At 71.0% G+C, this 56,142-nt stretch carries 55 protein-coding genes (2 of these 55 running past the window's edge); 34 read left to right on the top strand and 21 right to left on the bottom strand.

Going from position 1 to position 56,142, the window contains the following annotated elements; genetic code table 11:
* The 3 genes from AB0J88_RS22895 to AB0J88_RS22885 all read right to left on the bottom strand — a co-directional run.
* On the bottom strand, positions 1–1,413 hold the 5' portion of the coding sequence (locus tag AB0J88_RS22895) for a DUF4062 domain-containing protein (RefSeq protein ID WP_364359286.1). The gene continues 1,182 nt to the left of window position 1, outside the view; the window shows 1,413 of its 2,595 coding nt (coding positions 1–1,413); its start codon is at positions 1,411–1,413; the stop codon falls past the left edge of the window.
* A gap of 66 nt (positions 1,414–1,479) precedes the next feature.
* Positions 1,480–2,148 carry a TcmI family type II polyketide cyclase gene (locus AB0J88_RS22890; protein WP_364359289.1) on the bottom strand — a complete coding sequence of 223 codons (669 nt, stop codon included), beginning with the start codon at positions 2,146–2,148 and terminating at the stop codon, positions 1,480–1,482.
* Positions 2,149–2,198: 50 nt separating this feature from the next.
* Positions 2,199–3,425: a cytochrome P450 gene (locus tag AB0J88_RS22885; protein WP_364359292.1), complete on the bottom strand. Its 1,227-nt coding sequence runs from the start codon at positions 3,423–3,425 to the stop codon at positions 2,199–2,201.
* Positions 3,426–3,607: 182 nt separating this feature from the next.
* Between AB0J88_RS22885 and AB0J88_RS22880 the strand changes: the two genes are divergently transcribed.
* From AB0J88_RS22880 to AB0J88_RS22835, 10 genes are all read left to right on the top strand, one after another.
* On the top strand, positions 3,608–4,819 hold the full coding sequence (locus tag AB0J88_RS22880) for an ROK family transcriptional regulator (RefSeq protein WP_364359295.1): 1,212 nt from the start codon (positions 3,608–3,610) through the stop codon (positions 4,817–4,819).
* Positions 4,816–5,694: a sugar ABC transporter permease gene (locus AB0J88_RS22875; RefSeq protein ID WP_364359298.1), complete on the top strand. Its 879-nt coding sequence runs from the start codon at positions 4,816–4,818 to the stop codon at positions 5,692–5,694. The genes AB0J88_RS22880 and AB0J88_RS22875 overlap by 4 nt, the downstream gene beginning before the upstream one ends.
* On the top strand, positions 5,687–6,499 hold the full coding sequence (locus AB0J88_RS22870; protein WP_364359301.1) for a carbohydrate ABC transporter permease: 813 nt from the start codon (positions 5,687–5,689) through the stop codon (positions 6,497–6,499). The genes AB0J88_RS22875 and AB0J88_RS22870 overlap by 8 nt, the downstream gene beginning before the upstream one ends.
* 33 nt (positions 6,500–6,532) lie before the next feature.
* The gene (locus AB0J88_RS22865; RefSeq protein ID WP_364359304.1) at positions 6,533–7,789 is read left to right on the top strand and encodes a sugar ABC transporter substrate-binding protein; all 1,257 of its coding nucleotides are present in this window, start codon (positions 6,533–6,535) and stop codon (positions 7,787–7,789) included.
* A complete protein-coding gene (locus AB0J88_RS22860; protein ID WP_364359307.1) occupies positions 7,786–8,868 on the top strand; it encodes a glycoside hydrolase family 15 protein in 1,083 nt (360 codons plus the stop codon). Before AB0J88_RS22865 ends, AB0J88_RS22860 begins: the two co-directional genes overlap by 4 nt.
* Complete coding sequence (locus AB0J88_RS22855) at positions 8,865–11,084, top strand: TIM-barrel domain-containing protein (RefSeq protein WP_364359310.1); 2,220 nt, start codon at positions 8,865–8,867, stop codon at positions 11,082–11,084. Before AB0J88_RS22860 ends, AB0J88_RS22855 begins: the two co-directional genes overlap by 4 nt.
* A 78-nt stretch (positions 11,085–11,162) precedes the next feature.
* The gene (locus AB0J88_RS22850) at positions 11,163–12,152 is read left to right on the top strand and encodes an iron ABC transporter permease (protein ID WP_364359313.1); all 990 of its coding nucleotides are present in this window, start codon (positions 11,163–11,165) and stop codon (positions 12,150–12,152) included.
* Positions 12,149–13,159 carry an iron ABC transporter permease gene (locus AB0J88_RS22845; protein ID WP_364359316.1) on the top strand — a complete coding sequence of 337 codons (1,011 nt, stop codon included), beginning with the start codon at positions 12,149–12,151 and terminating at the stop codon, positions 13,157–13,159. The genes AB0J88_RS22850 and AB0J88_RS22845 overlap by 4 nt, the downstream gene beginning before the upstream one ends.
* Positions 13,156–13,923 (top strand): ABC transporter ATP-binding protein, encoded by a 768-nt coding sequence (locus AB0J88_RS22840; RefSeq protein WP_364359319.1) that lies wholly within the window; start codon positions 13,156–13,158, stop codon positions 13,921–13,923. Before AB0J88_RS22845 ends, AB0J88_RS22840 begins: the two co-directional genes overlap by 4 nt.
* 14 nt (positions 13,924–13,937) lie before the next feature.
* Positions 13,938–14,882, top strand: a complete 945-nt coding sequence (locus AB0J88_RS22835) for an iron-siderophore ABC transporter substrate-binding protein (protein ID WP_364359322.1) — start codon at positions 13,938–13,940, stop codon at positions 14,880–14,882.
* Here the strand turns inward: AB0J88_RS22835 and AB0J88_RS22830 are convergent.
* The gene (locus AB0J88_RS22830) at positions 14,871–15,815 is read right to left on the bottom strand and encodes a DMT family transporter (protein WP_364359325.1); all 945 of its coding nucleotides are present in this window, start codon (positions 15,813–15,815) and stop codon (positions 14,871–14,873) included. The genes AB0J88_RS22835 and AB0J88_RS22830 overlap by 12 nt on opposite strands.
* Between AB0J88_RS22830 and AB0J88_RS22825 the strand changes: the two genes are divergently transcribed.
* Complete coding sequence (locus tag AB0J88_RS22825; RefSeq protein ID WP_364359328.1) at positions 15,814–17,211, top strand: PLP-dependent aminotransferase family protein; 1,398 nt, start codon at positions 15,814–15,816, stop codon at positions 17,209–17,211. The genes AB0J88_RS22830 and AB0J88_RS22825 overlap by 2 nt on opposite strands.
* Here the strand turns inward: AB0J88_RS22825 and AB0J88_RS22820 are convergent.
* Both AB0J88_RS22820 and AB0J88_RS22815 read right to left on the bottom strand, forming a co-directional pair.
* Entirely contained in the window at positions 17,208–19,757 is a 2,550-nt protein-coding gene (locus AB0J88_RS22820) for a DUF4062 domain-containing protein (RefSeq protein WP_364359331.1), read from the bottom strand. The two genes, AB0J88_RS22825 and AB0J88_RS22820, sit on opposite strands and share 4 nt — an antisense overlap.
* A 126-nt stretch (positions 19,758–19,883) precedes the next feature.
* The gene (locus AB0J88_RS22815) at positions 19,884–20,600 is read right to left on the bottom strand and encodes an SDR family oxidoreductase (RefSeq protein ID WP_364359334.1); all 717 of its coding nucleotides are present in this window, start codon (positions 20,598–20,600) and stop codon (positions 19,884–19,886) included.
* Between the two features lie 91 nt (positions 20,601–20,691).
* Between AB0J88_RS22815 and AB0J88_RS22810 the strand changes: the two genes are divergently transcribed.
* The 4 genes from AB0J88_RS22810 to AB0J88_RS22795 all read left to right on the top strand — a co-directional run bounded on the left by AB0J88_RS22810 (position 20,692) and on the right by AB0J88_RS22795 (position 22,659).
* Positions 20,692–21,312, top strand: a complete 621-nt coding sequence (locus tag AB0J88_RS22810; RefSeq protein ID WP_364359337.1) for a TetR/AcrR family transcriptional regulator — start codon at positions 20,692–20,694, stop codon at positions 21,310–21,312.
* Between the two features lie 174 nt (positions 21,313–21,486).
* Positions 21,487–21,690 (top strand): cold-shock protein, encoded by a 204-nt coding sequence (locus tag AB0J88_RS22805; RefSeq protein WP_089251832.1) that lies wholly within the window; start codon positions 21,487–21,489, stop codon positions 21,688–21,690.
* A gap of 148 nt (positions 21,691–21,838) precedes the next feature.
* Entirely contained in the window at positions 21,839–22,444 is a 606-nt protein-coding gene (locus tag AB0J88_RS22800; RefSeq protein WP_364359341.1) for a 50S ribosomal protein L11 methyltransferase, read from the top strand.
* Positions 22,441–22,659: a hypothetical protein gene (locus AB0J88_RS22795; RefSeq protein WP_364359344.1), complete on the top strand. Its 219-nt coding sequence runs from the start codon at positions 22,441–22,443 to the stop codon at positions 22,657–22,659. The genes AB0J88_RS22800 and AB0J88_RS22795 overlap by 4 nt, the downstream gene beginning before the upstream one ends.
* Here AB0J88_RS22795 and AB0J88_RS22790 read toward each other — a convergent pair.
* Together AB0J88_RS22790 and AB0J88_RS22785 are read right to left on the bottom strand one after the other, a co-directional pair.
* Positions 22,638–24,098: an aldehyde dehydrogenase gene (locus AB0J88_RS22790; protein ID WP_364359347.1), complete on the bottom strand. Its 1,461-nt coding sequence runs from the start codon at positions 24,096–24,098 to the stop codon at positions 22,638–22,640. The genes AB0J88_RS22795 and AB0J88_RS22790 overlap by 22 nt on opposite strands.
* Positions 24,095–24,940 (bottom strand): SDR family NAD(P)-dependent oxidoreductase, encoded by an 846-nt coding sequence (locus tag AB0J88_RS22785; protein WP_364359349.1) that lies wholly within the window; start codon positions 24,938–24,940, stop codon positions 24,095–24,097. Before AB0J88_RS22785 ends, AB0J88_RS22790 begins: the two co-directional genes overlap by 4 nt.
* A gap of 93 nt (positions 24,941–25,033) precedes the next feature.
* Here AB0J88_RS22785 and AB0J88_RS22780 point away from each other — a divergent pair, with 93 nt between their 5' ends.
* Complete coding sequence (locus AB0J88_RS22780; protein ID WP_364359352.1) at positions 25,034–25,570, top strand: helix-turn-helix domain-containing protein; 537 nt, start codon at positions 25,034–25,036, stop codon at positions 25,568–25,570.
* Here the strand turns inward: AB0J88_RS22780 and AB0J88_RS22775 are convergent.
* Entirely contained in the window at positions 25,547–26,122 is a 576-nt protein-coding gene (locus tag AB0J88_RS22775; RefSeq protein WP_364359355.1) for a helix-turn-helix domain-containing protein, read from the bottom strand. The genes AB0J88_RS22780 and AB0J88_RS22775 overlap by 24 nt on opposite strands.
* Positions 26,123–26,225: 103 nt before the next feature.
* On the opposite strand from AB0J88_RS22775, the gene AB0J88_RS22770 reads away from it, so the two are divergent.
* Positions 26,226–27,626 (top strand): MFS transporter, encoded by a 1,401-nt coding sequence (locus AB0J88_RS22770; RefSeq protein WP_364359358.1) that lies wholly within the window; start codon positions 26,226–26,228, stop codon positions 27,624–27,626.
* Here AB0J88_RS22770 and AB0J88_RS22765 read toward each other — a convergent pair.
* The 3 genes from AB0J88_RS22765 to AB0J88_RS22755 are packed head-to-tail and all read right to left on the bottom strand — an operon-like array spanning position 27,623 to position 30,698.
* Positions 27,623–28,456 carry a carbohydrate ABC transporter permease gene (locus AB0J88_RS22765; RefSeq protein WP_364359361.1) on the bottom strand — a complete coding sequence of 278 codons (834 nt, stop codon included), beginning with the start codon at positions 28,454–28,456 and terminating at the stop codon, positions 27,623–27,625. The two genes, AB0J88_RS22770 and AB0J88_RS22765, sit on opposite strands and share 4 nt — an antisense overlap.
* Positions 28,456–29,433 carry a sugar ABC transporter permease gene (locus AB0J88_RS22760; protein ID WP_364737976.1) on the bottom strand — a complete coding sequence of 326 codons (978 nt, stop codon included), beginning with the start codon at positions 29,431–29,433 and terminating at the stop codon, positions 28,456–28,458. Before AB0J88_RS22760 ends, AB0J88_RS22765 begins: the two co-directional genes overlap by 1 nt.
* The gene (locus tag AB0J88_RS22755) at positions 29,430–30,698 is read right to left on the bottom strand and encodes an extracellular solute-binding protein (RefSeq protein ID WP_364361868.1); all 1,269 of its coding nucleotides are present in this window, start codon (positions 30,696–30,698) and stop codon (positions 29,430–29,432) included. The genes AB0J88_RS22760 and AB0J88_RS22755 overlap by 4 nt, the downstream gene beginning before the upstream one ends.
* A 183-nt stretch (positions 30,699–30,881) precedes the next feature.
* Between AB0J88_RS22755 and AB0J88_RS22750 the strand changes: the two genes are divergently transcribed.
* The gene (locus AB0J88_RS22750; RefSeq protein ID WP_364361866.1) at positions 30,882–31,904 is read left to right on the top strand and encodes a LacI family DNA-binding transcriptional regulator; all 1,023 of its coding nucleotides are present in this window, start codon (positions 30,882–30,884) and stop codon (positions 31,902–31,904) included.
* 90 nt (positions 31,905–31,994) lie between these two features.
* Positions 31,995–32,417 (top strand): hypothetical protein, encoded by a 423-nt coding sequence (locus AB0J88_RS22745; protein WP_364361864.1) that lies wholly within the window; start codon positions 31,995–31,997, stop codon positions 32,415–32,417.
* A gap of 204 nt (positions 32,418–32,621) precedes the next feature.
* Here AB0J88_RS22745 and AB0J88_RS22740 read toward each other — a convergent pair whose 3' ends face one another.
* Positions 32,622–33,323, bottom strand: coding sequence for a DUF4386 domain-containing protein (locus AB0J88_RS22740; RefSeq protein WP_364361862.1), 702 nt, complete (start codon positions 33,321–33,323; stop codon positions 32,622–32,624).
* A 78-nt stretch (positions 33,324–33,401) separates the two neighbouring features.
* Here AB0J88_RS22740 and AB0J88_RS22735 point away from each other — a divergent pair, with 78 nt between their 5' ends.
* Entirely contained in the window at positions 33,402–34,097 is a 696-nt protein-coding gene (locus AB0J88_RS22735) for a TetR/AcrR family transcriptional regulator C-terminal domain-containing protein (protein WP_364361860.1), read from the top strand.
* Here the strand turns inward: AB0J88_RS22735 and AB0J88_RS22730 are convergent.
* Positions 34,058–34,681, bottom strand: coding sequence for a polysaccharide deacetylase family protein (locus AB0J88_RS22730; RefSeq protein WP_364361858.1), 624 nt, complete (start codon positions 34,679–34,681; stop codon positions 34,058–34,060). The genes AB0J88_RS22735 and AB0J88_RS22730 overlap by 40 nt on opposite strands.
* A gap of 363 nt (positions 34,682–35,044) precedes the next feature.
* On the bottom strand, positions 35,045–35,950 hold the full coding sequence (locus AB0J88_RS22725; protein ID WP_364361856.1) for an AraC family transcriptional regulator: 906 nt from the start codon (positions 35,948–35,950) through the stop codon (positions 35,045–35,047).
* Between the two features lie 74 nt (positions 35,951–36,024).
* Between AB0J88_RS22725 and AB0J88_RS22720 the strand changes: the two genes are divergently transcribed.
* Entirely contained in the window at positions 36,025–36,966 is a 942-nt protein-coding gene (locus tag AB0J88_RS22720) for an SDR family NAD(P)-dependent oxidoreductase (RefSeq protein WP_364361854.1), read from the top strand.
* A gap of 14 nt (positions 36,967–36,980) precedes the next feature.
* On the top strand, positions 36,981–37,571 hold the full coding sequence (locus AB0J88_RS22715) for an NAD(P)H-dependent oxidoreductase (protein WP_364361852.1): 591 nt from the start codon (positions 36,981–36,983) through the stop codon (positions 37,569–37,571).
* A 1-nt stretch (position 37,572) separates the two neighbouring features.
* Here the strand turns inward: AB0J88_RS22715 and AB0J88_RS22710 are convergent, their stop codons facing one another.
* The 3 genes from AB0J88_RS22710 to AB0J88_RS22700 all read right to left on the bottom strand — a co-directional run bounded on the left by AB0J88_RS22710 (position 37,573) and on the right by AB0J88_RS22700 (position 39,851).
* Positions 37,573–38,310, bottom strand: a complete 738-nt coding sequence (locus AB0J88_RS22710) for a VOC family protein (protein WP_364361850.1) — start codon at positions 38,308–38,310, stop codon at positions 37,573–37,575.
* 182 nt (positions 38,311–38,492) lie between these two features.
* Positions 38,493–39,116 (bottom strand): hypothetical protein, encoded by a 624-nt coding sequence (locus tag AB0J88_RS22705; RefSeq protein ID WP_364361848.1) that lies wholly within the window; start codon positions 39,114–39,116, stop codon positions 38,493–38,495.
* A gap of 3 nt (positions 39,117–39,119) precedes the next feature.
* Positions 39,120–39,851, bottom strand: coding sequence for an alpha/beta hydrolase (locus AB0J88_RS22700; protein WP_364361846.1), 732 nt, complete (start codon positions 39,849–39,851; stop codon positions 39,120–39,122).
* Between the two features lie 260 nt (positions 39,852–40,111).
* Here AB0J88_RS22700 and AB0J88_RS22695 point away from each other — a divergent pair, with 260 nt between their 5' ends.
* The 5 genes from AB0J88_RS22695 to AB0J88_RS22675 all read left to right on the top strand — a co-directional run bounded on the left by AB0J88_RS22695 (position 40,112) and on the right by AB0J88_RS22675 (position 44,351).
* Positions 40,112–40,276, top strand: a complete 165-nt coding sequence (locus tag AB0J88_RS22695) for a hypothetical protein (protein ID WP_364361844.1) — start codon at positions 40,112–40,114, stop codon at positions 40,274–40,276.
* A gap of 43 nt (positions 40,277–40,319) precedes the next feature.
* Positions 40,320–41,003: a hypothetical protein gene (locus tag AB0J88_RS22690; protein WP_364361842.1), complete on the top strand. Its 684-nt coding sequence runs from the start codon at positions 40,320–40,322 to the stop codon at positions 41,001–41,003.
* Positions 41,004–41,129: 126 nt separating this feature from the next.
* A complete protein-coding gene (locus AB0J88_RS22685; RefSeq protein WP_364361840.1) occupies positions 41,130–42,101 on the top strand; it encodes an LCP family protein in 972 nt (323 codons plus the stop codon).
* 11 nt (positions 42,102–42,112) lie between these two features.
* A complete protein-coding gene (mgrA, locus tag AB0J88_RS22680; protein WP_364361838.1) occupies positions 42,113–43,141 on the top strand; it encodes an L-glyceraldehyde 3-phosphate reductase in 1,029 nt (342 codons plus the stop codon).
* 295 nt (positions 43,142–43,436) lie between these two features.
* Positions 43,437–44,351, top strand: a complete 915-nt coding sequence (locus tag AB0J88_RS22675) for an aminoglycoside phosphotransferase family protein (protein ID WP_364361836.1) — start codon at positions 43,437–43,439, stop codon at positions 44,349–44,351.
* On the opposite strand, the gene AB0J88_RS22670 is transcribed toward AB0J88_RS22675, so the two are convergent.
* Complete coding sequence (locus AB0J88_RS22670; RefSeq protein WP_364361834.1) at positions 44,348–45,349, bottom strand: LacI family DNA-binding transcriptional regulator; 1,002 nt, start codon at positions 45,347–45,349, stop codon at positions 44,348–44,350. The two genes, AB0J88_RS22675 and AB0J88_RS22670, sit on opposite strands and share 4 nt — an antisense overlap.
* Positions 45,350–45,506: 157 nt before the next feature.
* Here AB0J88_RS22670 and AB0J88_RS22665 point away from each other — a divergent pair, with 157 nt between their 5' ends.
* From AB0J88_RS22665 to AB0J88_RS22635, 7 genes are read left to right on the top strand one after another with little or no spacing between them, the layout of a single operon-like run.
* On the top strand, positions 45,507–46,724 hold the full coding sequence (locus AB0J88_RS22665; protein WP_364361832.1) for an amino acid ABC transporter substrate-binding protein: 1,218 nt from the start codon (positions 45,507–45,509) through the stop codon (positions 46,722–46,724).
* 7 nt (positions 46,725–46,731) lie between these two features.
* Positions 46,732–47,619 carry a branched-chain amino acid ABC transporter permease gene (locus tag AB0J88_RS22660; RefSeq protein WP_364361830.1) on the top strand — a complete coding sequence of 296 codons (888 nt, stop codon included), beginning with the start codon at positions 46,732–46,734 and terminating at the stop codon, positions 47,617–47,619.
* Entirely contained in the window at positions 47,603–48,634 is a 1,032-nt protein-coding gene (locus tag AB0J88_RS22655) for a branched-chain amino acid ABC transporter permease (protein ID WP_364361828.1), read from the top strand. The genes AB0J88_RS22660 and AB0J88_RS22655 overlap by 17 nt, the downstream gene beginning before the upstream one ends.
* Positions 48,612–49,340 (top strand): ABC transporter ATP-binding protein, encoded by a 729-nt coding sequence (locus AB0J88_RS22650; RefSeq protein ID WP_364361826.1) that lies wholly within the window; start codon positions 48,612–48,614, stop codon positions 49,338–49,340. Before AB0J88_RS22655 ends, AB0J88_RS22650 begins: the two co-directional genes overlap by 23 nt.
* Complete coding sequence (locus AB0J88_RS22645; RefSeq protein WP_364361824.1) at positions 49,333–50,067, top strand: ABC transporter ATP-binding protein; 735 nt, start codon at positions 49,333–49,335, stop codon at positions 50,065–50,067. The genes AB0J88_RS22650 and AB0J88_RS22645 overlap by 8 nt, the downstream gene beginning before the upstream one ends.
* Before the next feature lie 11 nt (positions 50,068–50,078).
* On the top strand, positions 50,079–51,014 hold the full coding sequence (locus tag AB0J88_RS22640; RefSeq protein WP_364361822.1) for a hypothetical protein: 936 nt from the start codon (positions 50,079–50,081) through the stop codon (positions 51,012–51,014).
* Positions 51,015–51,042: 28 nt separating this feature from the next.
* Positions 51,043–53,106: a PQQ-dependent sugar dehydrogenase gene (locus tag AB0J88_RS22635; RefSeq protein ID WP_364361820.1), complete on the top strand. Its 2,064-nt coding sequence runs from the start codon at positions 51,043–51,045 to the stop codon at positions 53,104–53,106.
* A 57-nt stretch (positions 53,107–53,163) separates the two neighbouring features.
* On the opposite strand, the gene AB0J88_RS22630 is transcribed toward AB0J88_RS22635, so the two are convergent.
* On the bottom strand, positions 53,164–53,538 hold the full coding sequence (locus AB0J88_RS22630; RefSeq protein WP_364361818.1) for a hypothetical protein: 375 nt from the start codon (positions 53,536–53,538) through the stop codon (positions 53,164–53,166).
* 106 nt (positions 53,539–53,644) lie between these two features.
* Positions 53,645–56,142, bottom strand: partial view of a penicillin acylase family protein gene (locus AB0J88_RS22625; protein WP_364361816.1) — the 3' portion only. It continues 202 nt past the right edge of the window; 2,498 of the gene's 2,700 nt are visible here — the last part of the coding sequence; its start codon lies off the right edge, out of view — the gene reads right to left on this strand; its stop codon occupies positions 53,645–53,647.

Here is a 56,142-nt window from a genome sequence, read left to right as displayed (position 1 = left end):
CGCCTCGACCGCGGCGAGGTCGAACCCGCCCGTGAACACGCCGGTGCGGGCGAACAGCCGCCGCGCGTCCGGTGGCAGCAGCTGGTAGCTCCAGGCCAGCGTGTCGCGCACGGTCCGCTGCCGGGCCGGCAGGTCGCGCTGGCCGCCGGTCAGCAGGCTGAGCTGGTCGTCGAGCAGGGCGGCGATCGACGCGGGCGGCAGCAGTGGCACCCGGGCCGCGGCCAGCTCGATGGCCAGCGGCACCCCGCCGAGCCGGCGGGTGATCTCCAGCACCGCTTCGACGTTGTCGTCGGTGAGCGCGAACCGCCGGTCCGCGGCGCGGGCGCGGTCCACGAAGAGGCGCACAGCGCTGAAACGCTGGATGAGCGTGGCCGGATCGGCGCGGGTCGACGCGGGCGCCGAGCGCAGCGGTGGGACGCGGTAGACCCGCTCGTCGGTCAGCCGCAGCGGGGCACGGCTGGTCACGACCGCGGTGACGCCGGGCGCGGCACGCAGCAATCCGGCCAGTCCCGGTGCGGCGCCCGCGACGTGTTCGAAGTTGTCGACGACGAGCAGCATCCGCTTGGCGCGCAGGAACGACTCGACGTCGTCGAACGAGCCCGCGCCCTCGGACGTACGCAGCCGAAGCGCGCGGGCGAACACGTCACCGACGCCGTCGACGCCGCCCGCGGTCGAGAGGTCGACGAACCGCACACCGTCGGGATACTCGGACGCGACCCGCTCGGCGAGCGCCGTCGCCAGCCGCGTCTTGCCCACCCCGCCGGGGCCGGCCAGGGTCAGCAACGGCACACGCTCCTGGGTCAGCCGGGAGGTCAGCAGGTCGAGCTCGTGCTCGCGACCCACCAACGGGGTGCGGGCCGACGGGACGTGCAGGACCTCTCCGGGTTCGCCGGCGCGCGCCTGCCGGGTCTGGTGGAACCGGTCGGAGAGCAGCGCGGCAAGGTCCCGCTCGACGAGGCCACGCAGCTCCTCGGGGGTCCGGAAGCGGCGGCGGACGACGTCGAGGTCCGCCGCGGCCTCCGCCAGCAGGTCGGCCAGCCGCGGGTCCCGACCCGGCGCCGGCTCCTTCACGTAGACCAGCCGCGGCAGGCCGCGCGCCAGGCGGAACTCGTCGGCCAGCCCGGAGATCGTCGAGTCCGGCCCGATCCAGCCGTAGCTCTCGTCGTAGATGCCGACGAAGATCTGGCTCTGAGCGAGGTACGAGCGGTAGACGTCGCGCGGTGCGTGCGGGCGGGCGCCGGCCTCGAACATCACCGTCACCAGGTGCAGCCGGGCCACCGCCTCCCGGACCGCCTGACGCTCGGCCGCCAGCTCCGTGAGCGTCGAGCTGACGAACACCCGGACCCGCTGGTCCGGCGTCAGGATGAGCCGGTCGGACGTGCCCCCCGTCACACCGGTCCGAACATCCCCCACCAGGCCATGTATAACGCGCGGCGGGGGTGCCGGCACAACGCCCGCACCCCCGCCACCAGGCGCCGGTCAGTCGCTGGCCTGCCAGCTGTAGAACGGCTTGGCCATCGAGTCCTGCGGTCCACGCCAGTTCTCCGGGTCGTACGGGGACACGTACGGCGCCAGGTCCTCGATGATCTTCGTGAAGGCCGGCGCGTGGTGGTTGGAGCCCAGCCCCTCGGCGACCGCCTCGTCCGTGCGCTCCATCACATGCACGTACACGTCGTCGATCGAGTAGAGCCACCGGCCCGTGACGCCCATCTGGGTGGGCAACGGCGTCTCGTCGGACTCGCGGAAGATCCGGGCGACCTCGGGCTCCGAGCCGGGCTTGATCCGCTGGACGATCAGCAGCGGATTGGCGCCGGCCGAGGGCGACTTCCCCGGTGCGGTCCAGCTGTAGAACTCCTTGGCCACCGAGTGGGACGGGTTCTCCCAGTCGCGCGGGTACGGCTTCACGTACGGCGCGATCTTCTCCGCGATCTCCTTGAACGCCGGCAGGCCGCGGTTGTTGCCCGTGATCGCCGGGTCCTGGGGGCGCTCGACGACGTGGATGTAGAGGTCGCTCAGCGACAGCAGGATGCGCCCGGTCACGCCGACGTCCTGCGGCCGGGTCACCTTGTCGTAGTGGCCGAAGACGTCGGCCACCTTCTGCTCACTGCCCGGAACGATGCGGCAGACGATCACAGTGCGGAATACCACGGCAGCTCCTCACGAGGATTGGACATACGGACGTCAGGCGGTGAAGTGACTCAGGCCCCGAAAAGCACAGGAAGCTCGATGAGCCCACGGAACGGTGAGGCGGCCGGCAGCCGGCGCAGCTTGTCGACCGGCACACCGAGCGCCAGCCCGGGCAGCCGGCGCAGCAGCGCGCCGATGCCGATCTGCGCCTCCATGCGGGCGAGCGAGACGCCGAGGCAGTAGTGCACGCCGTGGCCGAAGCCCAGGTGCGGCCCCCGGTCGCGGGTCAGGTCGAGCCGGTCCCCGTCCTCGAACTGCGCCGAGTCGTGGTTCGCGGAGTTGATGACCACACCGACGATCGAACCCGCGGGGATACGCACGCCCTGGTACTCGAGGTCCTCGGTGGCGATCCGGGGACTGGCCACCGGCAGCGGCCCGTCGAAGCGCAGCAGCTCCTCGATCGCGTGCGGCAGCAACTCCGGCGTCTTGCGCAACAGGGCCAGCTGCTCGGGATTGGTCAGCAGCGCCACCATCGCGTTGCCGATGAAGTCGGCGGTGGTCTGGTGTCCGGCGAACAGCAGCAGGAACGCGGTGCTGACCAGTTCCCGCTCGGAGAGCACCCCCTCGTCGTCACAGGCGCTGATCAGCATGCTGACCATGTCGTCGCCCGGCTCCTCGCGCTTGGCCGTCACGAGGTCGGTCAGATAGCCGTGCAGCCAGGCCTGCGCCCCCTGCACCCGTGCCCTCTCCTCCGCCGGTGGCCGGCCCGACGACCCGGACTCGCGGATCACCTGGGTCTGCTCGAGCACGCGGTCGTTGTCGGTGCGCGGGATGCCCAGCAGCTCCGAGACCACCAGCATCGGCAACGGGATCGCGAAGTCGCTCATCAGGTCGGCCTTGCCCTGCGGCTCGATCTTGTCCAGCAGGTCGGACACGATCTCGGCGACGCGCGGCCGCAGCGCCTCGATCCGGCGCGGCGCGAACGCCCGCCCGGTCACCTGGCGCAGGCGGCTGTGCTCCGGCGGGTCGGAGTTGAGCATGTTCTTGTTCAGGCCCGCGGAGTTCGGCCCGAAGATGCGCAGGTAGTGGTCGCCCGGGCCGTAGAGGTCCTTGGACAGCCGCGGGTCGTTCAGCGCCGCCTTGGCGTCCTCGTACGTGGTGATCAGGTAGGAGTCGAACCGCGGCGAGCTGACCGGACACACTGGACTGTCGGTGCGCAGCTTCGCGAAGGCGGGATACGGATCAGCGGCGAACTCGTCGGTATAGAGCTCGGCCGCCGGAATGGTCTTGTCGGTCATCGCGACCTCCTCAGGCTTCGCGGCGCTTCATTCCGGAGGTTAGGCGATGGTTGAGGCGTTATTTGTGGTTTCCACAGGTTTATGCCCGTTTGGTCGAGCCACTGCCTGACCGGGTCTTGACGTGCCGATCCACGCCGCTCTAGATTGCCTCCTAAATTTAGGTCTGAATAAAGGGTGGCGGCATGGCACGGTCCGGGCAGGTATCCCCACGCGGCGACCTCGTCCGCGCCGCCGTGCTCGGCGTGCTGGGCACCCGCGGAGCCTCGTCCCGCGCCGACATCGCCCGCGTGCTCGGCGTCAGCCCCGCCACCGTCACCCAGACCACGAAGGAGCTGCTCCAGCGCCGGCTCGTCACCGAGCTGCGGTCGGTGCCCAGCAACGGCGGCCGCCCGGCGACCCTGCTCGGCCTGGTCCGCGCCGCGGGCGGCGCGATCGGCGCCAAGGTGACCGCCGACCACGTCGCGGTCGTCACCGTCGACCTCGACGGCACCGTCCGCTCGTCCCGGTCCGAGCCGTTCGACCCGGCGCGGCCGGCCGCCCTCGAAGCGCTCAGCGGCATCCTGCGCGACGTCGTCACCGCCCACGACGGCCACCTGCTCGGCGTCGGGGTCGGGCTGCCCGGCGCGGTCGACGCGCAGGCGTCGGGCATGGTCGACGCGCCCACGCTCGGCTGGAGCCAGGTGCCGGTCGGCCGGCGCCTGCGCGACGCGCTCGGCGTGCCCGTCCTCGTCGACAACGACGTGAACACGCTCGCGGCGGCCCAGATCGTCTACGGGCACGGGCGCGAGCACGCGTCGTTCATGGTGGTCACGATCGGCCTCGGCATCGGCTGCGGGATGGTCCACCAGGGCTCGGTCAGCCGCGGAGCGCACGGCGGCGCCGGGGAGATCGGGCACATCCCGGTCTCCGCCGACGGCCCGACCTGCGGCTGCGGCAACACCGGTTGCCTGGAGGCCTACATCGGCGAGGCCGGTCTGGTCGCCGCCGCGATCAAGGCCGGCGCCATCGGGCCGCGCGGCACCATCGCCACCCTCGCCAAGGCCGCCCGCGCCGGTGCCCCCCGAGCGCTGGAGGTCTACCACGAGGCCGGGCGCCTGCTCGGGCGCACGCTCGCCGGAGTCGTGCACACCGTCGACCCCGAGCTGGTCGTGCTGATGGGTGAGGGCATCCGCGACTGGTCGTTCTGGGAGACCGGCTTCGAGGAGGCGTTCCGGCGCCAGCTCATGCCCGCCCGGCGCGGCATCCGGTGCCTGGTCGACTCGTGGACCGAGGACCAGTGGGCGGTCGGCGCAGCCTCGCTGGTGCTGGCATCCCCGTTCGACGCCGCCGCCGCGGGCGCACAGGGCGAGCTCGTCCGCGCCCGGCTGCAGACCGGGCCGGAGGCGGCCCGATGAGCCGCCGCGGTTGGCGCAACCGAGGCTGGGTGCTGTTCTTCCTCCTGCCCAGCGCCATCCCGCTCGTGCTGTTCACCGCCGTACCCATGGTGTCGTCGCTCTGGGTCAGCCTTCACCGCTGGAACCTCATCTCGCCGATGGAGTGGGTCGGCGTCGACAACTACACCCACCTGCTGCGCGACCCCGCGACCCGCGACGTGTTCGCCCACACGCTGCTCTACTGCGCCGGCTACCTGCCCCTGGTGTTCGCCGGCGGGCTCGGCCTCGCCCTGCTGCTCAACCAACGGATGCCCGGCCGCGCGTTCTTCCGTGCCGCGTACTTCCTGCCGGTCGTCACGAGCTGGGTGGTCGTCGCCCTCGTCTGGAAGTGGCTGCTCAACCCGAACAGCGGCCTCGTCAACTCGTTGCTGGGCGCGCTCGGGGCACCCCAGCCCGGCTGGTGGACCGACCCCGCCTGGGCGCTGCCCGCCGTCATCCTCGCCTCGGCCTGGAAGGACCTCGGCTTCGTCATGGTCATCATGCTCGCGGGACTGCAGGCGATCCCGCAGGACGTGCTGGAGGCCGCCCGCACCGACGGCGCCGGCGCGTGGCAGCGCTTCTGGCGCGTCACCCTGCCGCTGCTGTCACCATCGACGTTCTTCGTCGTCGTCATCTCGCTCATCAACGGCTTCCAGGTCTTCGACCAGGTCTACGTGATGACCGGCGGCGGCCCCTCGGGCTCCAGCCAGGTCGTCGTGGGCCAGATCTACGACCTCACCTTCCGGTACGGGCGAGCCGGCGAGGCCAGCGCGCTGTCCTGGATCCTGTTCGCGGTCATCCTGCTCATCACCGCGGTCCAGGTGCGCGGCCAGCGCCGGTGGGTGCACTATGCCTAGCCTCCGCACGGTCCTGCGGTGGACCGCCGTCGTCGCCGGCGCGGCCGTCATGCTCGTCCCGTTCCTCTGGACGGTGATCACCTCGATCACCCCGAACGGCAGCCTGGCCGGCGGTCCCACGCTCGTCGTCAAGGACCCGACGCTGGCCGCGTACCGCGAGCTGCTCGACGCCCTGCCCATGTGGCGCATCGCGCTCAACTCGTTCTGGATCGCCGCCGCCAGCACCCTGTTCCAGCTCGTCACCGGTTCCATGGCGGCCTACGGCTTCGCCCGGCTCGCCTTCCGCGGCAAGGGCCTCGTCTTCGGCCTCTACCTCGCCACCCTGATGGTGCCCATGCAGGTGCTGGTCGTCCCGCTGTTCATCGAGATGAAGACCCTCAACCTGCAGGACACGTACCTGTCGCTGCTGGCGCCGTCGATCGCGTCCGCTTTCGGCGTCTTCCTGCTGCGGCAGGCGGTCGAGTCGCTGCCCCGCGACCTCGACGAGGCCGCCACCATCGACGGCGCCGGCCACCTGCGCGTCTTCACCACCATCGTGCTGCCGCTCATCCGGCCGGCACTGGCCACCGTCGCGGTCTTCGCGTTCATGGGCAGCTGGAACTCGTTCCTGTGGCCCCTGGTCGTGATCCGCTCCCCCGAGCTCATGACGCTGCCGCTGGGCCTGTCCACCCTCCAGGGCCAGTTCACCACCGACTGGGACGTGGTGATGGCCGGCTCGGTCTTCTCGATCCTGCCGATCGCCGTCGTCTACCTGTTCGCGCAGCGCCACATCATCGCCGGGATCGCACACACCGGCATCAAGTGAACCCCTTCCCCCGGTTACGAAAGGAACGCTGACATGAGGAGTCTCGTCAGACGCGCCGCGGCGCCCGTGGTCGCCACCCTGGCTCTGGCCCTGGCCGCCTGCTCGCAGGGATCGGCCACCCGGGCGGACGAGCCGGTCGCCGGCAAGACCACCGTCCGCTACATGAACTTCTCGGCCAACGACGGGCACGAGAAGGACCTCGACGCCATCAAGGCCGCGTTCGAGTCGGCCAACCCGGACATCACGGTCCAGATCGAGACGCTGCCGTACGCCGACTACTTCACCAAGCTCCAGACCGCCGTCGCCGGTGGCACCGCGGGTGACGCGTTCGAGCTCAACTACGAGAACTTCGTGACCTACACCGCCAACGGCTCCCTGGCCGAGCTCAAGGACGTGGACGCGGCACCCTACAAGCCGTCGCTGCTCCAGGCGTTCCAGGCCGACGGCAAGCAGTACGGCCTGCCGGCGTCGTTCTCCAACGTCGTGCTGTTCTACAACAAGGACCTGTTCGACGCGGCGGGCGTCGCACCGCCCACGGCGAGCTGGACCTGGGCCGACGAGCAGGCCGCGGCGACCAAACTGACCAACAAGGGCAAGGGCGTCTGGGGCGACTACCAGCCGATCTCGTTCTTCGAGTTCTACAAGGCCCTCGCCCAGGCGGGCGGCGAGTTCCTGGCGCCGGACAGGAAGTCGGCGACGTTCAACTCCGACGCGGGCCGCAAGGCCGCACAGTTCCTGGTAGGCAAGGCCGGCAGGACGATGCCGACCGAGGCGCAGGGCGCCGGCACCCCCGACTTCGACTCCAAGCTGTTCAAGGACGGCAAGCTGGCCATGTGGCACAGCGGCATCTGGATGTTCTCCGGCCTGGCCGACGCGAAGTTCGACTGGGACATCGCCGTCGAGCCCGGTGACACCAGGAAGGCATCGGCGATGTTCACCAACGGCACCGTCGTCTCGGCCGCGAGCAAGAACCAGGCGGCCGCCCAGAAGTGGGTCACCTTCCTCACCTCCTCCGACGACATGGTCAAGGCCCGGCTCGCCACTAGCTGGGAGCTGCCGCCGGTCGCCGACACCGGCAAGGTGGCCAGCTACCTGACCGCCGGCAAGCCCGCCAACCGGCAGGCCGTGTTCGACTCGCTGGACGCCACCGTGCTGCCGCCGGTGGTCGAGCGCCAGCAGGAGATGCAGGACGCCGTCACCAAGGAGCTGTCGGCCGCCGCGGCCGGCCGCAAGGATGTCGCCACCGCACTCACCGACGCCCAAAAGGCCGTCGACAAGCTCCTCTCGTGACCTCGAACACCGTCGCGCTGGCCGCTCGCAGCCACGCCGTCATCACCGCACACCAGCACCCCGGCGGCGCCTACCCGGCCGCGCCGACCTTCTCGGCGTACCGCGGCTATGCCTGGCTGCGCGACGGTGGCTTCACCGCCGAAGGCGTCTCCCGGTTCGGGGACGTCGACTCGGCCAACCGCTTCCACGACTGGGTCAGCCGCGTGCTGGCCGACCGGCGGGCGCAGGTCGACCGGCTGCGGTCGGCCGGCCCCGCCGCGCCGATCGAGCAGATGCTCCCCACGCGCTTCACGTTCGACGGGCTCGACGGCTCAGACCCCTGGTGGGACTTCCAGACCGACGGCTACGGCACCTGGCTGTGGTCGGTGGTCACCCACGCGCGGCGGCACGGGCTCGACCCGGCCCGCTGGCTGCCCGGCATCGAGGTGGCCGTCGACTTCCTCACCGCGTTCTGGGACCGGCCCTGCTACGACTGGTGGGAGGAGCACGTCGAGCATCGGCACGTGTCGACGCTCGGTGCGATCCACGGCGGGTTGCTCGCGGCGGCCGGCCTGCTGACCGGCGAGCGCGCTGTCTCGGCGGCGGCCGCCGCCGAGGCGGCCCGGGAGCTGGCCCTGACCGAGGGGGTGCGCGACGGCCACCTGGTGAAGTGGCTGGGATCCTCCGCCGTCGACGGCTCGCTGCCGGCCTGCGTCGTCCCGTTCGGGCTGGTCTCCCCCGGGTCACCGGTGGCGGCCGCGACGCTGGCCAAGGTCGCGGCGGACCTGGACGTCGACGGCGGCGTCCACCGCTTCACCGCCGACGTGTTCTACGGCGGCGGCCAGTGGCTGCTGCTGTCCGCGCTGCTCGGCTGGAACCTGTCCCGCGCGGGTGACCGGGCCGGTGCCTGGCGGCACCTGATCTGGATCGCCGACCAGGCCACGCCTGACGGCGAGCTGCCCGAGCAGGTTCCCCATCATCTGCTGCACCCCACGAGCCGCCAGGAGTGGCTCGACCGCTGGGGTCCGGTCGCGACGCCGCTGCTGTGGTCGCACGGCATGTACCTGATTCTCGCCGACGAACTGGGAGTGCTGGCATGATCCGACACCGTCCACACGGGATCGAGCACCCGTACGCCACGTCGCTGGACCAGCGTGTGCCGGTGCTGCCCCTCACCGGTCAGCGGGTGCTGCTCGGAGTGTGGGCGTCTCCCGATGTCACCGCCGTGCGCTGCGAGTGGCGGACCGCCGACGGCGTGGTCCCGCTCGCGCTCGCGCCCCACACCGGCAGCGCCGCCGACGCGGCCGCCCTGGCCGGTGGCGAGGGCCACCTCGCGGGCGCGCAGGCCGCAGCGCTGGGCGGGGACGGCGGGTGGGCCGTCGAGTCCCCGCCCGTCACCGGGAGCGCCGACTACCGGTTCGTCGCGGGAGACCAGTCAACCGAGTGGTTCCGCGTGGCCTCGGCCGACTGGACGACTGAGGTCCCGGTCGGCGTCGACGTGGCGCTGACCGGCGGCGGAGAGCGTCTCGCCGGCGACGTCGGGTGGCTGGTCTCAGCCGACGGCGTGCACCGCGCCCGCTTCGCGCTCGCCCTGCGCCCGGGTGACCACGTCGTCGGCTTCGGCGAGCGCTTCGACCACCTCGACCAGGCCGGGCGGCGGCTCGACGCGGTGGTCTTCGAGCAGTACAAGGCGCAGGGCGCGCACGGCCGCACGTACCTGCCGATGCCGTTCGCCCATGTGATCGGCACCGACAGCTGGGGCTTTCACGTGCGGACGAGCCGGCGCACCTGGTACGACGTCGGCGCCACCTCCCCGGACCGGCTCGTCGTCGAGGTCGCCCTCGGCGGCACCGCGCGCGAGCGGGTCGACCTCGGCATCTACGACGGCACGCCGACCGAGGTGCTCGGCGCGTTCCTGGACGAGGTGGGCCGGGCCGAGGAGCTGCCCGACTGGGTCTTCCGGCTCTGGGCGTCCGGCAACGAGTGGAACACCCAGCGGATCGTGCTGGACCGGATGGACAAGCACCGCGAGCTCGACATCCCCGTCGGCGCGGTGGTCATCGAGGCGTGGAGCGACGAGGAAGGCATCATGATCCCGCGGGACGCCGCCTACGCGCCGCGCCCCGACGGGTCACCGTTCAAGGACGGCGACTTCAGCTATCCCTCGGACGGCGCGTGGCCGGACCCGAAGGGCATGGTCGCCGAGCTCCACGACCGGAACGTCAAGGTGCTGCTGTGGCAGATCCCGCTGCTGAAGACCGCCGAGTCCGAGCCAGGGCTGCACGACCAGGTGCTGGCCGAGGGTGCCGCGCTGGTCGCCGGCGGCCATGCCGTGCGGGAGGCGGACGGCTCGCCGTACCACAACCGGGGTTGGTGGTTCCCGAAGTCGCTCATGCCCGACCTGTCCACGGCCGCGACGCGCGAGTGGTGGACCGCGAAGCGCGCCTACCTCGTGCGGGACTGGGACGTCGACGGGTTCAAGACCGACGGCGGCGAGCACGCCTGGGGACATGACCTGCGCTACGGCGACGGCAGTCGGGGCGACGAGGGCAACAACCGCTATCCGGTGCACTACGCGCGGGCGTTCGGTGACCTGCTCCGCGCCCACGGCAAGGCGCCGGTCACGTTCTCCCGCAGCGGGTTCACCGGCTCGCAGGCGCACGGGGTGTTCTGGGCGGGCGACGAGGACTCGACGTGGGAGGCGTTCCGCAACTCCGTCACGGCGGGGCTGACGGCGGCCGCGTGCGGCATCGTCTACTGGGGCTGGGATCTCGCGGGCTTCTCCGGACCGGTGCCCGACGCGGAGCTCTACCTGCGCGCCGCGGCGGCGTCCACGTTCATGCCGATCATGCAGTACCACTCGGAGTTCAACCACCACCAGCTTCCGCTGCGCGACCGCACGCCCTGGCACGTCGCCGAGACGTCCGGTGACGAGCGGGTCGTGCCGGTCTTCCGGCGGTTCGCCCACCTGCGCGAGCGGCTGGTGGCGTACCTGGCGCGCGAGGCGGCCACGACGATCGGCACCGACCGGCCGTTGATGCGCCCGCTGTTCTTCGACGAGCCCGGCGACACCCGGGTCTGGACGCGGCCGCGACAGTGGATGCTCGGCGCCGACCTGCTGGTCAACCCGGTCACCGAGCCCGGCACGGCGGCGTGGACGACGTACCTGCCGGCCGGCGACTGGGTCGACGTGTGGACCGGAACGCCCGTCGACGGCGGCCAGGAGCACCGGCGGGACACCCCGATCGACGTAGTCCCGGTCTACTGCCGCGCCTCGGCCTGGCCCGCCTTCGCGGGAGTCTTCGACGTGCGCTAGATCACGGCTCGGGACACGACGTGAGTCCTGCTATTAGAGTGCCCTTCTCAGTTAGGGCAGGCTTAGCTAAGGACTCGGGTGCGTCGTCGATTGGTTCTGCTGGCCGGGGCGGCGGTGCTCGTCCTGGTCGTGCTGGCCAGCCTCGCGGTGGGCAGCAATCCGTTGAGCGTCGGGCGCGTCTGGCACGCGCTCGTCGCTCCGGACGGCGGTGAGGCCGCCAGCGTCGTCTGGGACCTGCGGGTACCCCGGACGCTGCTCGGCCTCGTCGTCGGTGCGGCCCTGGCCGCCGCGGGCGTGCTCCTCCAGGCGTTGACCCGCAATCCCCTGGCCGAACCCCGGATTCTTGGCATCAGCGCCGGCGCCTCGCTCGGCGTCGTCGTGGCCATCACGGTTTTCGGCATCGGATCGCTGACCGGGTACGTCTGGTTCGGCATCGCCGGCGCCCTCGGTGCCGGGCTGGTGGTCTTCGGTGTCGCCGCGCGCACCCGGGACGGCGCCTCCCCCGTGACCCTCGCCCTCGTCGGCGCAGCCCTGGACGCCAGCCTCGGCGCGATCACGGCCGGCCTCCTCAGCGCCGACGCCCGCACGTTCGAGGAGTACCGCTTCTGGGTCGTCGGCGGGCTGACCGGCCGCGACTCGTCGGTGGCGCTCCAGGTGCTGCCCTTCCTGCTGACCGGCGTCGTGCTCGCCGCCGTGGTCGCCCGCGGCCTGGACTCCCTCGCCCTCGGCGACGACGTGGCGCGCGGGCTGGGCACCCGGGTCGGCCTGACCCGGATCGGCGGCGGCGTCGCCGCGGTGCTGCTCACCGGTGCCGGCGTCGCGGCGGCCGGCCCCATCGCCTTCGTCGGCCTCGCGGTGCCGCACCTCGCCCGGTTCCTGGTCGGCAGTGACCAGCGGTGGGTGCTGGCCACGTCGGTGCCGATCGGCCCCGCGCTGCTGCTGGGCGCCGACGTGATCGGCCGGGTCGTCGCGCTGCCGGGCGAGGTCTCGGCGGGCATCGTCACCGCGCTGATCGGCGCACCGCTGCTCGCCGTGCTGGTGACGCGGGCCAAGGTGGTGTCCGCGTGACCGCCGTGCTGAGGATCGGCGGCCTGACGCTGGTCGTCCGGCGGCGCGCCGTCGTCGTCTCGCTCGTGCTGCTCGTGCTGCTGGCCGTCGCGCTGGTGCTCGCGGTCTCGCTCGGCAAGCCGTACGTGGCACCGGGCGACGTGCTGAAATCGCTGTCCGGCACGGGCACCCCGTACGACGTCGTGGTCCAACGGCTCCGACTCCCCCGGGCCGTGCTCGCGGTCGCGGTCGGCGTGCTGTTCGGCGTGGCCGGCGCGCTGATCCAGGGCGTCGCCCGCAACCCCCTGGCCAGCCCCGACATCATCGGCATCACCCAGGGCGCCGGCCTGGCCGCTACCATCGCGCTGACCAGCGGGGCCGCGGCCGCCGTGATCGCACCCTCGGCGCTGGCCGGCGGCCTGCTCGCCGCGGCCATGGTGCTCGCGCTCGGAGCCCGGCACGGCCTGGCCGCCAAGCGGTTCGTGCTCGCCGGCGTCGCCGTCGCGATCGCGCTGCGGGCGCTGACCGAGATCGTCATGCTCACCGCCGAGCCGATCGACGGTCAGCGCGCGCACATCTGGCTCGTCGGCACGCTGGCCGGCCGCGGCTGGACCGAGACGCTCTGGCTGACCGGCACCCTCGTGGCGCTGCTGCCGGTGCTGTTCTGGGCCGGGTGGGCGCTGCGCACCAGCGCGCTCGACGACGACACGGCCCGCGGCCTCGGCACCCGCCCCGTCGCCCGCCGGATCGGGCTGGCCGCCGCCGGCGTGCTGCTCGCCGCGATGGTCACGGCCCAGGTCGGCGCCGTCGACTTCGTCGCGCTGGTCGCCCCGCAGGTGGCCCGCCGGCTGGTCCGCACCGAACGGCCGCCGCTGGTCGCCGCCGGGCTGACCGGCGCCCTGCTGGTGGTGCTCGCCGACCTGGTCGGACGGCTCGTGTTCGCGCCGACCCAGCTCCCGGCCGGCGTCGTCACCGCCGCGATCGGTGGCCCGTACCTGCTGTTCCTGCTCGTCCGGAGGAAGCGATGAAGCTGACCGCCCAGGGACTCGCCGCCGGCTACCACGACCGGTCCGTGTTCGAGGGGCTCGACCTCTCGTTGCCGGACGGCGCGTTTACGGTGATCGTCGGCCCGAACGCCTGCGGGAAGTCGACTCTGCTGCGCACCCTCGCGCGGTTGCTGCCGGCCCGGCAGGGCACGGTGCTGCTGGACGGCACCGACATCACCACGCTGCCGACACGCGAGGTGGCCCGCCGGCTCGGCGTGCTCCCGCAGAGCCCGCTCGTGCCGGAGGGCGTGACGGTGGCGGATCTGGTCGGTCGCGGCCGGCAGCCACATCAGCGCTGGTGGCAGCAGTGGTCCCCGGAGGACACGACCGCCGTGGAGCAGGCGATGACTCAGGCCGGCGTGGCATCGCTCGCCGATCGCCCGGTGGACCAGCTCTCCGGCGGCCAGCGCCAGCGCGTCTGGATCGCCATGGCGTTGGCTCAGCGGACCGGGACGCTGCTGCTCGACGAGCCGACCACCTTCCTCGACCTGGCGCACCAGGTCGAGGTGCTCAACCTGCTGCGTGGCATGCGCGACCGCGGCAGCACGGTTGTCGCCGTGCTGCACGACCTCAACCAGGCCGCCCGGTACGCCGACCACCTCGTCGCGATGCGCGACGGCACGGTGGTGGCGGCCGGCCCACCCCGCGAGGTGGTCACCGCCGACCTGGTCCGCGACGTCTTCGGGCTCGACTCCGTGGTCGTGCCCTGCCCGGTGAGCGACGCACCGCTCGTCCTGCACATCTGAAGTTAGGAAGTTCAATGTCTCACCGTAGAACCGCGACCGTGCTCGCCGGCCTGGCGCTGGCCGCGGCGGCGCTGACCGCGTGCTCCAGCGACCCGGTCGCCGGCGGCACCGACGACGCCGCCACGCGGCAGATCACCCACGCGATGGGCACCACCACGGTGCCGCTGCACCCGAAGCGGGTCGTCGTGCTGGACACGGACAAGATCGACACGGCCGTGAGCCTCGGCATCACCCCGGTCGGCGCGACGGAGCTGCCGGAGCTGGACAAGCCGCCGGCGTACCTCGGTGACCTGTCCTCGACGAAGGGTGTCGGCGAGATCTCCGAGCCCGACCTCGAGGCCGTCGCGGCGCTCCAGCCTGACCTGATCCTCGGCAGCAAGTTCCGCCAGGAGAAGTTCTACGACGAGCTGTCGGCGATCGCGCCGACCGTGTTCACCGACCGGGTCGGCATCACCTGGAAGGAGAACTTCCTGCTCGACGGCAAGGCCCTCGGTCAGGAGCAGAAGGCCAGGGACCTGCTCGCCTCGTACGAGACCCGGGCCAAGGAGCTGGGCACGAAGATCCCGAACGCCGCGAGCGTCAAGGTGTCCGTCGTGCGTTTCATGCCGGCCGAGATCCGGGTGTACGGCCCGGACGGCTTCTCCGGCATCGTCCTGCGCGACGTCGGCCTGGGCCGCCCGGAGCGCCAACTGCTGGCGGACAAGGACGACAAGCGGTTCGACAAGGTCAGCCCGGAGCGCATCGCCGACCTCGACGGCGACGTCATGTTCGTGACGGCCCAGGGTCCGACCGCCGAGGGCCAGAAGGCGAAGGTCACGGGCGGCAACCTGTGGAAGGACCTGGGCGCCGTCAAGGCCGGCAAGGCCTGGGACGTGCCCGCCGAGACGTGGATGACCGGCATCGGCGTGACGGCGGCGAACAAGATCCTGGACGACGTCCAGAGCCACCTAGCCGCCTGATTGCGTGACCGGGTCCCGGACCGGGCGTCCGGGACCCGCGGCGCGGGTGCGTTGGGTCAGCACCACGAAGACCAGCACCGCCAGAGCCGCGGCGATCGCGCCGACGGTGACCGTCTCGCCGAGCAGCAGCGCCGACCAGCCCATGGTGAGCACCGGCTGCGCCAGCTGGATCTGGCCGACCCGGGCGATGCCGCCGCGGGCCAGGCCGGCGTACCAGGCGAAGAAGCCCAGGAACATCGACACCACGGTCAGGTAGCCGAAGGCCGCCCAGCCCGGCCCGTCGGCGTGCGGCGGCGCGGCCACCGCCGCCACCACCGTCACCGGCGCGGTGACGGGCAGGGCCACCAGCAGCGCCCAGCAGATCGTGCGGGCACCACCGAGCTCGCGGGCCAGCGCGCCACCCTCGGCGTAGCCCAGGCCGCAGAGCACCACGGCGGCGAGCAGGAACAGGTCGGCCAGCGACAGTCCACCATGGATGGTGCCGCTGGCCGCGAGGAAGACCAGGACCGCCAGCAGTCCGCCGGCGCTCGCCAGCCAGAACGTCCGCGGCGGGCGCTCGCCGGCCCGGAGCACCGCGAACACGGCGGTCATGGCCGGCAGCACCCCGACCACCACGGCGCCGTGCGCGGCGGTCTCGTCGCGCAACGCCAGCGAGGTGAACAGCGGGAAGCCCGCGACCACACCGAGCGTGACGACCGCGAGGCGCCGCCACTGCGCGCGGGTCGGGCGGGGGGCGCGGGTGAACCACAGGTAGACCGAAGCGAGCAGCGCCGCGCCGACGGCCCGGCCGAACGCCACGAACCACGGGTCGAACCGCTCGACGGCGACCCGGGTGGCCGGCAGCGACATGCTGAACGCGAGCACGCCCAGCGCGCCGAGGACCAACCCGACAGTTACCGTACCCGCACCAGTAGCGTTACTCTTGCTTCTCATGAATGACGGTAACGCAGCCGCCCGCGTTATCCAAGATCTGCGCGCGGCGGTGGCGGCGGCCGAGCCCGGCACCCGGCTGCCCGCGGTCCGCGAGCTGACCGCCCGTCACCAGGCCTCGCCGGTCACCGTCGCCGAGGCGATCCGGCACCTCGTCGCCCAGGGTCTCGTCGAGACGCGGCCCGGCCGGGGCACCTTCGTCGCCGCTGCCCCGCCCGACCGCCGCGCACCTGACCTGTCCTGGCAGACCGTCGCCCTCGGCAGCGGCCGGCCCGGCGAGGAGGACATGCGGGCCCTGCTGGCGTTGCCGCCCGCCGGCTCGATCCCGCTCTCCGGCGGCTACCTGGACGCGGACCTGCAACCCGCGGCGGCGCTCGGTGCCGCCCTGGCCCGCGCCGCCCGGCAGCCCGCGTCGTGGCAGCGCGGCCCGGCGGAGGGCAACGCGGACCTGCGCGCCTGGTTCGCCCGCGAGGCCGGCGGTGGCCTGCGCCCCGACGACCTCGTGATCTGCCCCGGCGGCCAGGCCGCGCTGTCGACGGCGCTGCGGGCACTCTGCGCGCCGGGAGACACGTTGCTCGTGGAGTCGCCGACCTACCTGGGCACGCTGGCCACCGCGCGCGCGGCCGGGCTGCGGGTGGTGCCGGTGCCCGCCGACACCGACGGGGTCCGACCCGACCAGCTAGCGGCCGCCTTCGGCCGCACCGGCGCGCGCCTGTTCTACTGCCAGCCGCTGCACGCCAACCCGCACGGCGCGACGCTGTCGGCCGACCGGCGCGGCGAGGTCGCCGGGGCGGTCCGCGACGCGGGTGCGTTCCTGATCGAGGACGACTACGCCCGCGACCTCACCATCGACGGCGAGGCGCCGCCGCCGCTGGTCGCCGACGACCCCGACGGCCACGTCGTCTACGTGCGCTCCCTGGCCAAGTCGGCCGCGCCGGGCCTGCGGGTGGCCGCGATCGGCGCCCGTGGCCCGGCGGGCGCCCGGCTGCGCACGGCCCGGCTGCTGGACGACTTCTTCGTCACCGGCCCGCTGCAACAGGCCACCCTCGAGTTCGTCAGCGCACCCGCCTGGGCACGGCACCGTCGCTTCCTGCGCACCGCTTTGCGAGCTCGCCGCGAGGCGCTGCTGGCCGCGCTGCGCCGGCACCTGCCGGAGCTCGCCGACCCGCCGGTCCCCCGCGGCGGCCTGCACCTGTGGGTACGCCTGCCGGACGGCACGGACGACGTCGCGCTGGCGGCCGCCGCGGCGGCCGAGGGCGTGGTCGTCTTCCCGGGCCGCCCCTGGTTCGCCGCCGAGCCACCGGCACCGCACCTGCGCCTGACGTACGCCGCCGCCCCGCCGGACCTGATGGACGAAGCGGTCCGCCGCCTCGCCCGGGCGCTCCACAAGGGACGCTAGGCGGACTCGATGCCGCTCAGCGCGTAGGTCACGGCCGCCTGGAGCGAGTCGGCCTGGCCCTGTTCGCGGGACTCGGCGTAGTCACCCGCGTCGAGGTCGGCGCCCAGGCCTGGCCAGGGCGGCACGTACGCCTGCATCCAGGCGGTGCCGGCGAAGGCCCGCAGCTTGCGGGCGGAGGACGCGAGGCGCGCCGCCCGGGCCAGGTCGCCCTCGCGGACCGCGAGGTCCGACAGGGCCGACAGGTAGAGCGCGGTGCCGGCCTCGTCGTTCGCGCCGGCCGACAGCCGCAGCCCCGCCGCGAGGTGCTGGGCCGCGGTCTCCAGGTCACCTGCCGCGGTCGCGGTCACGGCGAGGCTGTAGAGCGCCACGACCTCGCCGAGGTGGTCGTCGGTCTTGCGGGCCGTACGCAGGCCGTCGTTGAACAGCTCCGTCGCGGCCGCGTAGTCGCCTTCGTTGAGCGGCACCAGGCCGAGCCGGGTGTGGTAGAGCGCGGCCATCCACAGCTCGCCGATCCGCTCACTGATCTCCTTGGTCTCGCCGAGCAGGACGCGGGCCTCGGCGTAGTCGCCGCGGGTCAGCGCGAGCTGCCCGAGCATGCCGGCGGCGCGGGCGTTGACGTCCTGGTCGCCCACCTCGCGCAGGATCGGCAGGACCCGCTCGAGCTGGACCCGGGCGCGCTCCTTGTCACCGCTGAGGAACGCGATGGCGCCGTCGCCGAAGAGCATGTGCGCGTACGTGCGCCGGGGCGCCGCGTCCGCGTGCTCGAGCATCCGCCGCACGGTCCGGGACCCCTCGTCGATGTGCCCGCGCAGCCACCAGAGCGGCCAGAGCATCCAGCCGAGCCGTACGGCCTCGACGAGCTGTTCCTTGTCGATGAACCAGTTGATCGCGGCGCGCAGGTTGTCGTGCTCGTGCTCGAGCAGGTCGACGGCGTCGGGGTCGGTCGAGGTCTGCCCGACCGGCGGCGCGGTCGCCTCGGCGAAGGCGAGGTAGTAGCGGGCGTGCCGCTCGTGGGTGTCCTCCCAGTCGAAGTCCGAGCGGAGCTTGTCCAGCGCGAACTCGCGCACGACGCCGAGCATCGACAGGCGCGGCTCGGGACCGCGGTTGTCCTGGGTGACCAGGCTGCTCTCGATCAGCTCGGTGAGCGACTCGAGGCCGGCGTAGCGGTCCTTCATCTCGGCCACCGCCCGGGCCGCGTCGAGGTCGAAGCCGCCGGAGAAGGCGCCGAACCGCGCGAACATCTCCTGTTCGGCCCGCGGCAGGAGCTGGTAGCTCCAGTCGATCGTGTCGCGCAGGGTGCGCTGACGGGCGGGCAGGTCCCGGGCACCGCCGGTCAGCGTGCCGAGCCGGCGGGTGAGGCGGTCGACCAGGGCGCGCGGTGGCAGCACGCGGACCTTGGCCGCGGCCAGCTCTATGGCCAACGGGAGCCCGTCGAGCCGACGGACGATCTCGACGATCGCGGCCGCCCCGTCGGCGTCGTACCGGAAGCCGGCGTTCACGGCCCGGGCGCGCTCGATGAACAACTGGGTCGCACCGTCCCGGTCGACGGCGATGGTCGGGTCTTCGGTCGCCGCGGGGACACGCAACGGAGGTACGTCGAAGACGTGCTCGCCGGTGAGCCGCAGCGGGACGCGGCTCGTCACCAGGATCGTGACGCGCGAGCACGCGTCGAGCAACGCGGACAGGTCGGTCGCGGCGGCGGTGACGTGCTCCATGTTGTCGACGATGAGCAGCACCGAGCGGTCGCGCAGGTAGGCGACCGCGTTGTCGATGGCGGACTGGTTGGGCATGGTCCGCAGGTCGAGCGCGTTGCCGATGGTCATGCCGACCGCGGCCGGGTCGACGACGGCGGACAGGTCGGCGAACGCGACGCCGTCGGGGAACCTGTCGCGCAGCGACGCGCCGAGGGCCAGCGCCAGCCGGGTCTTGCCCACGCCGCCGGGGCCGGTCAGCGTCACGAGCCGCACCTCGGGGTCGGTCAGCAGGTCGGTCAGGGCCTGCTGCTCGGCACCGCGGCCGAGCAGCCGATTGGGTGCCACCGGCAGGGGCAACGGGACGCGGGCGTCCGTGGGTGGTGCGGTGCCGGCCGGGCTGAACCGCTCGCTGAGCAGCAGGGCGATGTCCTCGCCCACGGCCCGGCGCAGCTCGTCGGCGTCGCGGAACTGGCGGTAGCTGACCCGCGCGTCGTCGCGGATCCGGTCGAGCAGAGCGGCGAGGCGCGGGTCGCGGCCAGGCGCCGGGGTCTTGACGTAGATCAGCCTGGGGAGCTGGTCGGCGGCCAGATATTCGTCCTCGATGCCGGTGTGGTCGTAGCGTTCCCAGTAGATGCCGATGAAGAGCTGGCTGGCGTCGATGTACTCGCGGTAGACCTCGGGGCCGCCGGCGGGGTGGGCGCCGAGCTCGAACATCACGGGCACCAGGCGCATCCGGGCGATGGTGTCCCGGACGGCGAGACGCTCAGGTTCCAGCTCCTCGAGAGCCGATGAGATGAAGATGCGTAGCCGGTGATCCGGAGTGTGGATCACGGAGTCGCCCCAGCCAGCCATGAAAAACCATCACATCCCCCGATTAACGCCGAAACTACCCCCACCCGGCGCCGTTCCCCAACGGGAGATCCAATTTTCCCAGAGATGAGGACGGCACGTGAGCGCCGCCCCCAACCTGGCCCTGGGTCAGTGGCCGGCGTTCTGACCACCGTCGACGTGCAGGATCTCGCCCGTGACGAACGGTGCCGACTCCAGGAAGAGCACCGCCTCGACGATGTCGCTGGTCTCGCCCATCCGGCCGACCGGGTGCAGCGCGTCGAACGTCGGGTAGTAGTCCGGCGAGTGCATCGGGGTCTTGATGATGCCCGGCGCCACCGCGTTGACCCGTACGCCCCGGTTCGCGTACTCGATGGCCAGTGACTTGGTCGCCGAGGTCAACCCGCCCTTGGTCAGCGAGGCCAGCACGGACGGCACGTTGGAGTTCGGCTGGTCCACGAAGCTCGTGGTGATGCTGACGATGTGACCACCCCCGCCGGCGAGCAGGTGGGGCATGGCGCGCTGGGTGAGGTTGAAGAAGCCGGCGACGTTGACACCGAAGACCAGGTCGTAGTCCTCGGCGGTGTAGTCGGTGTACGGCTTGGCGATGAAGACGCCGGCGTTGTTCACCACGGTGTCGATCCGGCCGAAGCGCTCCAGCGCGGCCGCGACGACGGCGTCGGTCGTGGCCTTGTCGGCGATGTCGCCGCGCACGGTCACGACGTCCGGGTCGTCGCTGGGGGCGATCGACCGGGACGTGGCCACGACGCCGTAGCCGAGCTTGCGGTACGCCTCGACGAGGCCGGCCCCGATGCCCTGGGACGCACCGGTGATGACGACGACCTTCTGTGCTGAGTTGGTGCTCATAGCTGTCTGAACCTCGCAGATCCGACTGGATGTCGTCGGTAGACGACTGGTCGACTAAGACGCTAGACGACCGGTCATGTATTCTCCAAGGGTGGGACGGACAAGTGACGCGCGAAACAAGATCCTCGAAGCCGCCAAGCAGCTCCTCGAGCAGCGCGGCTACTCGGCGCTGGGCGTGGCGGAGATCTGCGCGGCGGCCGGGGTGCCCAAGGGCAGCTTCTACTACTTCTTCGAGTCCAAGCAGGCGCTCGCGCTGACGGTCATCGACGAGCACTGGGCGGCCCAGCGTGCCCAGTGGGAAGCGGTGCTCAACTCGGACCGCGCTCCCCTGAGCCGCCTGCGCGACCTGTTCGAGGCCACCGAGGAGGTGCAGCGGGTCGCCCAGCGGCGCTCCGGCGTGGTGGTCGGTTGCATGTTCGGCAACCTCGCCCTCGAGCTCAGCAACCAGGCGCCCGAGATCCGGGAGCAGCTCCAGGCGATCTTCGACGCCCAGATCGACCTGATCGAGGCCGTCGTCACCCAGGCGAAGGACCTCGGCGCGGCCGGCCCGGCGGTCGACAGCCGCGAGGCGGCCCGCTCGATCGTGGCCCAGATCGAGGGCCGCGTGCTGCTCGCGAAGCTGCTCAACGACCCGACCCTGCTCGACACGCTGTGGCGCGACTGCCTGGACCTGCTCCAGGTGCCGGAAGACTCGCGAGCCCTGGTCAACTGAACCGGCCGGACGTGCTAAAGTTCGGGTATTGCGGTTTCACGTTCATACCTTGCAGACGCCCGGGTCTCCAGCCACGGGCGTTTTGTGTTGTGCCGGGTCAACCGGTCGGGATGGATGAGTTCGGCAATATCGGTCCCCGCACGGTGCGGGCGCCATTCCGAAAGGTTTTAAGAAATGACTCAAGGCACCGTCAAGTGGTTCAACGCTGACAAGGGGTTCGGCTTCATCACCCCGGATGGTGGCGGCCCGGACGTGTTCGCCCACTTCTCCGCCATCGCAGCGTCCGGCTTCCGGTCGCTCGAGGAGAACCAGCGCGTGGAGTTCGACGTCGAGCAGGGCCAGAAGGGCCCGCAGGCCGCGAACATCCGCACCATCTGATCTAGACCTGTCGCGGCCGTGCCCCTGGTCACCCTTCCGTGCACAGGGGCACGGCCACCGACAGAACCCGGGCGTCGGCCCGGACAACATCAGAGCGGGGATTGACATGGATGGTCTCCGACTCACCTCGGCGCGGCTCGTACCTGAGGTGCGCCTTTTCCTTGCGGAGGATCCGACGATCCTCTGGGCTCGGTTGGAGGCCCAGGTGGGCCACAACCTCCCCGCACCCTTCTGGGCCACGGCCTGGGGCGGCGGTCAGGCCGTCGCCCGTTACGTTCTCGACGCCCCCGAGACCGTGGCCGGACGCCGGGTGCTCGACCTCGGTTCCGGGTCAGGCCTCGTCGCGATCGCGGCGGCCAAGGCGGGTGCCGCGGTCGTCGTCGCCAACGACATCGACCCCTACGCCTTCGCCGCCATCCGGGCCAACGCCCGCGCGAACGACGTGCACGTCGTACCCCTCTCCACCAACCTCCTCGACCTGACCCCCGAGGCCGTTCTCGACCTCCAGGCCGACGTGGTGTTGGCCGGCGACGCGTTCTACGATGATCAACTCGCCGACCAGGTCCTACCCTTCCTGCTCACAGCCGCCCGCCGCGACGCGCTGGTCCTCGCCGGCGACCCGGGCCGTGGTCGGATCCCCTCCCGAGATTGGCAGGTCGTCATGACGTATCCGCTGTCGCCCGCGACCGGCGAAGAGACCTATGTAACCGCCGCCAGCGTGCTCACGCCTCGCAACCCGGGAGCGCGGCCGTGATGGTGCTCTTCCTCGGCGGTCCCTGGCACGACCAGCGCCACGACGTCACCCCCACGCGGCAGTCCGCGGGCCGGTTGCCGCTGCACTTCGCCGTGCCCACCTTCGACGGTGTCCGGCCTCGGCACGTCAACTACACCCGGCGGTACGTGCGCTCGGCCGGCGATCGCCTTCCCGTCTACGTGGCGCCGGACTATCAGGGGCCGGCCAAGGGCTGACGGGTCACCGTCTTGTGCTCCACATAGCCGGTCAGGCCCACCACGCCGTACTCCCGGCCGATTCCGCTCGCCTTGTAGCCGCCGAACGGCCCGTCGAAGCTCATCGGTGACCCGTTCAGCGTGACGGTCCCGGTGCGCAGGCGGCGGGCCACGCGCAGCGCGCGCTCGGTGCTGGCCGACCAGATGCCGCCGGACAGGCCGTACTCGGAGTCGTTGGCGATCCGGACCGCGTCGTCCTCGTCGTCGTACGGGATCACGACCAGCACCGGGCCGAAGATCTCCTCGCGGGCGATCCGCATGTCGTTGCGGACGTCGGCGAAGAGCGTGGGCGTCACGTAGTTGCCGCCCTCGAGTCCTTCCGGCACGTGCGGGCCGCCGGTGACCAGGCGGGCTCCCTCCTGCACGCCGGTGCGGATGTAGTCGCGTACCCGCTCCTGCTGGTCCCGCCTGATCATCGGGCCGACGAAGGTGTCGGGGTCGGCCGGGTCGCCGACCTTGAGCGACTCCACCATGTCCTTCAGCGCGGCGACGACCTCCTCATAGCGCTCGCGGGGAGCCAGGATCCGGGTCTGCAGGATGCACGCCTCGCCGTTGTTGGCCAGCGAGCCGAACCGCAGGCCGTTGACGGCCGCCGGCAGGTCGGCGTCGTCCAGGAGGATGGCCGCGGACTTGCCGCCGAGCTCCAGGCTGACGCGCTTGAGCTGCTCACCGGCGATCGCGGCGATCCGCCGGCCCGCGCGGGTCGACCCGGTGAACGCGATCTTGTCGACCTGCGGGTGGGAGACCAGGTACTCGCTCGTGTCCCGGTCCGCCGGCAGGATGCTGAGCACGCCCGCCGGCAGCCCGGCCTCGTGCCAGAGGTCGGCCAGCAGGGTCATGCTGAGCGAGTTCTCCGGCGAGACCTTGAGGACCACCGTGTTGCCCGCCAGCAGGGCGGGGGTCAGCTTGGCGGTGGCGGCGGAGAAGGGCGAGTTCCACGGGATGACCGCGGCGACGACGCCGATCGGCTCGCGCCGCACGATGGTGTCGAAGGCGACGTCCGGGTCGGACGGCTCCACCACCTCCTCCCAGGCGAACCCCTCGGCGGCGGCGAGGTAGGCGTTGACCTGCCGGGTCAGGAACGGCTGGCCGAGCCTGGTGAACCAGCCGGCCGAGCCGTTCTCCGCCGAGATGACCTCGGCGATCTCGTCGGCGCGGGCCTCGCGCAGCGCGTTGAGGCGGCGGACCACCGCTTGGCGCTCCTTCGGGTCGGTGCGCGGCCAGGGGCCGTCGTCGAAGGCTCTCCGGGCGGCGGCCACCGCCTTGTCCACGTCGGCGGTGTCGGCCTGGGCGACGCGGCCGAGCACCGACCGGTCGTGCGGGGACCGGATCTCGAGCAGGTCGTCGCCGTCCGGCGCGACCCATTGGCCGCCGATGTAGAGCTTGTCGCGGATGATCATGCTGTGGCTCCTTCGAGGTCGGTGGACCGGCTGACGGCCGCCCACGCGCGGGCCTCGGCGAGCCGCTCCTCCTCGGCGGCCAAGGTGAGCTCCAGAGCGTCGTTGCCGAGCAGCAGCCGGCGCGGGTGCTCCTGCCCCTCCACCAGGTCGACGATCGCCTTGGCCATTCGGGCGGGGTCGCCGGGCTCGTTGCCGGCGTACGCCGCGAACCGGTCCTGCCAGACGCCGACGGACTCCGCGTACTCGGGCCGGGTCGGTCCGGAGGTCTTCGCGGCGCCGGCCGCCCAGCCGGTGCGGATGCCACCGGGCTCGACGATCGTCACCTTGATGCCCAGGTGCCCGACCTCGTTGGCGAGGACCTCGGAGAAGCCCGCGACGCCGAACTTGGCGGTCTGGTAGGCGCTGAGCCCCGGCGTGCCGCCGACCCGCCCGCCGACGGACGAGATCTGGACGAGGTGCCCGGACCGCTGGCGGCGCATGACCGGCAGTGCGGCCCGGCTGACGTTGACGACGCCGAAGAGGTTGGTCTCGACCTGCGCGCGGAACTCGTCGGCCGGGAAGTCCTCGACGGTGCCGGTCGTGGCGTAGCCGGCGTTGTTGACGACGACGTCGAGTCCACCGAACCGGTCGACCACGGCGGCGACGCCCGCCCGGACCGCTGCCTCGTCGGTCAGGTCCACGGCCAAGGTCAACAGCCGGTCCGGGTACGCCTGGCGCAGGTCGGCCACGGCGTCCGGCTGGCGGGAGGTGACCGCGACCCGGTCGCCGTTGGCGAGCGCCGCCTCGGTCAGGGCCCGGCCGAGTCCTTGGGACCCGCCGGTGATCAGCCAGGTGCGTGCCATTTGTGAATCTCCTGTTCCATGTCGGGTTCGAACCGCAACACTAGCGTGGTGTTTTGGAGCGGATCCACGACGGAGGGTATGATGTACGGCACGATGAGAGCTGATGCCGCCCGCAACCTGGCCGGGGTCCTGCGCGCCGGGGCCCGACTGCTGGCCGACGACCCGAGCACCCCGCTGTCCGCCATCGCCACCGCCGCCGGGGTCGACCGCACGACCGTCCACCGCCGCTTCGCCAATCGCGAGGCGCTGCTGAGCGCGGTCTTCGAGGCGAAGCTCGACTCGGCCGAGCGGGTGCTCGACGAGGCCCGGCTCACCGAGGCCCCGGTGGCGGTGGCCCTGCACCGCTACGTCGAGGGGATCGTCCCGGTCAGCCGGGAATGGCCGGTCGACACGCGGCGGATGATGCGCGCCGACCCGTCCGCCGAGGGCCGGGCACAGAAGCAGAGCGCCCGCCTGGACGCGTTCGTCCAGCGGGCGGTCGACGAGGGCTTCCTGCGCGGCGACGTGCCGTGGGCCAGAGCCGTCCTCGACCAGTTGGTCAGCACCGCGGCGTACCGCTTCCCCGACCTGACTCCCCCGCAGGCGGCGGACCTGGTCGTCGAGACGCTACTGCGCGGCCTGGGCCGCTAGGCCGTCGAAGGCGACCGCGAGCATGCGGTCGCGCTGGTCGGCCGAGGCGAAGTTCACGGTGGTGTACGCCATCGCGAAGCGCATGACGTCGTCGATGTCCACGTCCGTCCGCATGGTGCCGGCCTCCTGCGCTCGGGCCAGCAGCGGTCCGCCGGCCGCGTAGAGCGCCTCCGTCGCGGCCCGGTAGGCGGGTGACCCCCGGTCCAGCCCGGTCGCGACCGCGCGCTTGGTCGCCACGTAGTCGACGAACCGCCGCAGCCACGTGGTGATGCCCTCCCACGGGCCAAGCTCGCCCGCGCCCTCGGCCGCACGGCAGACGGCGTCGACCTCCGTCAGGTATACCTGCTCCAGGAGCTGCTCCCTGGCGGGGAAGTTGCGGTAGAGGGTGGCGATGCCGACCCCGGCCCGGCGGGCCACCTCGTCCAGGGGCGCGTCAGCGCCGTACTCGGTGAACACCTCCCGGGCCGCCGCCACCAGGGCGTCGAAGTTGCGTGCGGCGTCCACCCGGTGGGGTCGGCGCGCACCCATCACGGACAGGTCGAGGCCCGGCATTGGCGCTCCCCTCGAAGCGGAGTACGGTTATCAGTAATCCGATAACTCGGCTCCGTTTTACCGGAGTCTGATTATCAGTCTATCCGCTCGCAGGAAGCTACCGATGACCCTCACCGCAACCGCGCCTGCCCACGCTCCGGCACGATCGGCCACGTCGCTGGTCTTCGTGCTGCTCGGCCTCGGCGCCGGCACCTTCGCCATCCTTCAGTCGCTGATCAGCCCGGTGCTCCCCGTGATCCGCCAAGACCTCGGCACCACCCAGGCCGGCGTGTCCTGGGTGCTGATCGCCTGGCTGCTCTCCGCCTCGGTCGCCACCCCGATCCTCGGCCGCATCGCCGACCTCATCGGCAAGCACCGCGCCCTCCTCATCGTGCTCGGCGCGATCGGCGTGGGCAGCCTCGTCTCCGCGCTCGCCCCGAACCTCGGCGTGCTGATCGTCGGCCGGATCATCCAGGGGCTCGGCGGCGCCATCTTCCCGATCGTGTTCGGCATCATCCGCGACGAGTACCCCGCGCATCGCGTGCCGCGGGCAATCGGCGCGATGTCCAGCGTGATCGCCGTCGGCGGCGGTCTCGGCACCGTGCTGGCCGGACCGATCACCGCGGCCCTCGGCTGGCGCTGGCTGTTCGGCATCCCGCTCGTCCTGGTCGTGGCGGTGGCCACGTTGGCCTGGAAGTTCGTGCCGGCCTCGCCCGTGCGGGGCGGGGGCCGGGTCAACTGGCCGGCCGCCGCCCTGCTGGCCGGCTGGCTGGTCGCCCTGCTGCTGCCGGTGAGCACCGGAGCGCGCTGGGGTTGGCTCTCGACGCCCACCCTCGGCCTGTTCGTCGTGGCGGCCATCGCCTTCGCCGCGTGGGTCGTGGTGGAGACCCGGTCGGCGAACCCGATGATCGACATGCGGATGATGCGCCACCGTCCAGTGTGGACGACCAACCTGGTCGCCCTGCTCTTCGGCGCGGCGATGTTCTCCGTCATCACCTTCCTGCCGCAGTTCGTCCAGACCCCGTCGCGGGCCGGGTACGGCTTCGGCTCCAGCGTCACGGTCGCCGGCTTCCTGATCCTCCCGATGCTGGTCACGATGGCCGTCGGCGGCATGGTCAGCGGACCCGTTCACCGGGTCGTCGGGTTCCGGGCACAGCTCGCCTACGGCTCGGTGTTCCTCGCCGCCGGCGCCATCGGCTTCGCCCTCCTCAACAACGCGCCGTGGCAGGTTTCCCTCGCGGCAGGGGTCTTCGGGCTCGGGCTCGGCCTCGCGTACGCGGCCATGACCAGCGTTATCGTGCACTCGGTCAGCCCGTCCGCGACCGGCGCCGCCACCGGCATGAACGCCAACATCCGCAACATCGGCGGAGCGATCGGCACGGCGGTGGTCAGCGCCCTGGTGACGGGCACGATCGCGGCCAACGGGCTGCCCACGTCGACCGGCTATACGGTCGGCTTCCTCACGATCGCCGCCACCGCCGCAGTGGCCGTCGTCCTGTCCCTCCTCGTGCCGAGCCGCCGTTAGCCCTTCACCGCACCTTGCAGGCCACCGACGATCTGCTTCTCCGCGAACGTGAAGAAGACGAGCGCCGGGAGCATGGCCAAGGACGTGAAGGCCAGGATGCCGGCCGTGTCCGAGGTGTACTGGCTGGAGAAGTTCTGCACGCCGAGCGGAAGCGTGTGCAGGTTGACGTCGCTGAGCACCAGCAACGGCAACAGGAACGCGTTCCAGCTCGCCACGAAGGCCAGCACGCCGACGGTGACCAGGGCGGGTTTGGACAGCGGGAGCGTGATGCGCCACAGGAAGCCCAGCTTGCCCGTGCCGTCGATCGCGGCCGCGTCCTCGAGCTCGCGCGGGATGGCGGTCAGGAACGGCCGCAGGATCACGATGGTGAGCGGCAGGGAGAACGCGACCTGCGGCAGGATCACCGCGTAGTACGAGTTGGTCAGGTTCAGGTCGCGCAGCATCAGGTAGAGCGGCAGGATCGCCGCGCCCGCCGGAAAGAGCAGGCCTAGGGTGAAGAACGTGTAGAGCGCCTCGCGGCCCCGGAAGGTGTAGCGGGCCAGCACGTACGCGGCACAGACGCCCAGCACCACCACGGCGAGCGTCGTGCCCAGGGCGATCACGGCGCTGTTGAAGGCCTGACCCCAGAAGTCGCTCTGGGTGAGCACCCGCGCGTAGTTGTCCCACACCCACGGGTCCGGCCACCCGGCCGGGTCCGCGACGATCTGCGGCGTGGTCCGGAAGCCGCCGACGATCACGTAGACCACCGGCGCGATCGACACGGCGGCGACCGCGAACGCCAACGAGTACGTCAGCGGGCTGCCCCAGGAGAACGGCCGGCGCTGTGTCATCAGCCCACCCTTCTTGTGATGGCGCCCTCGATGTCCCGGCGAAGCAGGAAACGCTGGAACAGCAACGCCGCGACGAACGAGATGACGAACAGGATCACGGCGACCGCGTTGCCATAGCCCCAGAGCCGGGCGAAGAAGCCGTTGTCCACCATGTACGTGGCCATGGTGCCCGAGGCCCCGAGGGAGCGGACGGCCGGCACCGAGGTCACCCAGATCACGTCGAAGACCTGGAGCGAGCCGATGATCGACAGGAACATCCAGATGCGGATCGTCGGACCCAGCAACGGCAGCGTGATGTGCCGCTGGGCCTGCCACCACCCGGCGCCGTCGATCGCGGCCGCCTCGGTCAGCTCCTGGGGCACATTGGACAGACCGGCGAGCAGCAGGATGATGGCGAAGCCGACGTACTTCCAGGTGAGCACGAACAGCAGCGTCCAGATCACCACGTCGAGGTCGGCCAGCCACGCCTGGGTCAGGCCGCCGAGGCCGAGCGACTTGAGCAGCGCGTCGACCGTGCCCCCGTCGGTCAGAATCAGCTTCCACATGATGCCGACGGTGACCTCGGCCAACACGTAGGGCACGAAGACCAGCAGGCGGAACACCGTGCGCCCACGGAAGCGGCGGTTGAGCAGCAGGGCGATGCCGAGCGCGATCGGACCCTGCACCAGCAGCGACCCCACGACGATGATGGCGTTGTTGCGCAGCGCGTCGATGAAGATCGGGTCCTGGAAGGCCAGCACGTAGTTGTCGAACCCGACGAACTGGGTCGGCGGCCCGACCCCGCGCCAGCGGTAGAGGCTGTAGTAGACGGCGAAGCCCATCGGCACGAGCACGAACATCACGTACACGGCGATCGCCGGTGTGGTCAGTCCGATGATCTCGTACCACTTGCGTCGGGTCCCGGCCGCCCTGCTGCGCGAGCCCGTCGGCGGCGCCGAGGCGCCGCCGACGAGGCTCACTGACTTCGTAGCGGTCACTTGCGGGCAGCCGACTTCATGGCGTCGACGACCTGCTGCGGCGTGCCCTTGCCGGCGAAGATGGCGACGATGGCGTCGTTCATCGCGTTGCCGACGGTGCTGCCGTAGGCGGTGTCCAGCCAGAGCTGCACGTACGAGGCGCCCGATGTCGCCTCCAGGATGGACTTCAACGCCGGGTCCTCGACGCCGGTCTCGGCGCCCTTGGCCACCGGCAGGCCGACACCCGTCTCGGCGTACCCCTTCTGGACCTCGGGGCTGACGATGTACTTCAGGAACTCGACGCACTCGGCCGGCGCGTTCTTCGCGCAGGCGAACCCGTCACCGCCACCGAGGGCCGCCTTCGGGTCGCCGGCCGAGCCGGAGATCGCCGGCACCGGGAACCAGCCGAGGAACTTGGCCAGCTTGTCGGGGTCCTCGGCGACCGTCTCCAGCGTGCCCTTGTTCCAGTCGCCCATCAGCTCCATCGCGGCCTTGCCGTTGGCGAGCAGGCCGTTGGCGCTGGTCGGGTCGTTCTGGCCGGGGGTGGCGATGAAGTTGTTCTGGAACGGCTGGGTGCCGATGAAGGTCTTGAGGTCCTCGCCGGCCTTGACGAAGCACGGGTCGTCGAAGGTGAGGTCGATCGACGCCTTCTTCAGCGTGTCCACCGAGCAGGCGCGCAGGGCGAAGTTGTACCACCAGTGCGCGGCCGGCCATTTGTCACCCGCACCGAGCGCGATCGGCACGACGTTGATCGCCTTGAGCTTGGTGACCGCGTCGTTGAGCTCGTCGAACGTCGTCGGAGGCGCCGTGATGCCCGCCTGCGCGAACATGTCCTTGTTGTACCAGATGCCTTCGATGCCCATCCGGAACGGCAGACCGTACTGCTTGCCGTCGACCTGCCAGATCTCGGACGCGCTGCCGATGTTGGCGACCTCGGTCTTGACCTGCTCGGTGATGTCCTTGAGGTAGTCGGCCTCGACCTGCTCCCGGATCTCGCCGCCGCCCCAGGCCTGGAAGATGTCCGGCGGGTCGCTCGTCAGCAGCGCGGCGGGGAGCCGGGTGCGTTGGAGCTGGTTGGTCTCGATCGCCTCGATCTCGATCGTGACGGTCGGGTGCGCCGTGGAGAAGTCCTTGGCCACCTTCGTCCAGTAGGTCTTGCCCGGGCCGTCCTGCGAGGCGTTGTGCCACCAGGTCAGCGTGACGGGGTTCTGGTAAAGCTCGTCGGCGGCGGGTTCTTCGCTCTCACCGCCGCCGCTACAGGCGGCAAGGAGGAGCGCGCCGGACATAAGTATCCCCAGGAAAGGGGCCGCACGGTTCTTAGTTGCCATCAATGTCTCCTCGACCAGTCAGTCGCGGTACTCGGCATTGACGGGGAGTTTTGCAGCCTGTCAAGGCCAGTGTCAATCGTTATCGATATCGTTTTCGAAACATGCCTGACGCCCCCCGTTAAGGCATCTATCATCATCGGCGTGGCGTTCCCGCAGCGCGTGAAGATGTCGGACGTGGCCCGCACGGCCGGCGTCTCCGTGGCCACCGTGTCCAAGGTCGTCAACGGGCGTTACGGGGTCGCGCAGGCCACCGTGGAGCGGGTGCAGCAGGTCATCAGCCAACTCGGGTACGAGGCGAGTCTCGGTGCGCAGTCGCTGCGGAGCCACCGCACCAACGTGCTCGGCATCCTGGTCGCGGAGTTCGAGCCGTTCTCGACGGAGCTCTTGAAGGGTGCGTCCAAGGAGGTCGCCGGCACTGGCTATCAGCTGCTGGCGTACTCGAGCGGTGATGGTGGCGGCACCGCGATCGGTTGGGAACGGCGCTCGTTGGCGCGGCTGTCCGGCACGTTGATCGACGGGGCGGTGATCGTCACGCCGACCGTCGTGGAGACGAAGCAGGACTTCCATGTGGTCGCGGTCGACCCGCATACGGGGCCGTCCGGGCTGCCGACCATCGACTCCGACAACTTCGCGGGCGCCGTGCTCGCGACGAACTATCTGCTGTCGTTGGGGCACCGGCGGATCGGGCATCTGAGTGGTCGGCCCGACCTGGAGTCGGCGCGATTGCGCGAGGCCGGGTTCCGCAAGGCGATGGCCGACGCGGGGGTCGCGGTCGACGAGCGGCTGGTTCGCGTCGGTGGCTTCCGGGTGGAGAGCGCTTCGGTCCCGGCCGCGGAGTTGCTGTCCCTGGCCGAACGGCCGACGGCGGTTTTCGCCGGCAACGACCTGTCCGCCATCTCCATGATGGACGTTGCCCGGACCATGGGCCTGTCGGTGCCCGACGACCTGTCCGTGATCGGGTTCGACAACGTGCCGGAGTCGGCGTTGGTCAACCCACCACTGACGACGATCACGCAGCCACTGCAACGCATGGGCGCGGAGGCCTTGCGGTTGCTGGTCGACCTGATCGCCGGGGTTGACCGGTCCACCCACATACGGCTGCCCACGGAGCTGGTGGTGCGGGCATCGTGCCGGGCGTTCCCGCCGCCCAGGGGCCTGTCCTAGCATCGACGCGGCGCGGGCGGGGCACTGCCCGACCGGAACGGAGGGCCAGTGTGCGCGGCGAGACCGGCATCGCTCCAGAGGTGGGCCGGTGTGCCCCGGGGGATTCGGGTCGTCGTGATCGTCGCCGTCTGCGTCCTCGGGTACGGCGGGATCGTCCACCTGGGCGACCTGCTCGGCGTCCGGCCGGGTGGTCCCAGCCCGTCCACCCCCACCTGGCTGATGCTGTACTTCACCTCGCTGACCGTCTTCGATCCGCTCGCGGCGCTGTTGCTAGCGCTGCGCCGGGTCGAAGGACTGCTGCTCGGCTGTGCCGTTTTCGTCAGCGACGCGGCGGCGAACGGGTACGCCAACTACGTGCTGGACGCCACGCCGGGGATCACGGCCGGCCGGATCGGGCAAGCGGTGATCACGGCACTCGCGGTCGCCCTGATCGCGGCGGCGCCCGCGCTCGCGCCCTGGCTGCACCGGTCCCGACGCGCCGGCGAGTGCGCTATCCATGAACGGTGTCGGTAGTGCCAACAACACGTCGCTTCGCTCGGCGACCGTCCCGTGTGGAACGGGTCTGAGCTGCCCCCGCCGGCCCGGGGACACTGGTTCGCATTGCCGGTGTTTTGGAATCCGCTCGGACCATTTCCGCTTACGCGGTGAACACGACTCGACTCCAAACGTTGCCAGGCCGCTCGACCACGGATCCCTCGCCCGCCGTGTGCGGGACCGTCAGCTTGCTACCGGGTCGGGGGTGGCGTTGCGGGTCGGTGGGTTGTCGAGGGCTTGTTGGCGGACGCCGCGGAGCAATAGGTAGCCGATCATCCAGAACTCGCCCACGGTTGCCGGGAAGGCGAGGATGTCCGCGATCGGTGGCGCGTCCGGGGCCAGGTAGCGGATGAACGCGCTCAGCACGTAACCGACGCCGCCGGCGATCAGCAGCCAGCCCAAGGCGCCGGGCAGCCAGCGCGAGCGCAGTACGACCTGGCCCATGGGGATCAGCCACAGGCCGAAGAACAGCGCGCCGACTCCCCACAGGTTGTCGCTGATGCCGTAGAGCAGCTGCACGGTGGACGCCGGCGCACCACCGAGCGCCGAGTCCAACGCGGTCGCCAGCAGGGCCGCGCTCGACAGGATCGCCACCGCGTTGGCCAAGCCGAAGGCGGCGATGCCGCCCGCGGCGAAACGGTCCGCCGCGTGGAACAGGCGGTAGAACCACACCGCGACCAACGCCTGGGTCAGCACCGTGAGCAGCTCGAAGGCGATGCCGGCGCGGGCCAGGGACTCGTGCGCCAGCACGTTGGCCAGCGTCGCCGCCGAGTCGTCGGGGTCGTAGAGGCGGGAGCGGATCAGGAGGAAACCCAGGCCTCCCGAGATGGCCAGGCTCAGATAGAGCAGACCGGTCACCCGGGCGGTGCGGATCAGCGGGTCCATGTCGCGGGCTCCCTCGATGAGTCTTACCATGTAAGGTGCCTTACATGGTAAGGTGACCCCACAAGGGTAAGGAAGTGCATGACAGCAAGGACATTTCGGGAGCCACTCAGTCGCCAGCGCGTGCTGGACGCCGCCGTCCGTCTCGCCGACGACGAGGGGATCAAGGCGCTCACCATGCGGCGCCTGGCGGCCGAACTCGGGGTCGAGGCCATGTCGCTCTACTTCTACGTCTCCGGCAAGGAGGAACTGCTCGACGGCGTCGTCTCCACCGTGCTCGACGAGATCGCCCCGACAACCGGGCGGTCGGACTGGCGCGCACACCTGCGCCGGCAGTTTCTCGCCGCCCGTCAGGTCATGCTGCGCCACCCCTGGGCACCCGGGCTGCTGACCACCAGGCGCACCATCCCGGCCGGCGTCTACGCGTACTTCGACCGCATCGTCGGCACCCTGACCGGCGCCGGCTTCGATCATCACCTCGCGCACCGGGCCATCCACGCGTTCGGGAGCATGCCGTTCGGGTTCGCGCAGGAGGTGTTCAGCCCGGCGGCCGCCGGCGGCAGTCTCGAACCGGCCGATGCCGAGGCCGACCTGGCCGCGATGGCGCAGGCGCTGCCCAACCTGACCGCCATGGTCGCGCACGAGATGCACAGCGCCAAGGATCCGACGCTCGGGTGGTGCGACAGCCAGGTCGAGTTCCAGTTCACCCTCGACCTGCTGCTCGACGGGCTCGAGCGCTACCGCGCCGCCAGCACCTCCGACAAGGTCGCCGGCTGAAGGCCCCGTTCTCGCAGTCCCGCGAGGATGTGCGGCAGCGCGTCGTCCGTCATCGCCGCGTTGGCCTCCGTCACGTGCAGGATGATGACCGACCCCGGGCGTACGTTCGTCAGCACCGCCTTGACGATCGGCTGCCACCGCTTCGCGAACGGGTCGCCACTGACCACGTCCCCGTCCACGACCGTGACGCCCAGCGGCGCCAGCGCGTCCAGTGCCGCGCGGTCGTGGCACAGCCCCGGGAAGCGGAAGAACCGGGTCTGCCGTCCCCCGTACCGGCCGATGATGTCGAAGGTCTTGTCCACATCGGACGCCATCTTCGCCGGCGCGATCCGGGGCAGCCCGTAGCAGTCGTCCACGAAGGACTCGTGAGCATAGGTGTGGTTCGCGAGCTCGAAGCGCTCGTTGCGGGCGATCCGGCGGGTCACCTGCGGATAGCGCTCGACCCACATGCCGGTGAGGAAGAACGTCGCGGGTACGCGCTCGAGCTCCAGCCGGTCGAGAATGCGCAGGTTGGCGTAGGACTTCACCCGCCCCGACTCCAGCGACGCGCGCATCGACACGGTCAGGTCGGCGTCGAACGTCAAGGCGACAACATTGCCCGTACGCGGACCGTTGTTGATCACCGGTGGTCGCGAACCGGGCCGCGTGGCCCCCGGCACCGACGTGCGTTCTGGAGTGCGGGCACCGGGACTCGGAGGCGGCACAGGGCTCCTCGACGGCGTTGCATTCGACGAAGGTGTCACGTGCGACGTCGGCGCCTGAGACGCCGGCGACGTCCCGACGAACCGAGGTGGCGGCGAGGTCGACGGCCAGGCGGAGACGAGGAAGACAACGACCGCCACGACCGCGGCGACGGAGGCGAACGCGGCCCACGGGAGTTTCACGCCAAGATCAGACCAGGCTGTGGCCGCCTCTGCCGTCCCGGCCGAGCGAAAGGGGCAGATCGGTCAGGCCTGCGCCCGGTAGGCCGCCGGCGACAGACCCGTCACCCGCTTGAACGCCACGCTCAACGCGCTCTCCGACCCGTAGCCGACCTCCCGCGCGATGCTCGCGAGCGTCCCGTCACCACGCCGGAGCCGGTCCGCCGCGAGCTCGACCCGCCACCCGGTGAGATAGTCCAGCGGACCTTTGCCGACAAGAGCACGGAACCGGGCCGCGAGCGTCGATCTCGACACGGCCGCCGTGCCCGCGAGCGCCTCGACCGACCAGCGCTCCCCCGGCCTGGCGTGCATCGCCCGCAACGCCGGCCCGACCACGGGATCGGTCAGCCCGGCCAGCCACCCGGACGCGGGCGCGGCCTCGGTGGCCAGGTGGAACCGGAGCACCTGGATCAGCATCACCACGGCCAGGTGCTCGGCGACCAGCGTCGACCCGATCTGCGACCGTCGCACCTCGTGGTCGATCCGGTCGATCGCCCAGTGCACCGCATGCGCCTCGGTCGTCGCACCCGGGATGTGGATGACCGGTGGCAGGCCGTCGAGCAGCAGCGCCCGAGCCCGGCCGCGAAAGCTGAAGCGGCCGCCGATGAGGGCGACCTCGTCGGCGGTGCCGGCCCGGGCCACACCGTCGGTCGCGGCCAGGAAGACCGGCTCGGCGGGCTCGACCGGCACGTCGTCGTCACTGGCGAGCTCGAACGGCACCGGGCGCGTGAGCAGGAAGCAGTCGCCGGTGGCCAAGGGGATCGGCTCGGCCAGACCGTCGACCCGCAGTTGGCAACGGCCGCGGCGGACGGCGTTGAACTTGACGCCGTCCAGGGGGGTGAACCGCAGCGCCCAGCGTCCGCCGGCGGCCAGGCTGGTGGACAGGTGACCGGTCGCGGCGGTCAAGGTCAGGACATCTTCCAATGGATCCATAGCTGGACGCTCGCTAAAGAGGGCTGGAGTCTCGACTATTCATCGTCCGATGATCGCTTCGTACCGTAGCAGCCATGACTGAGTTCGACGCTCGTACCACCGCAGCCCGGATCCTCGCCGGAGTCGACCTGACGGGTCGCCGGATGATCGTCACCGGGGGTGCCTCCGGGATCGGCGTGGAGACCGTCCGGGCGCTCGCGGGAGCCGGTGCCGAGGTGACGGTGGCGACCCGCGAGCCCGCCGACGCCAAGCCGATCATCGACGAGCTCGCCGCCCGGGCCGGTGCCGGTCGCGTGCTGGCGAGCCGGCTCGACCTCGCCGACCTCGACTCCGTGGCGGCGTTCGCCGACGCTTGGACCGGGCCGCTCGACGCCCTCGTCGCCAACGCCGGGATCATGGCACTGCCGACCCGCCAGACCACGCCGGCCGGCTGGGAGCTCCAGCTCGCGACCAACTACCTGGGCCACTTCGCCCTGGCGTACCGCCTGCACGAAGCGCTCGCCGCCGCCGGCGCCGCGCGGGTCGTGACGGTGACCTCCGGTGCGCATCTGGGGTGGCCGATGGACTTCGACGACCCGCAGTTCGACCGGCGACCGTACGAGGGCTGGGCCGCCTACGGGCAGTCCAAGACGGCCGACGTGCTGCTCGCGGTCGGGATCTCGCGGCGCTGGGCGGCGGACGGCATCACCGCCAACGCCGTGGCGCCCGGATCCATCCACACCAGGCTCCAGCGGCACCTCGACCGCTCGACGATGATCAGGTTCGGCGCGATGACGGAGGCCGGCGAGCTGCTGGTCCCGGCGCACTTCAAGACGCCCGAGGAAGGCGCCTCGACCACGGTGCTGGTGGCCGCCTCGCCGACGGTCGAAGGAGTGACCGGGCGCTACTTCGAGGACAACAGGGAGTCGCCGGTCGTAGCCGGTGGCCCGGACGCGACCGCAGGCGTGGCCGCACATGCCCTCGACCCGGATGCCGCCGACCGCCTGTGGGAGCTGGCCCTGCCGAGCCTGGGATAAGCCAGAATCGCCCGATGACCACCGTTCATGTCGTCTACGCCCATCCGGGCCCGCGCAGCTTCACCCGCGAAGTCCTCGACGCCTTCCTGGGCGGGCTCGCGGAAGCCGGCCACACGTGGACCGTCTCCGACCTTTACGCGATGGCGTTCCGCCCCGAGCTGACCCTTTCCGAGTACGAACGGGAGACCGGCCGGGACACGACCGCGCCGGTGGGCGACGACGTGGCCGCCGAGCACGCGAAACTCGAGGAGGCCGAGGTCTGGGCCTTCGTGTACCCGGTGTGGTGGGCCGACTGCCCGGCGCTGCTGAAGGGCTGGTTCGATCGGGTGTGGACGGCCGGGCACGCGTACAAGCCGGTCCGCCTGCGCCCGGCGCGCAGGGCTCTGGTGCTCTGCACGGCCGGCTACACCGTCGCCGAGCTCGAGGCGTCCGGCTGCTACGAGGCGATGCGCACCACGATGCTCACCGACCGCCTCGGCGATCGGGCCAGGTCGAGCGAGTTCGTCGTCCTGGGCGGCACGACCGCGCGTGACGGCGAGGACCAGGAACGCTGGGCGGCCCTGCGCGCGGCACACCTGCGCCGGGCCGCCGACCTCGCCCGCTAGGTCAGCGCGGGGCCAGGAGGCAGAACTCGTTGCCTTCCGGGTCCGCGAAGACCTGCCACGAGATGCCGGCCAGCTCGATCTCGGTCGCACCGAGAGCGACCAGTCGGGCGGTCTCGGTCTTCGGATCGCCGTCCGCGTACGGGCGGACGTCGAGATGGACCCGATTCCACCCGTTCTTGACGTCGGGGGTACGCAGGAACTGCAGGTAGGGACCGACGCCGGTGGCGGAGCGCAGCACGGCGCCGTCGTCGGTCACCTTGAGCAGCGTCCAGTCCGTGGCCTCGCCCCAGAAACGGGCCATGGCTCGGGGATCCGCGCAGTCGACCACGACCGAGGCGATCGGTCCGATGTCCTGGATCAGCGGTCCGGGTGCCAGCACGCAGAACTCGTTGCCCTCGGGGTCGGTCATGGGAGTCCACGGGGCGTCGTCACCCTGGCCCACGTCGACGGGCGCCGCGCCGAGCGCCGACAACCGTTGGACCAGCTCGGCCTGATGGTCGGCCGACGTGGTCGCGAGGTCGACGTGCACCCGGTTCTTGGCCGTCTTCGGGTCCTGCGAGGTGACGAGGTCGATGGTGACGGCCGTGGGGTCGGGGTAGACGAAGCCCTCGGGCTCGACGTTGACGACGATGCCAGGCTCTTCGACGGTGACGGCCCAACCGAGCGCCCGCGCCCAGAATTCACCGAGCGCGTCCACGTCCCGAGCCTTCATGGTGATGTGCACCAACCGCGTAGCCATGCCGACGACGCTATCCCGACGGCAGTTTCGCGGATCAGGGTGGTGCCGCCCCTGTCCCGGAGGCCGGCCGCTGAAGCCCACGACGGACCTGGCAGCGGAGCGAAGCGGAGCGGTCTCTCGCGGGAGGAACGGTCCGGACCACCGCGAACCCGAGTCATGGACTTCGTCTTGACCCTGACCTGCTAACCCCGCAGGTCGCGGAACACCGCCTCCTGGCAGTAGCGGGCCACGACCGAGCGGTACGGGCGGAACGGGTCGCCCAGCGGCAGCAGCTGCTTCTCCGTCGGGCGCGGCTCGATCTGCCAGGTGCGCGCGTAGCCCTCGCGCACGTCCAGGTCACCGGCCGGCCAGACGTCGAGGCGGCGCAGGCAGTGCATGAGGTACATCTCGGCGCTCCAGCGGCCGATTCCACGTACCGTCGTCAACCGCTCGATGATCTCTTCGTCGCTCTGCCTCGTCGACGGGCTGACGTCGACCGTGCCGTCGAGCACCTTCGCGGACAGGTCGCGCAGCGAGAGCATCTTGTTGCGGGACAGGCCGGCCTCGCGCATCACCTCGTCCGAGGCCGCGGCGAGCCCTTCGGGGGTGAACAGCCCGCCGACCGCGGTGGCCAGGCGGGCGATGATGGCCTGGGCCGCCGCCGCCGAGATCTGCTGCGAGCAGATCGAACGGACCAGCATGCCGAACGGGCCGTCCGGAAACCGCGGCAGGTAGCGGATCGGGCCGACCTGCGCCACCAGCTCGGCCAGTGCCCGGTCCCTGGCCGCCACCTCCTCGATCGCGGCGGCCAGGGCGATGCGCGCCAAGGGTCACCCCCCGCCGACGGCGGTCGCGGCGGCCACGATGGCTTCGACCGCGACCTCGGGATGCGAGACCATCGAGACGTGCGAGGCGTCGACCTCGGTGACGGTCGAGCCCGCTCGCTCGGCCATCCGGCGCTGCGCGACCGGCGGGATGATCCTGTCCTGCGTTCCCACCACCGCCCAGCTCGGCAGGGTCTTCCACGCCGGCGGGCCGGACGGGAGCTGGTTTGCGCTCAGCGTCAGCGGGCGCTGGCCGGCGGCGATCAGAGCGCGGTCCGCCTCCGGCAGGTCCTGCGCGAAGGAGCTGTGCACGGCGTCAGGCTTCAGGAACGCGTCGGCGTCGCCCTGTGGGCCGCCCGGGTAGCCGGCCACGTCGAACACCGCCGACGGGTCGGGCACGTCGAGGGCCGAACCGGCATTGGCCAGCATCCCGAAGGTGGTGTCACCCTCGTCGGGGATGAACGCGTCCACATAGACCAACGCGCGCACCTCCCCGCCTCCGAGGGCGGCGTTGGTGGTGACGAGGCCGCCGTACGAGTGTCCAACCAGGACCACCGGCCCGCTGGTGCGCTGGGCGTTGAAGGAAGCGATGTACGGGGCGTCGATGGTCACGCCGCGCAGCGGGTTCGGTGGGGCGTAGACCGTGAATCCCCTTCCCAGCAACGCGGACGTGACGCCGTTCCAGCTGGCCGCGTCGGCCCAGGCGCCGTGCACCAGGACGATCGTGGGCAAAGCCATGGTGGTCCCCCCTTGTCAGATCGGCCCGATTCGCGCCAGGCCAATCCACGCCTAACCGCCAACCGCGAAACCAAACCCCGCGCGGCCAGAGAGGGACGGTTGGGTCAGACGATGTCTCGCCTGGCGGGTTCAGGTTCACCACCTTCGTGAGTGGCGGCTAGCGTCGCCAGGTGAACGCCAGCGTTAAGCAAATGGCTTGTGTACATGGTTCACAGCCGCTAGATTGTTCACGTTGCGACGTTCTGCCACGGAGGGGTCCAATGCCGCGTCGGGGGCACAGCACGACCATCGGGAAGATCGCCAAGTTCTATCAGGACCGTCGGGTGTCCGAGATCCGCCTCTTCGGCGAGCAGCTGCGCCGCGAGCAGCAGGCAGCCGCTGTCCAGGCTTCGGCCACCGAGCGGGAGGGCTCCGCGGCCCGCTGACGTTTCCCCAGTTCCGACTACCCGAGGAGGACCATGAACACCGTTGTTCGTACCCACGCCGTCACCGCCCTTCCCACCGGTCGAGTACCTGCGTAGCGGTTCGGAGAAGTTCGGCTCGAAGACCACGATCGCGAACTGGGCGTACGCCGGCGTGCGGCTCGATCCGCTCGTCGGCGCGGCGATCGCGGACGCGTACCTGGCCGCGCCGAGGCTCGAGGAGCGCGCCTATCCCGCGTACCGCGCGTTCTGTCGCGAGACCCTGAAGCAGTACGACTTCCTGATCGGCCGCACCGCGTTCGGCGGCCTGGGAGTGGCCGTGCGCGTGGTCGACGAGGACCCGTACCCGGACGCGGAGTCCATGGTGGACGATCTGCGGGTCCGCCGGCTGAAGGTCTGGGCCAGCGCGGCGGGCGGAAACGCCCACCCGTACCTCAGCGACGGGCAGAACGACATGTTCCGCGCGGTCCACGACGCGTTCGGGCACGCGGCAAGCGGGCGCGGCTTCGACCGGCACGGCGAGGAGGCGGCTTGGGTGAAGCACAGCACGATGTACTCGGCGCTCGCCCGGCGCGCGCTGACCACCGAGACCCGCGGGCAGAACTGCGCCCGCATCTTCCGCTGCGGCGGCGACACGTTCCCCGAGCAGAAGGCCGCCTTACTCCCCCGCCGATTCAGCCACCCACCCACCGCGCCGTCCGTCGGATCAGGCTCGCCCAGGTCCCGCTGATCGGGGCGCGCCCACCGCCGGAAAGATCAACACAGACCTCCAAGAAACCGCACAGGAACGACATATAACGTGTCTCACGTTCGGCGATCGGTGTGGTTGCCGGCGGGATGGAATGGGCTCGGGACAGTGCGGCGCAGGACGAAGCGGATTCTGGTCGGGGTGTTGGCGGCCGTGGTGCTGCTCGGCATCGGTGGCGTTGTCGCCGGCTGGGCCTACGGACGGTCACTCGACAACCACCTTGCGCGCACCGACGCGTTCAAGGACGTGCCCGAGGAGAGCCGCCCGACCCAAGCCGTCAAGGGTGCCCTCAACGTGCTCCTGCTGGGCAGCGACTCCCGCGACCCGGACAAAACGGCCGACTCCCGTACCGACACGATCATGCTCATGCACGTCGACGCCGATCACAAGAAGGCCGAGGTCATCTCGATCCCGCGCGACACCTGGGTGTTCGTGCCGACCTCGCCGGACGGCAACAACGGCAACACCATGGCGAAGATCAACGCGGCGTACGCGTGGGGCGGCACGCCGTTGGTCGTCCAGACCGTCGAAGGCTTCACCGGCGTGCACATCGACCACGTGGCGCTGATCGACTTCGGGGGCTTCGCCCAGGTGGTGGACGCGCTCGGTGGCGTCGACCTGAAGATCGAGAAGACGATCAAGTCGATCCACGCGCCCTACCGGACCTTCGAGAAGGGCACGCAGCACCTCGACGGGGCCGAGGCGCTGGACTACGTGCGGCAGCGCTACCAGTTCGCCGACGGTGACTTCAGCCGCGAGCGCCACCAGCGGGAGTTCCTGCAGGCCCTGCTGGACAAGGCCGCCAGCGCCGGCACGCTCGCGAATCCCGTCAAGCTCAACGGGTTCCTCCAGGCCGCGACCAAGTCCCTCACCGTGGACCAGGACTTCGACCTCGTCGACACGGCCGTCGAGCTTCGCGGGCTGCGCAGCGCCGACCTGACGTTCATGGGCAGCCCGAACGCAGGCACTGCCATGCGCGACGGCCAGAGCGTCGTCCTGTCGGACAAGACCAAAGCCAAGGCCCTCTACCAGGCTGTGGCCGACGACACCGTGCAGAGCTACCTCGCCAAGAGCATGTAAAGCTATGACGCATGAGCTACGCCGCCGCTGTCGACCGTTACGACTCGATGAGCTACCGCCGCACCGGACGCAGTGGGCTCAAGCTGCCCGCCATCTCGCTCGGGCTGTGGCAGAACTTCGGCGGCGAGCGGCCGTTGGAGACCCAGCGGGCCATCGCCCGCCGGGCCTTCGACCGCGGCGTCACGCACTTCGACCTGGCCAACAACTACGGTCCGCCGTACGGCTCCGCCGAGGAAGCGTTCGGCGTCCTGATGGAGCAGGACCTGCGGCCGTACCGCGACGAGCTCGTCATCTCCACGAAGGCGGGCTACGACATGTGGCCCGGCCCGTACGGCAACTGGGGCTCACGTAAATACCTCTTGGCCAGCCTCGACCAGAGCCTCGCGCGGATGGGCCTCGACTACGTCGACATCTTCTACTCGCACCGCTTCGACCCGGAGACCCCGATCGAGGAGACCCTCGGCGCCCTCGACTCGGCGGTCCGGCAGGGCAAGGCACTCTACGTCGGCATCTCCTCCTACTCGCCGGCGATGACCTTGGAGGCCGTCCAGATCCTGCGCGACCTGGGCACGCCGTTGCTGATCCACCAGCCCTCGTACTCGATGCTCAACCGCTGGATCGAAGACGGGCTGCTCGACGTGCTCGGCCAGGAAGGGGTCGGCTGCATCGGCTTCTCGCCGCTGGCGCAGGGCATGCTGACCGACCGCTACCTCAACGGCGTGCCCGCCGACTCGCGTGCGGCCCGGCAGGGCTCGTTCGACCCCGCGTGGCTGACCGACGAGAACCTCGGCAAGATCCGAGCGCTGCGCGACATCGCCGCCGGGCGTGGCCAGTCGCTGGCCCAGATGGCGCTCGCCTGGACCCTGCGCGACCCGCGCATGACCTCGACCCTCATCGGCGCCAGCAGTGTCGCGCAACTCGACGACAGCCTGGCCGCGCTGGACAACCTCAGCTTCACGCCGGAAGAGCTCGCCGAGATCGACCGTCACGCCACGGAGTCGGACCTCAACATCTGGGCGGGGTCCTCGGAAGCGGGCTGACGCATCAGTTTGAGGCAGAGCGAGGTGGTCCAGGCCACCCCGATGAGCTGGCCGACGAGCAGGCCCCTACTCGGTCGAGCGAGGACCATCCCCGCGTGCGCGGGGAGCACCGGCTGAGGCCCAGTTCGTGGCCGGCTACGTCGGGACCATCCCCGCGTGCCCCATCCCGCCGGCAACCACGCCGATCACCGAACGTGGGACACGTTATATGTCGTTCCTGTGGGGTTTCTTGGAGGTCTGTGTTGATCTTTCCGGCGGGGTCGAGCACCGGACGTTCGCGTACGACGATGTCCCGGTGAGTGACGTCCCCGATCTTGGTCCCCCGCCGCAGCGCATCGCCGTCGACGCCGAACAGGTGCGCCGGCTCGTCGCCGACCAGTTCCCGCAGTGGGCGGACCTCCCGGTCGAGCCGGTGGCCAACGGCGGTTGGGACAACCGGACCTTCCACCTCGGCGCGGAGCGGCTGGTCCGGCTGCCCAGCGCGGCCGAGTACGCCCAGGCGGTCGAGAAGGAGCACCGGTGGCTTCCCGTCCTCGCGGCCCGGGTGCCGTTGCCCATCCCGGTGCCGCTGGCCCAGGGCAAGCCGGCTGCGGACTACCCCTTCCCGTGGTCGATCTACGGCTGGCTCGACGGCGAGCGGGCGAGCTTCGATCGCGTCGCCGAGCCGGTGCGGTTCGCGCTCGACGTGGCCGGGTTCCTGGCGGCCCTGCGGAGCGTCGACCCGACCGACGGCCCGCGGCCCGGCATCCACAACTGGTTCCGCGGCGGGACCCTGCGCACCTACGAAGGCCTACTCGAGAACGCGCTCGCGCGGCTGGACGTCGACGCCGACCTGGTCCGTGAGATCTGGGCGACCGCGCTCGCCGCTGCCTGGGACGGCGTGGACCGGTGGTTCCACGGCGACATCGCCGAAGGCAACCTGCTGCTCGCCGACGGGCAACTGGCGGCCGTCATCGACTTCGGCACCTGCGGCGTCGGCGACCCGGCCTGCGACCTGGCCATCGCCTGGACGCTGCTGACCGCCGACGGCCGGCAGGCGTTCCGCGACCGGCTGTCGGTCGACGACGCGACCTGGGCGCGCGGCCGCGGGTGGGCGCTGTGGAAGACGCTGTCGACGTGCGCCAACACCGCCGAGGATCCTGAGGACGCGGACGAGCACGCCAACGCGCGGCGGATCCTCGGCGAGATCTTCACCGAGTACGCGGCCTAGCGGCGCGGCGGGGCCGTCGAGTCGCGCACCACGAGGGTGTGGCCGGTCGAGCGGCGCCGAGCCCGGGCCGACGGCGGTTTCAGGGCCAGCTCCAGCGCCATCCGGCCCATGTCGGTCATCGGCAGCCGGACGGTCGTCAGTGCCGGCGCCAGGTCCGCCGCCACCGAGACGTCGTCGAAGCCCACCACCGACATCTTCCTCGGCACCGAGATCTTCAGTCCACGTAGCACCGACAGCACTCCCATCGCCATCGCGTCGTTCAACGCGATGATCCCTGTCGTGTCCGGATGGTCGCGCAGGATCTCCTCCGCGGCCCGGCAGCCGCCCTCGCGGGTGAAGTCCGTGTGCACCACCGGCAGTGACGACGCGTCGAGACCCAGCGACCGCAACGCGCGCAACACCCCTGCCATCCGGTCCGTGACCGTCGTCAGGCCGCCCGTGCCCGCCGCCACCGCGAGCCGGCGGTGGCCCAGCGACAGCAGGTGCGCCCCGAGCGCGTACCCGCCGGCCTCGTTGTCCGGCAGCACCGCGTCGACGCCCAGCGCGTGCCGGCCGATCACCGCGACCCGCCCGCCCAGGCTCTGGAACGCGGTGAGCTCCGCCCTCGTCGCGGCCTCCGTCCGCGGGTCGTCGTAGCCGGACCCCGCGATGATGATGACCCCGACCCGCTGCGCGATCAGGTGCCGGATCTGCCGCAGCTCGTAGTGCGGGTCCCGGCCCGAATGGCAGATCTGCACCATCAGGCCCTGCTCACCCGCGACCTGGATGACCCCGCCCGCGATCTCGGAGAAATAGGGGTCGTCGACCTGGTGCACGACGAGCCCCACGGACGAGCTCGCACCCCCGGCCAGCGTGCGCGCGTAGGGATTGACCACATAGCCCAACGAGGCCGCGACCTGGCGCACCCGCGCCGCGACCTCCTCGCTCACCCCGTCGCGACCCGTCAACGACCGTGAGGCGGTCGCCAGCGAGACGCCCGCGGCCTCGGCGACATCCACGAGGCGCAACCGTGAACCAGGCTTGGGCATCTGCGACTCCCGCGCGGCACATCGATCTACCGAAATCTTTCTATTGCCAGTCCCGCATGCCACAGCCTAGGCTACGAAAGCGCTTTCGCAAGCGCTTCCGTCACCCGGCTCGAAGGAGCGCCCGGTTATGACGATCAGAAAGACCACATGGATCACCGCGGTCGGCGCGACGCTCGCTCTCGCGCTCGGCGCCTGCGGTGGAGACGACCCCGAACAGGCGACCGACGACGGGCCGATCGTCGTCGGGATCTCCTTGCCCCTCACCGGAGACTTCTCCGAGCCCGGCAAGGGCGTCCAGCGCGGCTACGAAGCGTGGGCGAAGATCACCAACGACAAGGGTGGCCTGCTCGGCCGCCAGATCGAGCTGAAGATCCTCGACGACCAGTCCAACGCCGACCGGGTCGTGGCCGACTACGAGCAGCTCATCGGCAGCGACCAGGTCGACATCGTGGTCGGGCCATTCTCGACCCGGCTCGTCGTGCCGGCCGCCCGGGTGGCCCAGGAATACGGCATGCTCTTCGTCGAGCCGGCCGGCGCGGCCAAGGAAGTCTTCGAGCAGGGCTTCAAGAACCTGTTCTACGCCGCCCCCGCGGTGGCCAACGACCACTACAACCACCTCGCCGAATACCTGCTCGCACTGCCCGAAGGGCAGAAGCCGACCACCGTGGCCTACGCGGCCATGGACGACCCGTTCGCGCAGGGCACCGCCTACGGCCTCAAGGAGAAGCTGGAGGCCGCCGGCGTCAAGACGGTCGTCGACGAGGTCTACCCGCCCAACACCACCGACTTCAGCAGCATCGCGGCGAAGATCGCCACGTCGAAGGCGGACATGCTGGTCGGCGGCTCGCAGTACCAGGACGGCGTCAACCTGATCGTCGCCCTCCAGCAGCTCAACTACCAGCCCAAGCTCGCCGCCTTCTCCACAGCGCCCACCAGCCCCGAGTTCGCGGCCGCGATCGGCAACAAGACCGAGGGCATCCTGTCTCCGACGGGCTACACGCAGGACGCGCCCTACGAGAGCAACAAGGAGTTCGTCGAGAAATACACGGCCCAGTTCGGCTCGCCTCCGGAGGAGGACGAGGCCAACGCGTACACCACGGGCCAGGTCGTCGCCGCCGCCATCACCGCGGCCGGCTGCGCCGAGCAGGGTGAGTGCCAGCAGAAACTGATCGACTGGGTACGCACGGCGAAGGTCGACACGGTCGTCGGACCGCTGTCGTGGGACGAGACCGGCAAGCCGCAGGGCGCGCACATGATCCAGCAGTGGGTCGGCGGCGAGATCAAGATCGTGCTGCCGGCCGACGCCAAGGAGACCGACCTCGTCTACCCGAAGCCGGCCTGGTGAGCTGACCATGCCGTCCGGCGCCCTGCTCTTCCAGAGCGTCATCCTCGGCCTGCTGCTGGGAGGGCTCTACGCCCTCCTGGCGGCGGGGCTGACGCTCTACTTCGGAATCATGCGGGTGGTGATGATCGCCCACTCGGCGTTCCTCATCCTGGCCGCCTACCTCGCCTGGTGGTCCCACACCGAACTGGGCGTCGACCCGCTGCTGTCGATGCTGGTGACCGTCCCGCTGTTCTTCGGCTGCGGGGTGCTGCTGCAACGCCTGCTGCTGGCCCGGCTGCGGGCCGTCACGCTCACGATGATGTCGGTGCTGCTGACCTTCGCGATCGCGGTGGTCATCGAAGGGCTGCTCGGCTACGTGTTCAGCGGCACGCAGCGGCGCATCCAGCTCGGCTACGGCTCGGCCAGCCTCGAGCTGTTCGGGGCGCGCATCGCCGTCGTCAAGCTGATCGCCTTCGGGCTGGCCGGGGTGGCCCTCGCCGCGCTCTACCTGGTGATGAAGAAGACCACCTTCGGCTGGGCACTGCGCGCGACGATCCAGCACCGCGACGCGGCCAAGCTGGTCGGCATCGACACCGACCGGATCGCCGGCTTCGGCTTCGGGCTCGGCCTCGCGACCGCCGCGGTCGGCGGCACGGCGCTGTCGCTGGACACCACCATCTACCCGTCCTTGCACTGGCACTGGATCGGCCCGCTGATGGCCATCATCGTGGTCGGCGGCCTCGGCAGCGTGCCTGGCGCCGCGGCGGCCGCGATGGTGCTGGGGCTCGCGCAGAGCCTGCTGCAGATCGAGCTCGGCACGACGTGGGCGCAGACGGTCTTCTACCTCGCGCTGTTCCTCACGCTGGCGATCCGTCCGCAGGGATTCTTCGGAGGTCGCCTTGCTCAGCGCTTCTAGATGGATCGCCGTCATCGCGTTCGCCGCTGTCGCGCTGGCGTTCCCTGAACTCGCGCCCAACCCGTACATCCTCTCGGTCGGGATCGTCGTCCTGAACTACGCGGTGCTGTCCACCTCGTGGAACTTCGTGGGCGGCTTCACCGGCTACATCTCCCTCGGCCACGGCGCCCTCGCAGGCCTCGGCGCCTACGGCACCGGCCTGCTCGTCACCAAGGGCGGCCTGCCGAGCTTCGTGGCCTTGGCCGTCGGCGCATTGCTGGTCGCGGCCGTAGCGGTCCCCATCGGGTACGCGGCCCTGCGCGTCCGCGGCGCCTCGTTCGTCATCGTGTCGATCGCGCTGGTGCTCGTCACGCTGCTGGTCTTCCAGAGCTGGGCCTCCTTCACCGGCGGCTCGCGCGGGCTCAACGTGCCGCGCCCGTTCCCCGGGATGCTGCGTCCCGAGCACCACCGGGTGTTCTTCTACCTGTTCCTCACGCTGCTCGCGCTCGCCGTGCTGGTGTGGTGGCTGATCGACCGCTCGCGGTTCGGGCTGGGCCTCAAGGCGATCCGGGAGGACGAGGACAAGGCCGAGACTCTGGGTACGCCGACCTTCGCGTACAAGCTGGTCGTGTTCGTCGTCTCGGCGTTCTTCACCGGGCTGGCCGGCGGGCTCTACGCCCTCTGGTTCGGCGACCTCGACCCGATCTTCCAGTTCTCCATCCTGACCGGCTCCTACATGGTGCTGATGGCCCTGCTCGGCGGCGTGCGCAACCTGTTCGGTCCGCTGGTCGGCGCGCTGGTCGTGGGCTCGGCGCTGGAATATTTCAAGGTCGAGTTCGGCAACACGCCGCTGCACCTCGTCGCCACCGGCGTGCTGCTGGCCCTGGTCGTGCTCTTCATGCCCGACGGCGTCCTGCCCGCGCTCGGTGCGCTGCTGCGGCGCCGCTCCCCCCACACCTCGATCCGTGAGGTGACGGCCGCCGAGCTCGCCGAAGACCGAGGAGGTGACCGGCATGCGCACTCTCGAAACGGTTGAGCTCACGAAGGCCTTCGGCGGCAACCTGGTGCTCGACAAGACGTCCGTGAGCTTCCAGCACGGCAAGGTGAACGCGCTCATCGGCCCCAACGGCTCGGGCAAGACGACGTTCTTCAACTGCGTCACCGGGCTGATCCGGCCCGACAGCGGGAAGGTCAGCTATGCGGGCGCCGACATCACCCGCCGCAGCCCGCACGCCATCGCGCGCGGGGGGCTCGGCCGCACGTTCCAGCTCTGCCGGGTCTTCCCCCGGATGACGGTGCTCGACAACGTGCTCGCCGCCACCCGGCCGCGCGGCGTCAACCTGCTGCGCGGCGCCCGTGGCCGCACCGAGACCGACCGCGCCATGGGGTGGCTCACCAAGCTCGGCATCGAGCACCTGGCCGACGCCGAGGCACGCAACCTGTCGTGGGGTCAGCAGAAGCTGCTGGAGCTGGCCGGCGTGCTGATGAGCGAGCCCGAGACCGTGCTGCTCGACGAGCCGGCGGGCGGGGTCAACCCCGCGCTGCTCGACCGGATCGGGGGTCTCGTCCGCGACCTCAACGCGGAAGGCCGCACGTTCGTCATCGTCGAGCACAACATGGACCTGGTGATGAGCATCAGCGACCACATCGTGGTGTTCGACCGCGGCCGCCCGATCGCCGAGGGTCCGCCGTCGATGATCCGCACGGACGAACGCGTGTTGGGAGCCTACCTTGGTGCCTGAGCTCGAGCTCGTCGACGTGCAGGCGGGCTACGGCCGCGCCGCGCCGGTCCTACGTGGACTTTCCGTCGCAGTGCCGGCGGGCACGATCGTCTGCCTGGTCGGCCCCAACGGTGCGGGCAAGTCGACGGTTCTCAAGGTGGCCAGCGGACTGCTCGCGCCTCGCGCGGGGAAGATCCTGGTCGGTGGCGTCGACGTTGCCGGCCAGGGTCCACAACGGATGCTCGCCAACGGGGTGGCGCACGTGCTCCAGGGGCACAGCGTGTTCCCCGAGATGACCGTCGCGGAGAACGTGCTGCTCGGCGCGTACACCCTGAAGGACAAGGCCCGGATCGCCGACCGCACCGAGTTCGTGCGCGGGCTCTTCCCCGTCGTCGCCGACCGGTGGACCAGTCTCGCCGGCCTGCTCTCCGGCGGGCAGCAGAAGCAGGTCGAGTTCGCGCGGTCGCTGATGGTCGACCCGAAGGTCGTGCTGCTCGACGAGCCGTCCATGGGCCTGGATCCCAAGACCACCACCACCGTCTTCGAACAGGTCGTCCGGATGCGCGACGCGGGCACGGCGGTGCTGCTCGTCGAGCAGAACGCCCGCCGGGCGCTGGAGACCGCCGACATCGGCTGCGTCCTCGACCTCGGGCGCGTCTACATCTCCGGGCCGGCCGCCGAGCTCGTCGCCGACCAGCGACTCGGAGAGCTGTACCTCGGTGGTCGACCCGCCGAACCCCGTCCCTAGGAGGCACGCTCATGCGGAAAGCCGTCCTCGCCACCGCTACTCTCCTCGCCGTCGGGCTGCTGGCCGGGGCTCCGGCCTCCGCCAGCAACGACGGGCCGCGCGACGTCTACCCCCCACTGCGTGACGACCTCGTCGCCTACTACGACTTCGACCACCCGGTGAAGGGCGATCCCGCGCTGGAGCGTGACCAGGGCCGCTCCGGCACCGAGATCGACCTGGTCAACGGCGGCACCGCCATGCGGGTACGCGACCGCGCGTTCAAGGGGTCGGGCAACGCGCTGCAGACTCGCCAGGTCGATCCCGCGGTCACCGGCAACGACGACTGGAAGGCCGGCATCTACGCCCAGCCCGGCGTGCGTACCCTGCGGGCGTTCAACTCCGTCGCGGGTACCACCGTGATGGGTTGGTTCAAGGTGGACATGGACGCGCCGGCGCTGAACTCGGTCACACCCGCCCCCGACGACCGGTTCAACGCGATCGGGCTCGCGGGCGTGCTCACCGGCGACTCCGACGGCCACGGCGTGCGCGCCCTGCTCGAGCTGATCGACGTCAACGGCGATCTCCGGCTCGTCGCGCTCGGCCGGCGGATCGACGGTGGCAACTCGCAGACGTTCGCCGCCAGTGCGCCGTGGCAGGAGTTGCTGCCGCGCGGCGAGTGGGTGCACCTGGCCGCGACGTTCACCTTCGCCGACGGGACGCTCGCCCTGTACCGCAACGGCAAGCCGGTCGACGGGTTCTACACGCGCACCGACGACCCGTGGTTGGTCAACGGCCCCGGCCCGCACGTCACCACAGCCTCCGACCCGCGCGGCATCAAGATCGGCGGCAGCTTTCCCCAGGACACCCGTGAGCAGAACCCGTGCGACTGCCGGATGGACTCGCTGATGTTCCTCGACACCGTTGTCTCGGCGCGCGACGTCGAGAAGCAGTACCGGCACATGCGTTGACCCGTCCCTGAGAACGGAGTGAGATCGCGTGCGTAGACCCATCGCCACCGCCTGCCTCACCGCCGCCACGCTGGCCCTGTCGCTGCTCGTCGCGTCACCGGCCCGCGCCGCCGACGCCGTCTACGACCCCGTTCCCGAGTCGCAGGTGCAGAGCCGCCTCGGTCTCGTGCTCGAGGAGTACGCGTCGTTCCCGAAGTCCGAGCCCACCCCGGCGCCGACCGACGGCCGGCTCATGCGGCAGGCCCGGATCAACACGATCATGGAACTGCCCGACAGCTCGGGGAGGCGGGCGGTGCCGGACCTCAACGGCAAGCTCTACCTCGTCGAGAACGGGGTGCCGCACGTCTACCTCGACGTCGCCGCGACGTTCGCGCCGCAGTTCTTCTCCGGGCGGGGTCTCGGCCAGGGCTTCGGCTACGTCGCGTTCCACCCCGACTTCAAGCGCAACGGCAAGTTCTACACGATCCACACGGAGCAGGCGTCGTTGACGACGGAGGTGCCCGACTGGCAGCAGGCCGGCACCCTCTTCCACGGTGTGATCAACGAGTGGACGGCGACCGACCCTGCCGCCGCCACGTTCGCCGGCACCCGGCGCGAGGTGCTGCGGGTCGGGTTCGGCGGGCAGGTCCACGGCATCCAGGAGATCAACTTCAACCCGACGGCCCGGCGCGGGGACGCCGACTACGGCAACCTGTATCTCGCGGTCGGCGACGGCGGTCTCGGTGCGCGCAACACCGACCCGCAGAACCTGGCCATCCCGCACGGGAAGCTGCTGCGGATCGACCCGCTGGGCACCAACGCCGGCGCGTACGGGATCCCGCCGTCGAACCCGTTCGTCGGCCAGGCGGGCAAGCTCGGCGAGATCTTCTCGTACGGCTACCGCGACCCGCACCGGTTCAGCTGGGACCGGAGCACCGGCAAGCTCTACCTCGGCCACATCGGCGAGCACGCGATCGAGGCGATCTACGAGGTACGCGCCGGCGACAACATGGGCTGGAGCGAGCGCGAGGGGGCGTTCGTCTTCGACAAGACGGCCACGAACCCGTGCGACCGCATCTTCCCGCTGCCGGCCGACGACGCGGGCTATGTCTACCCCGTGGCGGCGTACGACCATGATCCGGCGCCGGGTTGGAACTGCACGGCCGACGTGGGTGTCGCGGTGGCGGGCGGCTTCGTCTACCGGGGCAGGGACGTGCCGAAGCTGCGCGGCAAGTACGTCTTCGGCGACCTGGTCGACGGCCGCGTGATGTACATCGAGGCCTCCGAGATGCGCCGCGGCCGCACGCCGGCGACCATCCACCGTCTGGCCCTGTTCGACGCCGCGGGCTCGCCGGTGCGGATGCAGGACCTGTCCGCCCCAGGCGCTCCTGGTGACCCGAACCGGGTCGACCTGCGGTTCGGCACGGACGCGCAGGGTGAGCTCTACATCCTGGCCAAGGCCAACGGCAAGATCTGGAAGGTGACGGGTACGCGGGAGTTCGCAAGCGGCTCCGTCGGCGCGGTGACGGTGCGCGACACCATGCGGCCGACCAACTGGGCGCCGGTCACCCCGTCGAAGTGGCGGTTCGCGAACGGTCAGGTCATCCTGGCGGAGGCCGGAGAGGCCCGACCCGGACCGCGACGACCCTTCGAGTACGCGGTGCTGACCGCCGGCCCGGTCTTCGGTGCCGTCGAGGTCACCGGCGAGGTCCGGCTCGACACCCCCGTCGAGGTCACCAACCGCGACGTGATCATCGTGTTCGGCTACAGGTCCGACACGGAGTTCTACTACGCGCACGTCTCGACGGACAACACGATCTACCCGCACAACGGCATCTTCAAGGTCAACAACGCCGACCGCGAGCGGATCGACTACCAGTGGAACGGGCGCTCGCTGGGCGCCAACCCCGCCATCGTCGACGCCAAGTGGCACACGGTGCGGGTCCGGCACCTGCCGGCGACCGGCGAGATAGCGGTCTATGTGGACGGTGCCAAGGACCCGCTGATGACGGCGAAGGACACGACGTTCGGCTCGGGCCGGGTGGGCTTCGGCTCCTTCGACAACATCGGCCGGCTGCGCGACCTCAAGGTGAAGGGAACCCCCGCGACCTGATTCAGCAGGAAGACGACGGGGCGCGGTGACATCGGGGTCACCGCGCCCCGTGCGTCGTCACAGGCCGAACATGCTCCATAGGAGCGCGCCGGTGCCGAGCAGCCCGTCGTTGCGGGTCGCCCGGTAGATCTCCCGACGGTTGAGATCCCGGTCCACCGCACGCATGGAGAACTGGGTCGAGCGGTCCAGCGTCCGCCGGATGACGAACTCCACCGCCACCGCCTTCACCACCGCGGCGAGCACCGCGAGGCCCACGATGCCCAGGACCACCTGAGCCAGCGTGACGCCCGGAGAGGCAAGCAGCAGGAGCACGCCCATCGCGACTCCGAACCAGGCCAGGTAGCAGACCGGCGTGCTGAAGGCGGCCCACCACCACGCCCGCCGGTTGCGCATCCGGGTCAACATCCGCTCGTCGATCTCGCGCCGTGCCACGTGTGCGCCCCCGCTCAACCGCAAACGACGTCCTTCGATCACGGTAGGTGGATGGGGCAACAGCTCCGGCTGGTGGCATGGTGCGGCAGAGCGCGATGCTCGGTGATCAGTTGTCCCTTCCGAGCTTCACCTCGTACGTCTCGTTGGTCAGCCATTGCGGCAGGAGGTTGGCGTACCAGCGGCTTCCCAGGGTTTCGCTCGTGCCGCCCGGTAGGGACGAGACCGCCTCGATGCCGTGGCGGGTCGGTTGGGCCACCGCTCTGCGGACCGGGCCGCCGCCGAAGGTGAACTCCGTTGCCGAATCCGCGCGGACGTTGTGGCTTGCCGCGTCCACCGTGCCGAAGCCGCCGTCGACCGGCACGCCCGGTAGGTCCGGCAGCGGCGGTGGGAACGCGCCACCGGCCGGCGGGATCGACCACGGTGCGCCCAGCGGGGCCGAGAAGGTCACCCGGTGGAGGCGGCCCCAGCGGTAGTCGTCCTGCCGCGTCGAGCCGCCGAAGGCCGCCGCGAACGACGGGCCTGACAGCAGGTCGAGCGCGTCGGCCAGGCTGCGCAGCAGGAGCACGTCGCGGCGGTCCGCCGCCGACGCGACCCCGGGCACGGCGTAGAAGTCGACGCCCGACGTGCCCACTCCCTGCCGGTCAGGGAACCGCTCCAGCAGCACGCGCAGCGCCTTGAGTGCCTCCGGGCCGCTGGGCTGCGGAAGGCCGGCCGGGGCCAGGCGTGCGTCGATCACGTTCTTGACGTACTGGCCGCGCCAGACCGCGTAGATCGTCGCTGCGACGCTGTCGGCCACCTCGGACGCCTTGGGCGGGCGTCGGTGGCCCGAGACGTCGGCAGCGTCGTAGCCCTCCCGGATGCCGGTCGGCGTCGTGCAGTCCCAGCGGGCGAGGCGGCCGACCGCCTCCGTCACGCGGCGGTCGGCGGCGAGAGCGATTAACTCCGGCGTGGAGCTGCGGGCGGCGCGGCGGAGAGCAGACACCAGGTAGGGGCGGAAGAACTGCGCGTCGAGCAGCGTCACGTCGGCCTGCTGGTCTTGGACGTCGCGAACCGTCAGCTTGCGCCCGCTCGCGATCGCCCCGCGCAGCATGTCCGTGATGCGGCCCGCCCGGAAGCCGCCGTCGTAGCCGACGTTGAGGTAGTAGATGCCCCCGGTCGGACGGCGCTCGTTCAGCGGGTCGTTGTCCAATGTGGTGCCCGCCGGGTCGTTGTTGGCGTTGACGAAGTACCCGGCCGGCGGATCGACCACCTGCGGCATCTCGCCGGGCGGCAGGATCTCGTACGGCAGGGCCTGGCCCCGGTAGGTCCGGCCGGCCGGCAGCCACTCGTTGCCGCCCGTGCCGTCGCGCAGCAGGTACGGCGGCCGCCCGCGCACCGCGCCCGCTTCCAGGTCCTCCCGCAGTGGCATCTCGGCACTCGTGAAGTACGCGATGTGCCCGTCGACGTCGGTGACCGACCAGTTCTGCGAGCCGACGTCGAAGAAGTCCAGCGACCGCTGGAAGTCGCGGATGTCGCGCGCGTAGTTGAACCCGCGGGCCGCCTCGATCTCGCGGGTCGCCGAGAACCCCGTGTACTGGACCGACAGCGCGGTGCCGGTGGACCGGTCGAGCGAGACGATCGGGCCGTTGTTGCGCCGCGGCACGATCAGTGTGGCGGCCGGCACGGCGCCACCTGGCGGCACGGTGATCAGCTCGCCAGAGGCGTTGACCCGGAACGTCTCCGGGATCGCGAGGACCGGTTCCGGCTGGCCCTGATAGACGGTGGCGAGGCCGCTCGGCGACCCGGCGAACGGCACCAGCCGCTCGACGTACGTGTCGGTCACGTCCATCGGGTTCGTGGTGGCACCCCAGGCGACCCGGTCGTTCTGGCCCAGGATGACGTACGGCGCGCCGGCGAAGCTCTCGCCCTGCACGTCCAGGCCGCCGCCGCGCAGCCCGACGGGGTAGAACGTCGCCGGCGTGGTCAGGCCGAGGTGCGGGTCGTTCGCCATGATCGGCCGGCCCGACTTCGTGTGGCGGCCCGAGATGGCCCACTCGTTGGAGCCGAGCGTGAAGGTGCGGTCGACGGCCTCCGCCAGCAGCGGCGCGCGCTCGGCCCGGTGCTGGTAGTCGCGGGCCAGCCGCAACGCGGCGTCCGACAGGCCGGACGGGCGCGGCCCGGTCGCGTCCGGCACGGTCGACGCCGCGTCGAACGGCGCCGCGCGGAACAGGTCGTCGCTGAACAGCGCCGCGCCGTCGAATCCGGCCTGCGAGCCGGCGGCGGCGTACGCGTCGGCGGCCACCGTCAGCTCGATGTCCAGGTCGAACGAGAGGTTGAACGCGATCGCCTTGAGCAGGACGATGCTGTCGACCGGCGTCCACGGTGCGAACCGGGTGATCCGCACGGCCGCGTACTGCGCCGGCAGCGGATGGCTCGCGACCCAGGCGTTGACGCCCGCGGCGTACGCGTCGAGGCTCTGTCGCAGCTGTGGTGGGTAGGCGGGCAGGCTGCGCTCGGCCGCCCGGCGCAGCCCGATCGTCCGCGCCTCGACGTCACCGGGCAGGGCCTGCTGTCCCAGCAGCTCGGCCAGCGTGCCCGAGGCCTGCCGGCGCGTGGTGTCCATCT

Origin of the sequence: Asanoa sp. NPDC049475, assembly GCF_040676915.1 — a bacterium.
Taxonomy (GTDB): domain Bacteria; phylum Actinomycetota; class Actinomycetes; order Mycobacteriales; family Micromonosporaceae; genus Asanoa.
The sequence above is the reverse complement of the archived record's forward strand: the minus strand, read 5'-3'. Positions and strand labels throughout refer to the sequence as shown.

Coding starts and splice junctions, on each gene's coding strand:
- AB0J88_RS22640 (WP_364361822.1), top strand. CDS start 50,079: ATGCGGAAAGCCGTCCTCGCCACCGCTACTCTCCTCGCCGTCGGGCTG.
- AB0J88_RS22725 (WP_364361856.1), bottom strand. CDS start 35,950: ATGGATCCATTGGAAGATGTCCTGACCTTGACCGCCGCGACCGGTCAC.
- AB0J88_RS22825 (WP_364359328.1), top strand. CDS start 15,814: ATGAATGACGGTAACGCAGCCGCCCGCGTTATCCAAGATCTGCGCGCG.
- AB0J88_RS22765 (WP_364359361.1), bottom strand. CDS start 28,456: ATGACACAGCGCCGGCCGTTCTCCTGGGGCAGCCCGCTGACGTACTCG.
- AB0J88_RS22830 (WP_364359325.1), bottom strand. CDS start 15,815: ATGAGAAGCAAGAGTAACGCTACTGGTGCGGGTACGGTAACTGTCGGG.
- AB0J88_RS22865 (WP_364359304.1), top strand. CDS start 6,533: ATGAGGAGTCTCGTCAGACGCGCCGCGGCGCCCGTGGTCGCCACCCTG.
- AB0J88_RS22870 (WP_364359301.1), top strand. CDS start 5,687: ATGCCTAGCCTCCGCACGGTCCTGCGGTGGACCGCCGTCGTCGCCGGC.
- AB0J88_RS22805 (WP_089251832.1), top strand. CDS start 21,487: ATGACTCAAGGCACCGTCAAGTGGTTCAACGCTGACAAGGGGTTCGGC.
- AB0J88_RS22815 (WP_364359334.1), bottom strand. CDS start 20,600: ATGAGCACCAACTCAGCACAGAAGGTCGTCGTCATCACCGGTGCGTCC.
- AB0J88_RS22775 (WP_364359355.1), bottom strand. CDS start 26,122: ATGCCGGGCCTCGACCTGTCCGTGATGGGTGCGCGCCGACCCCACCGG.
- AB0J88_RS22790 (WP_364359347.1), bottom strand. CDS start 24,098: ATGATCATCCGCGACAAGCTCTACATCGGCGGCCAATGGGTCGCGCCG.
- AB0J88_RS22665 (WP_364361832.1), top strand. CDS start 45,507: ATGACGATCAGAAAGACCACATGGATCACCGCGGTCGGCGCGACGCTC.
- mgrA (WP_364361838.1), top strand. CDS start 42,113: ATGAGCTACGCCGCCGCTGTCGACCGTTACGACTCGATGAGCTACCGC.
- AB0J88_RS22715 (WP_364361852.1), top strand. CDS start 36,981: ATGACCACCGTTCATGTCGTCTACGCCCATCCGGGCCCGCGCAGCTTC.
- AB0J88_RS22780 (WP_364359352.1), top strand. CDS start 25,034: ATGAGAGCTGATGCCGCCCGCAACCTGGCCGGGGTCCTGCGCGCCGGG.
- AB0J88_RS22735 (WP_364361860.1), top strand. CDS start 33,402: ATGACAGCAAGGACATTTCGGGAGCCACTCAGTCGCCAGCGCGTGCTG.
- AB0J88_RS22710 (WP_364361850.1), bottom strand. CDS start 38,310: ATGGCTACGCGGTTGGTGCACATCACCATGAAGGCTCGGGACGTGGAC.
- AB0J88_RS22720 (WP_364361854.1), top strand. CDS start 36,025: ATGACTGAGTTCGACGCTCGTACCACCGCAGCCCGGATCCTCGCCGGA.
- AB0J88_RS22875 (WP_364359298.1), top strand. CDS start 4,816: ATGAGCCGCCGCGGTTGGCGCAACCGAGGCTGGGTGCTGTTCTTCCTC.
- AB0J88_RS22650 (WP_364361826.1), top strand. CDS start 48,612: ATGCGCACTCTCGAAACGGTTGAGCTCACGAAGGCCTTCGGCGGCAAC.
- AB0J88_RS22660 (WP_364361830.1), top strand. CDS start 46,732: ATGCCGTCCGGCGCCCTGCTCTTCCAGAGCGTCATCCTCGGCCTGCTG.
- AB0J88_RS22770 (WP_364359358.1), top strand. CDS start 26,226: ATGACCCTCACCGCAACCGCGCCTGCCCACGCTCCGGCACGATCGGCC.
- AB0J88_RS22755 (WP_364361868.1), bottom strand. CDS start 30,698: ATGTCCGGCGCGCTCCTCCTTGCCGCCTGTAGCGGCGGCGGTGAGAGC.
- AB0J88_RS22740 (WP_364361862.1), bottom strand. CDS start 33,323: ATGGACCCGCTGATCCGCACCGCCCGGGTGACCGGTCTGCTCTATCTG.
- AB0J88_RS22855 (WP_364359310.1), top strand. CDS start 8,865: ATGATCCGACACCGTCCACACGGGATCGAGCACCCGTACGCCACGTCG.
- AB0J88_RS22885 (WP_364359292.1), bottom strand. CDS start 3,425: ATGACCGACAAGACCATTCCGGCGGCCGAGCTCTATACCGACGAGTTC.
- AB0J88_RS22785 (WP_364359349.1), bottom strand. CDS start 24,940: ATGGCACGCACCTGGCTGATCACCGGCGGGTCCCAAGGACTCGGCCGG.
- AB0J88_RS22820 (WP_364359331.1), bottom strand. CDS start 19,757: ATGGCTGGCTGGGGCGACTCCGTGATCCACACTCCGGATCACCGGCTA.
- AB0J88_RS22880 (WP_364359295.1), top strand. CDS start 3,608: ATGGCACGGTCCGGGCAGGTATCCCCACGCGGCGACCTCGTCCGCGCC.
- AB0J88_RS22840 (WP_364359319.1), top strand. CDS start 13,156: ATGAAGCTGACCGCCCAGGGACTCGCCGCCGGCTACCACGACCGGTCC.
- AB0J88_RS22700 (WP_364361846.1), bottom strand. CDS start 39,851: ATGGCTTTGCCCACGATCGTCCTGGTGCACGGCGCCTGGGCCGACGCG.
- AB0J88_RS22695 (WP_364361844.1), top strand. CDS start 40,112: ATGCCGCGTCGGGGGCACAGCACGACCATCGGGAAGATCGCCAAGTTC.
- AB0J88_RS22835 (WP_364359322.1), top strand. CDS start 13,938: ATGTCTCACCGTAGAACCGCGACCGTGCTCGCCGGCCTGGCGCTGGCC.